Origin of the sequence: Modicisalibacter sp. 'Wilcox' (assembly GCF_010993675.1) — a bacterium.
GTDB lineage: Bacteria > Pseudomonadota > Gammaproteobacteria > Pseudomonadales > Halomonadaceae > Modicisalibacter > Modicisalibacter tunisiensis.
In genome coordinates this window covers 56,225-113,895 of the sequence record NZ_WNXF01000014.1, presented here as the reverse complement: position 1 = coordinate 113,895, position 57,671 = coordinate 56,225, and the positions used below count along the sequence as shown (strand labels likewise).

The window sequence follows — 57,671 nt, the reverse complement described above, 5'->3', positions numbered from 1 at the left end:
CGCGAACACCACCACGGTAATGGTAACCGTTTCGCTCGAGGGACATCGCAAGGAAAACTTCGAACGTTTCGAGAGTTATATTTTCCAGGTCGATGAGATCGTCGAATGCATGACGACGGGGGGGCGGTATGGACTACGTCCTGAAAGTCGTGACGCCCAGCCTTTCCGCCTTTCAGCAAGTCATTGATCGGCTTCTTTCGGCAGAGCTGGGGATCGAACGCTACATGACCTACATCGCCACCCGAGAGATAAAATCGACGCAAGTCAACCTCGCCAATCTAATGGTAATCAACAACGACAAAGCCTGAGCCGGTCTTTCGCCAGACGTTGTACGGCATGCCCCCGGCGGGTTGGAGGCTGACCTGCGCGAAAGGCTCTCCTGAACCTCGAGCTCGAGGCTACGGGGCTGATGCCAACGGCCCGCAGGCCCCCGTCATGCGAGACTTGTTCTCCCAACGCCTTCTTCCATCCTCCAGCAGGGCTTCTTCGATCCCGCCATGCTCTGCAAGGGCCAGGGTCACGAGCGCGATGAGACCGGGGTGGTCCCTTTCGCAGGCACCGGACCAAACGGACTTCACAGCGCCAATAATTGGCCTTTTCATCCTAGTTTTAGAGTGCTTTTAGGACGCGTTTCGAGGCCTGCCAGAGCTATAGTGAGCCATGCTGAATAAACGGGTTTTCACACCTCAATGAATTCCATATCCTGAAAAGGTGTTCATCATGACAAGCGTATCACCCAGCAATGTAATCCAGATGGAAAGAAAGGCGGATTTCGGTTTCGGAACACAGGTCCGAAAATCTCCCTACTTCGATGCAACACTACGCTGGGGCGCAACAGCTTTCTCAGTATACAATCATATGTATATACCGCGTGACTTCGGAGATCCGGAACAGAACTTCTGGAACCTTGTCAACGAGGCCATCCTCTGCGATGTCGCCGCTGAACGGCAGGTAGAAATCACCGGTCCGGATGCGGCGAAGTTTGTGCAGAACCTGACCCCGCGCGACCTTTCCCAAATGGCTGTCGGGCAGTGCAAGTACATCCTGATCACCAATGCCGACGGCGGCATCCTCAATGACCCCATTCTTCTGCGCCTGGCGGAAAATCATTTCTGGATCTCACTGGCTGACAGCGACATTCTGTTATGGGCACAGGGTGTCGCTGTCAACTCCAGCCTCGATGTCACCATTCGTGAACCCGATGTCTCACCCTTGCAATTGCAGGGCCCACAGTCCGGGGAGATCATGAAGTCACTCTTCGGAGACGACATCACGGACCTGCGCTACTTCTGGCTTCGCGAGATCGAACTCGACGGTATCCCACTGATCGTCTCGCGCACCGGCTGGTCGAGTGAACTGGGCTATGAGCTGTATCTTCAAGACGGCTCTCGTGGCGACGAACTTTGGGAGAAAATCATGGCGGCAGGTCAGCCCTTCGGGCTTCGTCCCGGCCATACCTCTTCCATTCGCCGCATCGAAGGCGGCATGCTCTCCTATCACGCCGATGCGGACATCGACACCAATCCCTACGAACTGGGGATGGACCGTCTAGTGAACCCGGATATGGAGTCTGATTTCATCGGCAAGGCCGCCTTGAAGCGCATCCGTGACAATGGCGTGAGCCGCAAGCAGGTCGGGCTGCGTATCGAAGGGGCACCTCTCAAAGGACCAAACACTACCTTCTGGCCCCTGAATCATGATGGTGAAACTGTCGGCAAGGTTACTTCCGCCGTCTACTCCCCGAGGCTTGATCAGAACATCGCCCTGGCCATGGTGGCTGTTGATCATGCTCGGATCGGAACTGAGCTGGAGGTGCAGACTCTGTCGGGACCGGCAAAGGCTTTGGTTGTCGAAAAGCCGTTCTTCGACCCCAAGAAGAAAATTGCGGCATCCGCTTGCACGTCAGCCAACTGAACGAGGAAGGTGGGCTACTGCAAAGTCGGGAATGGTGGTCCGGGATCGCTGGGCGATACCGTCTATAAGAATTTCGGATCACCGTCCCAAACAATCCCTGAATGCTTGAGGGCTATTGAAACATCGATAACCATCAATGAATGCCTTTATCACAAGGTATCTCCTGGAGGATGCTGTCCAGTCCCCGGGGGTCACGATGGCATACGATTTTCAATAGACGCATCAATAATTCAGGAAGCAAGAATTGGCTCCACGGTGGTGCTACCGTGGTAGGAGAAGCTTGTGTATTCCGTTCGCCTTTGGGCCGTACGGCACGCGAGACTGCTTGAACTTACCTATCGAGCCTTCGAGCCGGTAATCGTCAAACTGCATCCGTTGTGGAAATCGGTTGGCTACCAGCGTGCAGAAAAGCCAGTTGGCAAGCTGGAGGAGCTCAGCAAGGGGCTACTTTTCGACTGCAAGATGTGTGGTCAATGCATTCTCAGCTCTACCGGCATGTCCTGTTCCATGAACTGCCCAAAGACCATGCGAAACGGACCCTGTGGCGGTGTCCTTCAGAACGGGAATTGCGAGGTCTATCCCGAGAAACGCTGTGTCTGGGTTGAAGCCTGGGAGGGGAGCCAGAAGATGAAAGGGGGCGACAAGATACAGGTGGTACAACTGCCGGTTGATCATCGTCTTGAAGGAAGCTCCTCCTGGCTGCGCGTGGCTCGCGAGGCATCGGAACAGCAGGCAGTACAAAAAGGAGGCTCGCAGTGAGCGTTAACGTTGGGCCTGAAGCTGGCCGCATGATATCCGACACAACGGGCTATAGCTCTACCGGACGGCTCGAACGTGTGCTGAAGTCAGGGCATTTTGCCGTCACCACTGAACTGGCGCCCCCCGATTCGGCCAATCCGGAGGAGGTCTATGCCCGGGCGCGAATCTTCGACGGTTACGTTGACAGCATGAACGCCACCGATGGCTCTGGGGCCAACTGCCATATGTCCAGCGTCGCGATGTGTGCGCTGCTGGCACGAGAAGGTTACGAGACAGTGATGCAAATCTCCTGTCGGGACAGGAACCGGATTGCCATTCAAGGGGATGTACTGGGAGGGGCGGCGCTGGGCATCAATAATATTCTCTGCCTGACGGGGGATGGGGTACAAGCGGGAGATCATCCGGAAGCCAAGCCGGTATTCGATCTGGATTCCTTGTCGCTGCTCGAGACGGTCGCCAGGTTACGCGACAAGCATGTATTTGCCAGCGGAAGGACGCTCAGTGAGCCGCCGAGAGTGTTCCTCGGTGCGGCAGAAAACCCGTTCGTCCCCCCCTTTGATTTCCGTCCTTACCGGCTGGCGAAAAAGATTGCTGCAGGTGCTCAGTTCATTCAGACGCAATACTGCTTCGACCTGCCCCGCTTCCGGAATTTCATGGACCGATCCCGAGACCTGGGATTGCTGGACAAGTGTTTCATCCTGCCCGGTGTGGGGCCGCTGGCCTCGGCACGTGCGGCAGACTGGATGCGAAGAAAAGTTCCGGGCATTCATATTCCGGATTCCATCATCAAGCGCCTGGAAGGTGCCCAGGATCAAAAGGCAGAGGGTCGAAACATCTGCATTGAACTGATTCAGCAATTGCGGGAGATCGAAGGGGTCAGCGGTATACACGTGATGGCTCATCGCCAGGAGTCTTCCGTTGCCGGGATTATTGAACGATCCGGGGTACTGGGCGGCCGAGTGCCATGGGTGCCCTCCCGCGAATCCGCTTTCGAGGGAGATTATGCTTGATCATACGGCATTCAAGTTCAGAGCATCAGTCGGCAACCCGATAATCGGCTGCGTCCAGGGCCCTTCTTTGCAGACGAGGAACGGGAGCTCGGGATGCCCTCCAACCAGCGGCAAACAACCATTACTCTAGTAGGGTCTCTGTCATGACAACTTCCCCGGACCAGAACAATCAATTCGTCCTGACTGTCAGCTGCGAAACCGGACCAGGCATCGTTTCCGGCATTACCTCTTACCTTTCCGAACGAGGGGGTAACATCATTGAACTGGCCCAGTTCGATGACAAGGTCAGCAGTCAGTTCTTCATGAGGAGCGTATTCAGTCTCCTGCCGGATTCGCTGCATACCTTTGAAGACCTGCGTTCCGGGTTCGTTGATCTGGCAGAGAAGTTCTCCCTGAAGTGGGCCATGCATGATGCCCACATCCCGACCAAGGTCTTGATCATGGTATCTCGATTCGACCATTGTCTGGTCGATCTTCTCTACCGTCATCGCAAGGGAGAGTTGAACATAGAGATCACTGCGGTGGTATCCAATCACCTGGACCTTCGGCCAATCGCCGAACGAGAAGGCATACGCTTTGTCTATCTCCCTGTGACAAAGGACACCAAGCCGGAGAAGGAGGCTGATCTCCTCAATATTGTCAATGAGACCGGTACGGACCTGGTCGTACTGGCACGCTACATGCAGGTGTTGTCCGACAACCTCTGCGAGAAGCTCCACGCCCGAGCCATCAACATCCATCACTCCTTCCTGCCTGGCTTCAAGGGTGCCAAGCCCTATCACCAGGCGTTCGATCGTGGTGTCAAGCTGATCGGAGCTACCGCGCACTACGTGACTGCGGATCTGGATGAGGGCCCGATCATCGAGCAATCCGTGCAACCGGTAAACCACGCCTACTATCCGGAAGAGCTGGTGGCCCTTGGGCGAGATACCGAAACGATAGCGCTGGCTCGCGCCGTGAAACTGCATGCCGAGCACCGGGTCTTTCTGTCGGGCAACAAGACCATCATTTTCAAATAGAGGCTGACGTGCCATGGCTCAATTAATAGACGGAAAGCAGCTTTCGAACCAGGTACTTCAGAAGGTGGCCTCCGAAGTCGAGTACCTCAAGGGCGAGTATGGTGTGGTGCCGACACTCGCGGTGGTGCTGGTCGGAGAGGATCCTGCCAGCCAGGTGTATGTGAGAAACAAGGTGAAGCGGGCGAAAGAGGCAGGGATGGGGTCCATAGAGCACCGTCTCGACACGGAAACCACGCAGGGGGACCTGAACCAGCTGATTGCTCAACTGAACAATGACCCTCAAGTGCACGGCATCCTGGTACAGCTGCCACTCCCGCCACACCTCGATGAGGACGAGGTCATCGCCTCGATCGATCCGGCCAAGGATGTCGATGGCTTTCACCCTCTCAATGTCGGGGCGCTTGCTGCCGGGCAGGCATCGCTGGTGCCGTGCACTCCCCAGGGCTGCATGATCATGCTGCGTCAAGTCCATCAGGACTTGAGCGGCAAGCATGCCGTGGTGGTGGGTCGTTCCAACATCGTTGGCAAACCGATGATGGCACTTCTGTTGCAGGCCGACTGTACCGTCACCATGGCACATTCTCGCACACGGGATATCGAGTCGCTGTGCCGCAACGCCGATATCGTGGTTGCCGCCGCCGGCCGGAAGGAACTCGTCAACGCCGACTGGATCAAGCCGGGTGCCACGGTCATCGATGTCGGTATCAATGCCATCGAAGCGGATGGCAAGAGAAAGCTCGTGGGTGACGTGGCGTTTGCCCCGGTCTCCGAGACAGCGGGAGCTATTAGCCCGGTGCCCGGTGGAGTGGGCCCGATGACCATCGCCTGCCTGCTCCTGAACACGACGCGTGCCGCCAGACGCCAGCTGGCCTGACCCTCGCTGACCGGCGAAATGACGCCTCGTATCCACAGCCCCCGGGCCGGGCAATCGGCTCGGGAGCCTGTTCTCTCGGCGGAAGACACGCGGCGGTCGCACTCGACGACATGCCGACGAGTTTCCCGGCCGGGTCTCCCCTGCGCCGCTAGGCGGCGACCCAGGCCCCTCCCCGACAGGCAAGGATCTCGCCGCTTTCGTCATCGAGGGTGAACAGGTGCAGCCAGTCGTTCTCCACCAGAGAGCGCAGTATCTCGTGTCGCCCCACGATCGAGTCGACGGCCTCGGGCGGCGCCGCCAGGTAGGCACTCAGGCGCAGGGGCTCGTGCCGCCAGCGCTCACCGTCGTGCAGCGACTGCATCGGCAGGCCGATCCGCAGGTCACCGCCGTTGCCCTCGAACACGCCGATATGCCCACCGACCACGTTGTGCAGCACCTTGTTGCCGCTGCCCAGCTTGCGGTTGTCCAGGGTGGAGGCGTTGTACTGCATGTTGATCCAGTGGGCGACGATCAGGGGCGCGGTCATGATCTGTTCCAGCCGCGCGAAGTCGGGGTCGGTGCGCCAGTCGTAGTCGTGCAGGAAGCTGCGCCCATCCAGGTCGATCGGTGCGGTGACACGGCGCGGCGCGGCGATGAAGCTGGCATTGTTGGCCAGCCCCCACTCCGGGCGGGTCTGCGACCAGTCGGCGCCGCGGCGATCGAGGCTCTCCTCGAGTTCCGCCGCGTCACCCGACAGGCCGAGCCGCGGGGCACGCTCGCGTCGCGCCTCGGCCCCGGCCTGGGCGAGCCACGAACGCTCCTCCTCGTTCAGCGAGAAGGCATCCGCCGTGCCCTCCGGCAGCTCGATGCGATCGGTGATGGTGTGATGCAGCGCCGGTATGAAACGGGTCTCTTCCGGGATGACAAGGCCGGCCTCGGCCAGTGCGTCGCGCAGCGCGGGATCATTGAGCAGCCTAGCCAGGGCACGGACCGAGACCTCCCCCGACTGCCCGCCGCAGGCGCCGCACTCGAGCCCCGCGGCATGCGGATTGTTGGCGCTGTGGCTGCCGTGCCCCACCAGCAGCACCCGGGGCGCGAAGCCTTCGGTGAGCCCCATGGTACCCAGCACGGTCCGAGCGAGCGCCGCCTTGTCGGCGAGGCTCAACGCCTCGCCGCTATCCCGCCAGTGCCAGCGGAGTTCGTCCATGGCGAGCGGGCCGCGCTTGCCCCTGGCGTCCAGCGAGCGCCGCAGGAGCTTGCCGGCGTACAGCAGCCCCCCGGTCTCCACGGCGGTGAAGGTGGCGCTCGCCGCCCGGCTCCACTCCTGCAGGCGCGCCTGCCAGTTCAGCCGCCGGGCCGAGCGCCGGTCACCCTCGGCCGAACCGCTGCTCAGGGTCACCCGGGGGGCCAGCAGGCCCGGCAGGTGGGGCTGGGCCAACTCGGCACCACCCGGTCGATACTCCATCGGCAGGCCGAAGAAGCCGGCGAATCCCAGGGTCTGGATGGCCGGACTCTGGTGCTCCAGCGCCCGTCGCAGCGGCTCGGAGCGCACGTCGATGCAGAACACCGCCTGCAGTTGCGGCGATGTCGCGCTCGCACTCCCCGCCTTTACCGACTCCTCCAGGGCCCGATGCAGCGGCTGCTGATAGGCCAGTTCGCTGGCGAGCTGCCATACCCACAGGGGTTGCTGGGCGCGACGATGCCGCTCGATGCGCGCCGGCAGCGCCACCAGCTCGGCATGCCACAGACGCGTCAGCCGGTCGGCCTGGTCGGGCTGTTCCGTGCGGATGTAACGCCACAGCACCAGCTCCCAGGCCAGGCGGATGGCCAATAGGCTGCGCATGTCGGAAGGGTGACGTGGCGTCTCGGGCGACGCCAGGTCCCGTTGCCAATCCTGATAGGCCACCCAGGCGGCCCAGCCGTTGATGTCCAGCAGCAGCGCCTGGGCATAGCCGCCCAGGTGGCTGGCATCGAGGTCCAGCTCGGCGACCGCGGCCTGGAAGAGGCCGGCCTCGGCAGTCGGCAGGGTCTCGAAATAGTGCCGCAGCCGCGGCTCCCCCATCAGGATGGCGATGCCGCGGTCCTTGAGGGTCATGTCCCGCCAGTGGCCATAGAGCCGCTTGCCGGCGGGCGCATTCAGCCGTGCGGCATTGAGCGGTCCGTCCTCCTGGAAGAAGGCGGCACAGAACTGGCTGATCTGGTGGGTGATCTCGTCGCGCCAGGCCATCTTGTGCTGCCGGTCACGGCGCGCGTCCACCAGGTCGCTGATGTTGTGCCAGTGCGGCAGCCGGCCGAGTTCCTCGACGACCCCCAGCAGGTTCCGGTAGGGCCCGCGATAGCCGAGCCGCTCCGCCGCCTGGTCCAGGTGATGATCGGTGATCTCGCCGCGCTGCCGATGCCCCAGGTAATGGCTCGGCGGCATCAGGCAGTGCACATTGCCCAGCGCCGAAAGCCGGGCCGAGACGCTGGCGATGTGTTCCCCGCGCATCGCCCAGAAGGGGCTGGTCGCGATCAGCCGGTCCAGGGGCCAGTTCGGCGCCACGCTGGCACAGGCCTGGTCCAGGGCCTGCTCATGCGCCGGCGTCAGCGGCGGGTACTGGCTCTCCTCGACGTCGGAGATCCATGCCATCCTGGTGTTGTCGAGATTCGTCATGGTCAAGCCTCCCCGGTAGTGGCGTGCAGTCGTTTGGCCTTGATCCGAGCGGGCAGCGGGTGTGGCCAGAGTCTCAGAGTGCTGCGGGTGACCCACTCGTCCAGGTAGAACCCGGCGTAGCAGTAGAGGTTGAGCGTCTGTACCCAGCGAAGGTGCAGGCCATGGCGCTGCAGGCCGTAGCCCGCGAACAGCATCACGAACAGCGTGCTCATCCAGAGATCCGCCCACAGCGGCGCCGTGTGCTCGGCGGGGGGCAGCAGGACTGCGAACAGCGACTTGAGACCGAAATAAGCGAGCATCACCAGCGCGGCCAGGCCGAGGAAGCCCGCCCCGTCCCCCGACGCCAGCGGACCGCGCCGCTCGGCCAGCAAGGCCGTCAGCGCCAGGGTCAACAGCACCCAGGGGCTGACCACCGCGAAGGCGCTCGAGTCGAAGCCGGCGCGCACGACAACCGCCAGGCCCGCCACCAGGGCAACGCTGGTGGCACCGGCCGCCAGCCACTGTGCCGGCGTCGGGCGACGGCCCGGCGCCTGCCGGCGCAGCAGATCCTCCTGCACGGCCTCGCCGGAACTCAGGAAGGCGTAGGCCTTGTAGCAGGAGTGCGCCAGCAGATGCAGCAGCGCCAGCTCCACCAGTCCCAGAGCGATCTCGACCAGCATCAGCCCCATCTGGGCGCTGGTCGACCACGCCAGTCGGACCTTGATGCTGATGCGCGTCATCATGACCAGCGCCGCCAGTACGCTGCCGAGACCCGCGACGATCAGGATCAGCGCCCGGGCCGGCGTGGACTGCAGCAACAGCGGCGAGAACAGCAGCAGCAGATAGCCGCCGAGGTTGATCACGCCCCCGTGCAACGCCGCCGAGACCGGCGTGGGCGCCTCGACCACCTGGATCAGCCAGCCATGCAAGGGCAGCTGGGCGCACTTGATCAGCGCCGCCAGCGCGAGCAGGCAGGCCGCCGCCTGTTCCCCGACGGACAGGTTCCCGCCCGGCGCCGCATAGGCGCCGACGATCACGCTGATCCGGGCGCTGTCGTGGTGGAGGTACAACAGCAGGAAGGCCCCCAGGGCACACAGCTCGGCGGCGCGGGCGAAGAGAAACTTCTTGTGGGCCGCCAGGGCCGCACGGGGCCGGTCGGGGTAGAACATCAGCAGCTGATGCATGGCCAGGCTGATGCCCAGCCAGGCGGCCAGGAACATCGGAAGAAAGTCGCTCAGCACCGCCACGCTGACCGCCGCGAATACCGTCTGGACGAGCGTGACGAAGCGCTGCTGGCGAGGCTCGCCCTGCAGATAGGTGGCGCTGTAGCGCACCACCACGAAGGCAATGAAGTTGGCGAGCAGCAGCATGATCAGTTGCAGGGGCGTCGCCTGCCACACGCCGATCACCGCCGGCAGCCTCTGTGCCAGGCCCAGCGCCAGCAGCAGCGCCGAGAGACACAGCCCGGCCAGGGTGGCGGTCCGGGCCGTGCGCCAGGCGCGTGCACTCGTCTGGCGGCCGCTTGCCAGGGCGCCCAGCACCAGGATGGCAGGCACCAGGGAAAGCAGGATGGTGGGCAACAGCTCGTTCCAATGCATGGAATGCCTCCGATGATCCGTGGAGGGAGCAGTATCCAGCCTGCTTTTCTTGAATTAAAATGGATATATATTGATTTATTGTTCTATAAAAGAGAACGAAATGAGCCGTCTGAACTACCACCACCTCTACTACTTCTGGCACGTGGCCCGCGAGGGCAAGCTCACGCGGGTTGCCGAGGCGCTGCACCTGTCGCAGAGCGCCCTCTCGGCGCAGATCCGCAAGCTGGAGGACCGGATGGGCAAGCGGCTGTTCGAGCGGCGCAATCGTACCCTGGTGCTGACCGAGGCGGGGCGGCAGGTGTTCAACTATGCCGAGGTGATCTTCACCAAGGGCGAGGAGCTGGAATCGCTGATCAGCCGGGGCATCGAACCCGAGTATCAGCGCCTGCGGATCGGCACGCTCTCCACCATGTCGCGCAACTTCATCGAGAGCTTCATCGATCCGCTGCTCAACCGCGACGAGCACAAGGTGCATTTCAGCCTGCATGCCCGGGGCATGAGCAACCTGCTCGACGGCCTGGCCCGACACGAGTTCGACGTCGTGCTTACCAACACCCAGCTGTCCCCTTCCGACTCACCCCGGGCGGCGTGGCAGAGCCAGCTGCTGGCCCGCCAGCCGCTGTCGATCCTCGGTCCGCCGGAGTCCGACCCGGGCGCCGCCTTCCCCGAGGGCTACGCCGACCTGCGCTGGGTGCTGCCCGGCGAGCATCATGAAATACGCCGCGCCTTCGACGGCTTCTGCAGCCTGCATCAGTACCGACCGGAGATCCTCGCCGAGGCCGACGACATGGCCATGCTGCGCCTGCTGGCCCGGGACAGCGGCGCGCTGAGCGTGCTGCCGGAGGTGGTGGTCAAGGATGAGGTGAAGCAGGGGCGGCTGACTCGCTACGCCAGGCTGCCCAACGTCTACGAGAACTTCTATGCCATCACCCTGCCCCGGGAGTTCATGCCGACCGTGGTCTCGGATCTGCTGTCCCGCCCGCTGAAGGACCTGACCTGACCCGGGCAAGCCGGTATCGCTACCGGCGGGCGCGTCCCCATCGGCCACAGGATCACTCGCGCGACGGGGCGGCACCAGCCCGAAGGCGAGGTGCCGTTCCGGGAAAAGCCGCCCTCGGCCTACTCTCCCGCCGAAAGCTGCCGATATAGAGAGGAAACAGGGAGTCGGCGTGGACCGGCAGTCCCGCCGTTCCCCGTCTGCTCCATCGCGAGGACGCCGGCCCACCGGCGCCTCGAGGGCCATCCGCGAGCCGATGGCATCCCCCGGGCGTGGCATTGGCCACACTCGTTATGCGACTCGACCGAGGACACATTTCATGACCCAAGAGACTCCTGCCATCGTCGCCGACATCATGACGCGCGACATCGTGACGCTACGTCTCGAGCAGACGCTCCACGACGGCAACGAGGCCATGCGGGAACACAAGGTGCGTCACCTGCCGGTGCTGGACGAGCAGGGTCACCTGGCCGGGCTGCTCAACCAGAAGGTGGTGCTGCGCGAAGCCTTGCGGATCACCGACACCTTCGGCTCGCTGCACCTGAGCCGCCACCTGGGACGCATCCCGCTCGCCAGGGCCATTTCCCGGGACGCGCTCACGCTCTCGCCTGAAACGCCGCTCGCCGAGGCGGGCCGGCAACTGCTGGCCCATCGCCAGGGCGCCATGCCGGTGGTGGATGACGACGGGCACCTCGTCGGCATCGTCTCTTCGGTGGATTTCGTGCGCCTGGCCGTGACGCTGCTCGACGCCGCCGAACAGGGAACCGCCAGTCCCGCGTGACCCCCTGCCGACCACGGCCGTCGACAACGCCTGAAGCCGCCCGCCGGAGGCTTCGGGCACGGTGCGCCTGCTCTTGACGGCGAGCAAGCCCGCCGGCGTTTTCCGCTCGTCAGGAGGACGCCCGTCCTCTCCCTTGATGACCATCAATCACGGCCGATAGGATGGCGTCTATATACCAGAGTGCGGCTTGACCACCGGCAGCATCCTCTGCCGGTATCCCCTTGCACGGTTATGGAGAACGTCCATGAGAACCTTGTTCGTCGCCCTTCTGGCAGCCACCCTCGCCTCACCGGTACTCGCACAGGATCAGGACCGGGATCGTGACCAGGATCGTATCCACAAGACCGACGCCACCCAGACCCAGGATCAGGATCAGCTTCACGAACGCGATCAGACCCGGCTGCGGGATCGCGACCCAGACGGTCAGTCAATATACGGTTGGCAGATCATGTCCCGCGAGGAACGCGAGCAGTACCAGCAGCGGATGCATGACGCCCAGGGCGCCACGGAGCGCCAGCGTCTTCGCGAAGAACATCACCGGCTGATGCAGGAACGCGCCAGGAAACAGGGAGTCACGCTGCCCGAATCGCGGAGCAAGGGCTGGGACAAGAAACGCAACCACGGGGGCGGCATGGGCTCCGGCATGAATTGAGTCCACGCCGCGTGCTCGGCCGCCAATGCGGCCGAGCACGATGGAACCTGCTGCGGGTCGGCGTCTACTGCACCGGCGTCGCCGCCTGCCGTTCCGCCCGGGCCGCACGATGAGCGTGCAGCTTGCGGTAGCTCTCGATCAGCCGCTGGTGCCGGTCGATGCCTTCCAGCCCCAGGCTGGTGGGCGTCAGCCCGTGAAAGCGCACCTCGCCGGTCACCGAGCCGATCACCGCGGTCAGGACCTCCTCGCCGAACATGCGTGCCAGATTGCGGCGGAAGTCATCCAGCTCGAGCTCCTCGTCGAGCACGATCTCCAGCACCGCCTGCATGGCACGGTAGAATCGCTCGCGCTCGAGGGTGTTGTCGTTGAACTGCAGGAACATCTCGACCCGCTCCAGCGCCGCCTCGTGCTGACCCAGCGCCAGCTCGATCAGCAGCTTGAGCTCGAGGATGGTCAGCTCGGACCAGACGGTATTGTCGTCGAACTCGATGCCGATCAGGGTGACGATCTTCATCTGCTCGTCGAGCTCGCTTTCTTCCAGCCGCTCCAGCAGATCGCCCAGTTGCGCCTCGTTCAGCGCGTGCAGGTTGAGAATGTCCTCGCGGAAGGCCAGCGCCATGTTGGTGTTGTCCCACACCAGATCCTCCACGGGATACACCTCGGAATAGCCCGGCACCAGGATGCGGCACACCGGCGCGCCCAGATCCTCGTGAATGGCCACGTAGGCTTCCAGCCCTTCGTCCTCGAGAATCCCGAACAGCCGCGCCGACTCCTCCGCGGTGGTACCGGAGAAGTCCCATTCGCAGAATTCGACATCGGCACGCGCACTGAAGAAACGCCAGGAGATCACCCCGGACGAGTCGATGAAGTGCTCGACGAAGTTGTTCGGCTCGGCGACCGCCTGGGAGTTGAAGGTGGGCGGCGGCAGATCGTTCAGGCCCTCGAAGCTGCGCCCCTGCAGCAGCTCGGTGAGGCTGCGCTCCAGCGCCACCTGCAAGCTGGGATGGGCGCCGAACGAGGCGAACACCCCACCGGTGCGCGGGTTCATCAGCGTCACGCACATCACCGGGAAGCGGCCGCCGAGCGAGGCATCCTTGACCAGCACCGGAAAGCCCTGCGCCTCCAGCGCCTCGATGCCTTCGACGATGCTCGGGTACTTCGCCAGCACGTCCCCGGGCACGTCGGGCAGCACGATCTCCTGCTCGATGATCTGCTTCTTCACCGCGCGCTCGAAGATCTCGGAAAGACACTGCACCTGCGCCTCGGCCACGGTGTTGCCGGCACTCATGCCGTTGCTGAGATACAGGTTCTCGATCAGGTTGGAGGGGAAATAGATCGTCTCGCCGTCCGACTGCCGCACGAACGGCAGGGACACGATGCCGCGCGCCGTCTTGCCGGAGTTGGTGTCGATCAGGTGCGAACCGCGCAGCTCGCCGTCCGGGTCATAGATCGCCCGGCAGTGGTCGTCGAGTATCCCGGCCGGCAACTCGTCGTTCGGCCCCGGCTGGAACCACTGCTCGTGCGGATAGTGCACGAAGTCACTGTTGGCGATGGTTTCGCCGAAGAACTGATCATTGTAGAAGAAGTTGCAGCTCAGACGCTCGATGAACTCGCCCAGCGCCGAGCACAACGCAGCTTCCTTGGTAGCGCCCTTGCCGTTGGTGAAACACATCGGCGACGCGGCATCGCGGATGTGCAGCGACCACACGTGCGGCACGATGTTACGCCACGAGGCGATCTCGATCTTCATGCCGAGCGCCTCGAGGGTGCCGGTCATGTTGGCAATGGTCCGCTCCAGCGGCATGTCCTTGCCTTCGATCCAGGTCTCGCTGCTCTCGACGGTGCCACCCATCAGCAGCGCCTGGGCGTCCTCGTCGATGTTCTCGACCACCTCGATCTGGAACTCGGGATTGTTCTGGATCACCCGCTTGACCGAGCAGCGCTCGATGGAACGCAGGATGCCGGTACGATCCTTGTCGGACAGGTCGCTGGGCAGCTCGACCTGGATGCGGAAGATCTGGTTGTAGCGGTTCTCCGGGTCGACGATGTTGTTCTGCGACAGCCGGATGTTCTCGGTGGGGATGTCCCGGGCGTTGCAGTACACCCGCACGAAGTAGGCGGCGCACAGTGCCGAGGAGGCCAGGAAGTAGTCGAACGGCCCCGGCGCGGAGCCGTCGCCCTTGTAGCGGATCGGCTGATCGGTGATGACGCTGAAATCGTCGAACTTCGCTTCCTGACGCAGGTTTTCGAGGTAATTGACCTTGATTTCCATGGAAAAAGCCGGATTGGTGACTGGAAGCGCCCGCAGGCGAATGGGCGCCATTATCCAGCTTTTCGCCGGTGTCGTCTTGGGCGGGGGCTGAAAAATCGCCGCCCGGGCAGGCCACGGCCGGGCAGCGTGGTCAACCCCATGCATGGGACCCGCCAAGTGCTTGATTCCCGTCCCGCTGCCTGGGCGTGACGCCGACATGGCGCCTACACTGGAACCTTCGCGCCCTGCTGCTGCCAACGGGGCCGAGACACGAGAAAAGGAGTTTCGCATGGCACTCACGCCGTCCAACATGATCGACCTGGGCTCGTCGATGCCGGCCTTCCGGCTGCCGGATGCCGAGGGCGAGGAAGTCGCCAGCGACGAGCTGGCCGGCCAGCCGCTGCTGGTGGCCTTCATCTGCAACCACTGCCCGTTCGTCCAGCATATCGCCGACGCCTTCTCCGCGTTCGGCCGCGAGTATCAGGAACGCGGGCTGGCCGTGGTGGCGATCAACAGCAACGACTTCCACAGCCAGCCGGACGACAGCCCGGCGAAGATGTGCGAGGAGATCCGCCACCGGGAATACACCTTCCCCTACCTGGTGGACGAGAGCCAGGAAGTGGCGCGCGCCTTCGGTGCCGCCTGCACGCCGGACTTCTTTCTTTTCGACCGCGAGCACAAGCTGGCCTACCGCGGCCAGTTCGATGACAGCCGCCCGAGCAAGGACACCCCGGTGACCGGCGAGGCCCTACGTGCCGCCGCCGATGCGGTGCTGGCCGGCAAGGCACCGAGCGAAGACCAGAAGCCGGCCATCGGCTGCAACATCAAGTGGAAGTGATCGACCGCGGTGCATGACGACCAGAGGCGTCATGCACCCGGCACCAGCTAAATCCGCCGAACCGCTGCCGGGTGTTGAACTACGCTCGTTGACAGACCCCGGCATTCGAGGCGGCATTCATGTCCCGACGCATCCTCATCCTCCAGGGCCACCCCGACGCCAGCGAGCCTCACCTGTGCCATGCGCTGGCACAGCACTATCTGGAAGGCGCGGAAGCGACCGGGCACAGCGTGCGCGTGATCGATGTGGGCACGCTGGACTTTCCGCTGCTGCGCAGCCGCCGTGCCTGGGAAAACGAACCGCTGCCGGAGGCGCTGCGCGAGTCACAGACCGCCATCGCCTGGGCCGAGCATCTCGTGCTGTTCTTTCCGCTTTGGCTGGGTGACATGCCGGCGCTGTTCAAGGGATTTCTCGAGCAGGTGGCCCGCCCGGGGTTCGCCTTTGCGCCCGGCGCCACCTCCCCGTTCGCGGCCAAGGGGCTCTCCGGACGCTCGGCCCGGGTCGTGGTCACCATGGGCATGCCGGCACTGGTCTACGAACACTTCTATCGCGCCCACAGCGTCAAGTCGCTGGAACGCAATGTTCTCGGCTTCGTGGGCATCGCCCCGATCGAGGCCACGCTCATCGGCCAGGTCGAGTCGCTCAGCGAACGTGCCCTGCGTGCCTGGTTCGAACGCCTGCACGAGATGGGCCGCTGGGCACGCTGAACCGTCAGCGGCCCCCGGTCACGTCGATGAAGGTGCCGGTGGTATAGGACGCGTTGTCGGAAAGCAGCCAGAGAATCGCCCGAGCGACTTCCTCGGCCTCGCCACCCCGGCGCATCGGCACACTGTCCTTGAGCCGGTCGACTCGCCCGGGCTCCCCGCCACTGGCGTGGATATCGGTATAAATGATGCCGGGACGCACGGCATTGACGCGGATCCCCTCGTCGGCCACTTCCCTGGCCAGCCCCAGCGTGAAGGTATCGACGGCCCCCTTGGTGGCGGCATAGTCGACATACTCGTTCGGGGCACCGACCCGCGCGGCGACGGAGGACAGGTTGACAATGGCACCGCCGTTGCCGCCCTGGGCGGTGGACATGCGACGGATCGCCTCCCGGGCACACAGGAAGCTGCCGGTCACGTTGACGGCCAGGAGGCGAGTCAGCCGCGCCGCATCCATGTCGGCGACCCGGCACTGCTGCTCGAGAATGCCGGCATTGTTGACCAGCGCGGTGACCGCTCCCAGTTCGCGGTCGACGCGCTCGAACAGCCGCACCACCTCGCCCTCGTCGGCAACATCGGCCTGCACGGCGATGGCTCGGCCGCCGGCGGCGACGATCTCCTCGGCCAGCGCCTCGGCGGCCTCGCGGTTGCCCCGATAGTTGACGCACACCCCGTAGCCTGCGGCCGCCCCGAGACGGGCCGTCGCCACGCCGATTCCCCGGCTCCCCCCGGTTACCAGCATTACCTGATTCATCACGCCTCCTGCCCGAATAAAGGCTCCATACCTTGCGCGAGCCCGGGGCATTCGGCAAGCAGCACCCATCAGCCGTGCTCGGCGCACACCGGAAAGCCGGTCTCCTCGCAGATCGCCTCGAAGGCCCCGGCGTCCCGTTCGCTGAAGAAGCACAGGATCACCTCCGGTGCGTCTTCAGACGTCGCCTCGGCCAGCACGTCGATGACGACCCGCGCGGCCTCGTCGAACGGATAGCCATAGACGCCGGTGGAGATCGCCGGGAAGGCGATGCTGCGGCAGTCATGTTCGTCGGCCAGCGCCAGGGCGTTACGATAGCAGTTGGCGAGCAGGTGCGACTTGTCCTTCGTCTTCGCATACACCGGCCCGACGGTGTGGATCACGTAGCGTGCCGGCAGGTTGAAGCCATCGGTCAGCGCCACCTCGCCGTCCGGCAGGCCGTCGGGCCAGTCGGTCTCGCGCAGGCGCCGGCAGGCCTGCTTGAGCTCGGGGCCGGCGGCCCGGTGGATGGCGCCGTCCACGCCGCCACCGCCCATCAGCGAGTGGTTGGCGGCATTGACGATGGCATCCACCTCGAGCCGGGTGATGTCGCCGGTGGTCACGCGGACACGGCATTCGCTGGACATCGACGTCATGGGTCCTCCCTGGGGTTCACGTCACTTGCTCGAGCCACTGCTGGAGCTGCGGACCCGGCAGTGCCCCGGACTGGCGGGCGATCTCGCGCCCCTCGCGAAAGACGATCAGCGTGGGAATGCTGCGGATGCCGAAGCGCCCGGCCAGCCGCGGATGGGCCTCGGTATCGAGCTTGGCGAAGCGCAGGCGCGGCTCGAGCGCCTCGGCGGTCTGCGCGAAGATCGGCGCCATCATCTTGCAGGGCCCGCACCAGGCGGCCCAGAAGTCCACCACCACGGGCAGCTCGCTGCGCTCGACCAGTGCCGAGTAGTTCTCCTCGGTCAGCTCGACGACCTCGCCCGTGAACAGCCGCCGCTTGCAGCGCCCGCACTGGGGCGCGTCGTGCAGGCGGGCGATGGCCACGCGGTTGATCGCCAGGCAGTGTGGGCAGCCCAGTTGCATCATTTCGGTCATTGCCGTCTCCCGGATCGATAGCCATTCCCAGATATGGCGCGAAACGCCTGTCCGATCAAGGGCCGTGTGACTTTCCAGCGCCATCGGCGACCAGTAGCATCGTGTTTCCGTCCGTTACCGTCTGGAGAACATGCAATGCCCCGACTGCGCCTGGGATTCGTGGGGATCGGCCTCATGGGAGAGCCGATGGTACGCCGCCTGCTGGGGGCCGGTTTCACGGTGAGTGTCTGGAACCGGACCCCGGCCAAGGCCGAGGCGCTCTCCGGGGCCGGCGCCGAGGTGGCCGCCACCCTGGGCGAGCTGGTCGACAACGTGGACGTGGTGATGCTGTGCCTGGCCAATACGACCGTGGTCGAGACCGTGGTATTCGGCGGGGACGGCGTGGCCTCCCGCGCACGGGCCGACCAGACCCTGATCGACTTCTCCAGCAGCGACCCCCAGGCGACCCGCGAGTTCGCCCGCCGCCTGCACGAGACCTGCGGCACGGCCTGGATCGACGCCCCGGTCTCGGGTGGTGTGGCCGGTGCCGAGGCCGGCAGCCTGGCCATCATGTGCGGCGGCGATGCCCCGCGCATCGAGGCCCTGGCACCGGTGTTCGCCCCGCTGGCGGCCCGCGTGACACGCATGGGACCGGTGGGCAGCGGGCAGGTCACCAAGGTCTGCAACCAGATGATCGTCGGCTGCAACGCACTGGTCGTCGCCGAAATGATGGCCCTGGCCCGCGCCAGCGGCGTCGATGCCGAGCGCCTCCCCGAGGCGCTGGCCGGCGGCTTCGCGGACTCGACGCCGTTTCGCATCCTGGCGCCGCGCATGGCGGCCGAGACCTTCGAAACGCCGGCCTGGCACGTGCGCACCCTGCTCAAGGATCTGGACATGGCCGTCGAACAGGGCCGGCGTTGCGCCAGTGCCACGCCGATGACCGGCCTGGCCGATCAACTGCTGCGCCAGCATGCCGACCAGGGCTTCGCCGATGCCGACCCGGCGACGTTGATTCTGCGTTATGCCGGAAACTTACCCGCGACCGAAAGTCCTGCATAATAACGCGACGTTACGCCACACGTGACGCTTCTCCCACGACCGGCCCGCGGTTTCCCCTCGTGCCGGTCGTGGGCGTAGAATCATGGCAAACATTCTCGAGCCGGACGTGATGCCTGACCGTCGACAACGACTGCCCATTCCGCTTCTCAGCGCTTTCGCCAGCCTGTTCCTGCTGACCGGCACGGGGCTGTGGTTGCTCGCGCGAGCCGAGGACCTGCCGCGGATCGATACGCTGATCGTCGAGTATCGCCCCGTACTGCTCGTGCTGCTGCTCGCCGCCTTTCTGGTACTCAGCCTGCTGGTGATCAGGCGTCAGTTCATTCGCCCGCTCAATGAACTGGTGAGCTATGTGCGGGCCCAGCAGGCAGGCAACCCGGCACCACCGCCCGAACACCTGCAGCAACGCCGCGACGATATCGGCTACCTCGCCCGCGAGATCGCCAAGCTGCTGCATTCGCTGCACGACAAGAATCAGCAGCTCCACGCCCAGACCCTCAACGACCCGCTGACCGGGCTGGGCAACCGCCGCCTGCTGGAACAACGTCTCGAGATCGCCCTGCCGCTGAGCCGGCGCCGCATGACCCCGCTGTCGGCACTGATGATCGATGTCGACCATTTCAAGCAGTACAACGATTATTACGGCCACCCCGCGGGTGATGCATGCCTCAAGGAAATTGCCGACGTCCTGCGTGACATCTTCCGCCGCGAGACCGATATCGTGGTACGCCTCGGCGGAGAAGAGTTTCTGGTGGTCCTGCTCGACAACCAGCTCGATGACGCCACGCGTCTGGCCGAAGCCATGCGCAGCATGCTGCAGGCCGTCGGCATCCCTCACGCCCGCTCACCGGCCGCCAACGTGGTTACCGTCAGCATCGGCGTGGCTACCGCCCCGCCCGGTACACCGATCGATCTGGAGAGTCTGCTGGCCTGCGCCGACGAGGCGCTCTACGCCTGCAAGGCGGCCGGCCGCAACTGCATCATCGGCCGCTGCGTCGACGCCGAGATCGAAGAGCCGGTCGACACCTCGCCGTAACCCATGTCCCGCCGATTGCCGGCGTCATCATCCCTCGGCTCACTCCCCGGCCGGATAGTGAACCAGATTGTGAAAGCGCGCCCTCGCCTCGTGAGGGTTGCGATAGGCATGGGTCTGCGCCGCGTCGAGCTGGAGGACATCGCCGGCGCTGGCTGTCTGCCAACGTCCGGCCTCGGCCACCTCCAGCGCCCCCTCGATCACGATCACATGCTCCACTACCCCCACACCGTGCGGGCTCGATTCGCTACAGGCGCCGGGTTCGAGGTCGATCGCGAACATTTCCAGGCGCCAGCGCGGGTCGAAGGGAATCAGCACCCGCATGTGCATGCCGGCGCTGTCGCTGAGTACCGCCTGAGGCTCGGCCGACGGCGCCGCTGCGGGTTCCGCCAGGAACGCCGAGAACGAGCCTTCCAGGCCGCCGGCGATTTTCCATAGCGTGGCTACCGTCGGGCTCGACTCGCCACGCTCGATCTGCCCCAGCATCGCCTTGCTGACGCCGGTCGCTTCGGCAGTACGGGCCAGGCTCCAGCCACGCGCCTGGCGCAGGGCCTTCAATGTCACCGCGATATGCTGTGTCGGGTCGGGCACGGCATGCCTCCTTGTCGTTCGCTCGAGGTTCCTGGGCGAGGTCGGCCGAGCATTGTACGCGATAGCGCACGGTGCTATCGTCGCCGCACCGTGCGCTATAACGCACAACCGTGATACCGGAGACGCCCATGTTCACCCCCTCCACCCTGCGCGATCTTTCTCCGTCGGCACTCGTCGCCGGTTTCGTGGCGGTCCTGGTCGGCTATACCAGCTCGGCGGTGATCATCTTCCAGGCGGCAGAAGCTGCCGGCGCCGGCCCGGCGCAGATCGGCGCCTGGCTGAGCATGCTGGGACTGGGTATGGGCGTTACCTCTCTGGGCCTGTCGCTCTACTATCGCCAGCCAATACTCACCGCCTGGTCGACCCCCGGCGCGGCTCTGCTCGCCACCAGTCTGCCCGGCTACAGCCTGCCCGAGGCAATCGGCGTGTTCCTGTTCTCGGCCGCGCTGGTGCTGCTCTGCGGAGTCACCGGGCTGTTCGCACGTCTCATGCAGCGCATTCCGCCGTCGATCGCCGCGGCCATGCTGGCCGGCGTATTGCTGCGTTTCGGGATCGATGCCTTCGCCGCCCTGCGCGTCGACTTTCCGCTGGTCGGGGCGATGTGCGCCGCCTACCTGATCGGCAAGCGCTGGCTGCCCCGTTACACTATCCTGCTGGTACTGGCGGTCGGCCTGGGGGTGGCCTGGGCCGCCGGCGATATCGAGACACAGCGCACGGCGCTGCGCTTCGCCAAGCCGACCTTCATCATGCCGGCGTTATCGCCGGCGGCACTGATCGGCGTGGGCATCCCGCTGTTCGTGGTCAGCATGGCCTCGCAGAACGCCCCGGGCGTGGCAACCCTGCGTGCCGCGGGTTATACCGCGCCGGTATCGCCGCTGATGATCTGGACCGGTCTCGCCACCCTGGTGCTGGCGCCATTCGGCGGATTCTCAGTGTGCCTTGCGGCGATCACCGCAGCGATCTGCATGGGTCCGGAAGCGCATCCCGACCCGGCACGCCGCTACACGGCCGCCGCCGCCGCGGGCGGCTTCTATCTGCTGGCCGGGGTGTTCGGCGGCTCGATCGGCACCCTGTTCGACGCCCTGCCCCAGCCGCTGATCGCCACCGTCGCCGGCCTCGCCCTGCTCTCGACGATCGGCAACAGCCTGCATCAGGCCCTCGATGACGCCAGCGAGCGCGAGGCGGCGGTGGTGACCTTCCTGATCACCGCGTCCCACATTACGCTGCTGGGCGTGGGCGCGGCGTTCTGGGGCCTGATCGGCGGGTTGACGGTTCTGGCGTTGCGGCGGCGCCCGGCACGCCGCGACACCGCCCCTGCCGACGCCAGTCCGGCGCCTCGGAGCAGCTAGCCACGAGCGTTCAAGCCGAACGCGGCGCCGCATTCGGCTCCGGAATCACGTCCACCGCCACATCCAGCGTGTGCTCGCCGCCACCGCTCATCACGCCACTGAGCGGCGGTACGTCGGCATAGTCCCGCCCCCAGCCGACGACGATGTGCTGCTCGCCGGGCACGCTGCCGTTGGTGGGGTCGATTTCCAGCCAGCCCCAGCCCGGCAGGAATACCGCCAGCCAGGCGTGCGACGCGTCGGCGCCCACCAGTCTGGCCTGCCCGGGCGGCGGCAGCGTTTCCAGGTAGCCGCTGACATAGCGTGCCGCCAGCCCCAGCGACCGCAGGCAACCGATCGCCAGATGCGCGAAGTCCTGACACACGCCCCGCCGCTCGTCGAGCACGTCCATCAGTGGCGTGGCCAGCGTGGTGAATGCCGCATCGTAGGTGAAGTCCGCATGGATGCGCCGGTTGAGATCGAGCACGGCGTCGAGCAGCGAGCGCCCGGGTGGGAAACTGGGCTCGGCGTACGCCGCCAGCCGCGAGTGCCGGCGGATGAACGGCGAGTCGAGCCGGAACTGGCGTGCCGCCAGGCAGCCTCCGTCGACGCCATGGGCCTGGGCTTCCCGGTCGGCCTGCCAGTCACCGGCGGCCGTCATCGAAGGTGCGGGTCGCGGCAGGGTCTCGAGCCGGGTACGCACGGTGACCTCGAGGCCCGAGTGAATGTCCTGGATCGCGAAGTACAGCACCCGGTTGCCGAAGAAGTCGCGGCGCTCGCTGCAGGCCGCCGGGCGCGGCTCGATCGCCACCTGCGAGGCCTCGCAATGCTGCCAGGGCAGTTCGCGCGGCAGCATGCGCGCCTCGTTGTGACACAGTGTCACCGGCGCGCTGTAAGTGTAGCGGGTGGTGTGCCGCAGACGATAGATCACGGCTGCACCTGCATCTTGATCAGCTGGCGCGGCGCCTCGACGTGGCTGAAGTGGCTGTGGGCGACGGCGTCGGAGAGTTTTTCCAGCGGCTCGAGCAGCGCGACGAACAGCGCCGTCAAGGCTTCGCGGGCCTCGACCGAATCGTGGACGCGGGACAGCATGTCGATATCGGCGAGTTGCAGCGTACTCGAGGCCTGGAGGATCAGTCGCTGCTCCTGGCGCCGGTACGGCGTGCCCGATGCCCCGCTCTGCGGCAGGCGTTCGATCTGGCGGCACAGCCGCTTGAGCATGTAGCCCACCGAACGCGGGTTGCCCTCGTCGAACAGCAGCAAATCGAGGATCGCCGTGGGATGCAGCTCGCTGCGGTAGCGCCGGCGATAGGCGGTGACGTTGTCGGTGGTGGCCAGCACCACCTCCCACAGCGCCACGCCCGGCTCGCGGGCCTCGATCAGCGCCAGCTGCAGCAGCTCCAGGCTGTGCAGCACACGCTCGATGAAACGTCCGATATCCATGAAACGCCAGCCGAAGTGGTGCGGCATGGTCTCGTTGCATAGCCCGAAGAAGGCCGACAGCTGGGTGACGACCTCCTCGCAGGCGCGCCGTCCGGCGCTCGCCGAGGGCACCGGCGACAGCGCATTGATGTGGCGGCGCAGATGGTTGAGCACGCGCCAGGCGTCGTCTCCCAGATGGTCGCGCACCGCCCGGCAGTTGCGCAGCATCGGCTGGAAGCAGGCCGGCAGCCCCGCCGGCTGGTCGTCCTCGAGGAGCGTCAGCAGGGTCGCACGCAGGTCGCCGAAGCGTCGCTCGGCGGCGGCCGCCGCGGGCCACTTCAGCGTCAATGCCTCGAACAGGTCGGCGAGGCTGATGTCGGCATACTCCTGCTGGTCCTGCTCGAGCAGACGCAGCAGGGCCTCGCGCAACAGCCGCGCGCGCACGTCGAGACGCTCGCCGTAGCGTCCCAGCCAGAACAGGCTGTCGGCGACCCGGCTCGGCAGATCGACGCCATCGCGGGTGACCACGATCGGTCCGGCGGCCTGACGCAGCAGACTGACGTGCGGCTGCGGCTTCTCGGCCAGCACCCAGACATCCTTGACCACCTCGCTGGCCAGCGACGGTGTCCCGGGGCTGCCGACCCAGGCGAGCCCGCCCGGCATCGCCCGGTAGTCCCAGTCACCGTCGTGTTCGCCCGGCTCGCGGGTCACGAAGGCACGCAGGTTGAACGGCGCGGGATGCAGGCGGTGTTCGGCCTCGTCGTAGACCGGTGCGGTGGCGGGCATGATCGGCCGCTGGGCCACGTAGCGGGTCGGCCGCGCGATCACCGCCTTGCGCAGTGCCTGCGCCTGGTCCCGGCTCAGGCTCGACACCTCGACGAGCCGGGCGCCCGGCTCGATGCCGCGAATCACCAGGGTATCGAACTCGGCAAGCACCGCCTCCAGCGAGGCCGGGTCGCCGCACCACCAGCTTTCGGGTGTGGCCAGCGCAAGCGGCTCGCCGAGCAGGCGCTGGCAGAGTGCGGGCAGGTACGGCGCGAGCCCCGGGTGCTCGAGCACGCTCACCCCCAACGGATTGGACAGCGCCACGCCGCCGCTGCGCGCCGCCTGCACCAGGCCGGGCACCCCGATCAACGAGTCGCCGCGCAGCTCCAGCGGGTCACACCAGGCATCCTCGAGCCGGCGCAGGATCACGTCGATCGGCTTGAGCCCGCCCAGGGTGCGCATCCACACCCGTTCGTCGCGCACCACCAGATCCAGGCTCTCGACCAACGGAAGATTCATGTAGTTGGCCAGGTAGGCGTGCTCGAAGTAGCTGTCGCTGTCCGGCCCCGGCGTCAGCAGCACCACGTGGGGCTGATCGCGATGCAGGGGCGACAGCGAGGCCAGGGTGCGATGCTCGGCCTCGAGGAACCCGGCCAGGCGACGCAGCGGCGCCTCGCGATAGAGGTTGGGCATGGCGCGGGCAAGGATGATGCGGTTTTCCAGTGCATAGCCGGCGCCCGACGGCGCCTGGACCCGGTCGGCGATCACCCGCCAGCGACCCTCGGCATCGAGCACCAGGTCGATGCCGTGGAAGATCAGCCCCGACGGCGTGCCGGCGGCCTCGCCGGCAGGCTCGCCCCCCCGGTCGCAGGCCAGCAGAAAGCCGGGATGCTCGAAGATCAGTTCGGGCGGCAGCACGCCCTCGTCGATCAGCCGACGGGGCCCGTAGAGGTCGGCGAACAGCGCATCGAGCAGCCGACTGCGCTGGGTCAGGCCGGCCTCGAGTTCGCGCCAGGTCGCGGGGTCGATCGCCAGCGGCAGCGGGTCGACCCGCCAGGTACGCAGGCGGCCGCGCGCGTCGTCGTGGACATTGAAGGTGACACCGTTCTCGTAGAGCAGGCGCTGGACCTCATCGGAGCGCTCGGCGAGCCCCGCCTCGCCGAGCGACGCCAGCGCCTCGAGCAGCCCGCGCCAGTGCGGGCGCAGGCGCCCTTCGCCATCGAGCAGGACGTCATGGCCCGTGCCGTGGGGGTAATCGCCGAGGAACGCCTCGAGCGCCTGCGCCGCCTCGGGCGACAGCGGCGCATCGAGCGCGAGGGCATCGCGCAGTCGCGCGGCATCCGGCAGACCGGGAACATCGTGACCCAGCATCGAGAGAGGCCCGTGAGGTGATGAAAGCCGACGTCATGATACCGCGTTTGCCGTCCGGCAAAGCGTCGATCTACGCGCCGGCACGACGACATATGTCGTACCTCGACGCTCCCGCCCCCCCGATCCCCGGGCCGGCCGTTCACGGCATGCGTCGCAGGTCCAGGGTCATGGGCATCTCCAGGCTTGGCGCCTCGGGCGGTGCGCTCATGGCCCCCTGAGTATGGCCTTCGGCCCGGAAACGCGCCAGACGCCGCGCCTCGGCCTCATTGGCGTTGACCGGAAAGGTCTCGTAGTTGCGTCCGGCCGGGTGCGAGACGTGGTAGGTGCAGCCCCCCACCGAGCGCGCGTTCCAGGTATCGACGACGTCGAAGACCAGCGGCGCCTGCACCGGAATCCGCGGATGCAGCGCCGACGGCGGCTGCCAGGCCCGAAAGCGCACCCCGGCGACCGCCTCGCCGACCCGACCGGTGGGCGTCAGCGGCACCCGACGGCCGTTGCAGGTCACCGCGTAGCGATCGCCGCTCATGCCCTCGACGCGGACCTGCACGCGTTCCACCGAAGAGTCGACGTAGCGCGCGGTGCCGCCGCCGGCGTTCTCCTCGCCGAGCACGTGCCAGGGCTCGATCGCCTGGCGCAGCTCGAGCCGAACGTCACGGTAGGCCACCCGGCCGTGCACCGGGAAGCGGAACTCCAGAAACGGCGCGAACCACTCTTGCCGGAAGTCGAAGCCGTGACGCCGCAGGTCGTCGAGCACGTCGCCGAGATCGTTCCACAGGCAGTGCGGGAGCAGCCAGCGGTCGTGCAGCGCCGTACCCCAGCGTACCAGCTTGCCGCGATACGGGCGCTCCCAGCAGCGCGCCACCAGGGCGCGGATCAGCAGCATCTGCATCAGGCTCATGCGGGCATGGGGCGGCATCTCGAAGGCGCGCAGCTCGACCAGCCCCAGCCGGCCGGTCTCGCTGTCCGGCGAATAGAGCTTGTCGATGCAGAACTCGGCGCGATGGGTGTTGCCGGTGATGTCGGTGAGCAGGTGGCGCAGCAGGCGATCGACCAGCCACGGCTGGGGCACCTCGCCCTCGGGCATCTGCGAGAGCGCGATCTCCAGCTCGTAGAGCGCCTCGTGGCGGGCCTCGTCCACCCGCGGCGCCTGGCTGGTGGGGCCGATGAACAGCCCCGAGAACAGGTACGACAGGCTGGGATGATGCTGCCAGTAGGTGAGCAGGCTGCCCAGCAGGTCGGGGCGGCGCAAAAACGGCGAATCGGCGGGCGTCGCACCGCCCAGGGTGACGTGATTGCCGCCGCCGGTGCCGGTGTGACGGCCGTCGAGCATGAACTTCTCGGTGCCCAGCCGCGACTGCCGGGCCTGTTCGTAGAGGGTCTCGGTATGGGCGACCAGCGAGGGCCAGTCCTCGGCCGGCATGATGTTGACCTCGATCACCCCGGGGTCGGGGGTGATCAGGAACTTCGCCAGACGCGGATCGGCCGGCGGCGGATACCCCTCGACGATCACCGGCATGGCGAGTTCGGCGGCAGTGTCCTCGATGCTCGCCACCAGATCGAGGTAGTGCTCGAGCCGGGTCAGCGGCGGCATGAAGACGTGCACCCGACCGTCACGCGGCTCGACGCAGAGGCTGGTGTGGATGACGCGGTCCTCGCGGTCGTCCTCGGGCGAGGCCTGGGCCTGCCACGTTTCGTCGTCGGATTCGTGATGCAGGCCGTGCCCGGCATCGCCGCCCTGACGCTCGCGCAGCTCGCTGTAGCGGCGCATCACCTCGCCGTGAATGTCGCCGAGCACCTGGCGAAACTCGAACAGCGACTGCGGGTGGGGCGAATCCGGACGCTCGACCCACGGCAGCGCGCTCAGCGGCAGGCGCAGGCCCATCGGCGAATCGCCGGGAATCAGGTAGAGATGGTCGCGCCTGAGCGGCCAGTCGCCGGTTTCCCAGGCATGCGCGCGTGTCCGCGAATGACGCAGCGGCAGCGCGAAGCCGGTGGCCTCGCCCAGCCCCCGCTCGAGCAGCTGGCCCAGCCGGCGGCGCTCCTCGTCATCGTCGAGATCGTAATCGCGCGGGTCGACGTTGACCGGCAGCGTGCGCTCGCGCCACAGGTAGTAGTAGGCGTCCTCGTAACCGGGGATCAGGTGGCGGGGATCGAGCCCCAGGCGCCGCGTCAGGGCCTCGGCGAAGCGCCGGGCGTCGCCGAGCGTGTGGCGCCCCGCCTGGCGGGCGTCGGCGAGCAGCGTCTCGTCGCGCCACAGCGGCACGCCGTCGCGGCGCCAGTAGCAGGCCAGCGCCCAGCGCGGCAGCGACTCGCCGGGATACCACTTGCCCTGGTGGGTGTGCAGCAGCCCGCCCGGGGCGAAGCGCCGCCGCAGGCGCTTGAGCAGATCGCCGGCCAGCCGGCGCTTGTGGGGTCCGAGGGCGGCGGTGTTCCACTCCTCGCCATCCATGTCGTCGATCGACACGAAGGTCGGCTCGCCGCCCAGGGTCAGGCGCACGTCGCCGGCCGCGAGGCGTTCGTCGACGGCCTCGCCGAGCGCCATGATCTCGGCCCACTGGGTTTCGCTGTAGGGCTTGGTGACCCGCGGCTCCTCGTGGATACGCTCGACGTGCATGGTGACGTCGAACTCGACCTCGCACTCGTCGGAGAAGCCGCTGATCGGCGCCGCGCTGGAAGGCTCGGGAGTGGCCGCTAGGGGAATGTGCCCTTCCCCGGCCAGCAGGCCCGAGGTCGGGTCCAGCCCTACCCAGCCGGCCCCGGGGATGAACACCTCGGTCCAGGCATGCAGGTCGGTGAAGTCGACCTCGGTGCCTGACGGGCCGTCGAGCGCCTTGACGTCGGCGGCGAGCTGGATCAGGTAGCCGGACACGAAGCGTGCCGCCAGCCCCAGGTGACGCAGGATCTGCACCAGCAGCCAGGCGCTGTCGCGGCACGAGCCGCTGGCGTTGGCAAGCGTCTCCTCGCAGCTCTGGACCCCGGGTTCCATGCGCACCAGATAGGCGATGTCACGCTGCAGACGCTGATTGAGATCGACCAGGAAATCGACCGAACCGCGGGCTTCGGGCGCTACGGCGCTCAGCCAGTCGCGCAGCCGGGGCCCCGCCTCGCGCACCTCGAGATACGGCGCCAGCTCCTTGGCCAGCGCCTCGGGATAAGCGAAGGGAAACGTCTCGGCGTAGGGCTCGACGAAAAAGTCGAAGGGATTGATCACGGTCATCGGCGCGATGAGCTCGATGTCGACCGTCAGCTGCGTGAGCGTTTCGGGAAACACCGCGCGGGCGATGAAGTTGCCGAAGGGATCCTGCTGCCAGTTGAGGAAGTGGGGGCCGCCACCGATGGTCAGCGAATAGGCCTCGACCGGGGTCCGGCAATGCGGGGCGGGTCTCAGGCGGATCAGGTGCGGCGAGAGATTGACCGGGCGATCGAAGTGGTAACTCGTGTGGTGCTGCAAGGCGACGCGAATCGTCATGGCGACCCCCGTTGGCGCGGCGGATACCGGGACTACCGGCGGATGCCTTCACTATCGGCCGAGGTCCCACCCAGCACAACCTGCAACATTTGGCATCAACTCGCATCAACGCTTGACGAGAGGCGGTCACCCACAAACTGGTATAGCTTTAAAAAAGCCCCCGCGGCGTGTAACGGACCGAAATCGCGACCCGCTTGCCGGTCGCCTGCCGAGGTAACGCCCATGAGTCTCATCGATTGGCAGAACTACCGCAGCAAGGGTTTCTACGACGAGCTCCTGGCGGCCCCCGGCCAGCCCCGCCCCGCGGCCCGGGAACTCTGCGACATCCTCGCCGGCTTCACGCCACAGGATCTGTCGGAGCGCAAGGCCGCCGCCGAGATCGCCATCCAGACCATGGGCATCACCTTCACGGTCTATTCCGAGGGCAGCATGATCGACCGCGCCTGGCCGTTCGACATCGTCCCGCGGATCATCCCCGCCGACGAGTGGCGGCGCACCGAGGCCGGGCTCAAGCAGCGCGTCGAGGCGCTCAACCTGTTCATCGACGATCTCTACCACGACCAGCGCATCGTCAGGGACAAGGTGCTGCCCGCCGAGGTGCTGGCCCAGTCGGTCAACTTCCGCCCGCAGTGTCGCGGCATCGACCCGCCCCACCACGTCTGGGCGCACATCTGCGGCTCGGACCTGGTCCGCGACGCCGACGGCACCCTCTATGTCCTCGAGGACAACCTGCGCGTACCCTCGGGGGTCTCCTACATGCTCGAGAACCGCAACGTCACCAAGCGGGTGCTGCCCGAGGTCTTCGCCACCGGCCGCATCCTACCGGTGGACGACTACTGCGCCCAGCTCTACGACATGCTGGCCAGCCTCTCGCCGCGCCCTCACGACGAGCCGCAGGTGGTGGTGCTGACCCCCGGGATCTACAACTCTGCCTACTACGAGCATGCCTATCTGGCCCAGCAGATGGGTGTCGAGCTGGTCCAGGGCTCGGACCTGGTGGTCGATGACGACGACATCGTCTACATGCGCACCATCGAGGGGCTGACCCGGGTCGACGTCATCTACCGCCGCATCGACGACCTGTTCCTCGACCCCGAGGTCTTCAATCCCGAGTCCACCCTGGGGGTCGCCGGGCTGATGCGCGCCTGGCGCGCCGGCAAGGTGGCGCTGGCCAATGCACCCGGCGCCGGGGTCGCCGACGACAAGGTGGTCTACGCCTTCGTGCCGAAGATCATCCGCTACTACCTCGATCAGGAGGCCATCCTGCCCAACGTGCCCAGCTACCTGTGCATGTTCGAGAAGGATCGCCGCTACGTGCTCGACCACCTCGATGAACTGGTGGTCAAGCCGGCCAACGAGTCGGGCGGCTACGGCATGCTGATCGGCCCCCGCGCCACGCCGACCCAGCGTGCCGAGTTCGCCGAGCGTATCCAGGCCGACCCGCGCAACTACATGGCCCAGCCGACGCTCAATCTGTCGACCGCACCGACCCTCTGCGACGGCCACGCCGAACCGCGCCACGTCGACCTGCGGCCGTTCATCCTGTCCGGCACCGACATTCAGGTCACCACCGGGGGGCTGACACGGGTGGCGCTGGTCAAGGATTCGCTGGTCGTGAACTCCTCGCAGGGCGGGGGTAGCAAGGACACCTGGATCGTCGAGACCGACGGGGAGTGAATGCCATGCTGTCGCGAGTCGCCGAGAACCTCTACTGGATGGCGCGCTACCTCGAGCGTGCCGAGGACACCGCACGCCTGGTCAGCGTGAACAGCCACCTGCTGCTCGACCTGCCCCATCAGACGGCCCTGGGCTGGTCGACGCTGATCGACATCACCGGCAGCGACGAGACCTTCGCCGTGCTGCACGACCGGCGCAACGAGAAGAATGTCGTGCATTTTCTCTGCGTGGAGCGCGAGAACCCGGGCTCGATCCTCTCCTCGCTGGCCGGCGCCCGCGAGAACCTGCGCACCACCCGCGACGTGGTCTCCCGCGAGATCTGGGAGCAGATCAACGAGATGTATCTGGAGGTTCGCGACCAGGCCGAGCACGGCCTCGCGCCACGGCGTCGCGACGGCTTCCTCAAGCGCCTGATCCGCGGCTGCCAGACGCTCACCGGATTGATCGAGGGCACGCTGAGCCATTCGGCGGCACGCACCTTCATCGAGATCGGCCGCCATCTCGAGCGGGCCGACATGACCACCCGCATCCTCGACGTGCGCTCGGGCAACCTGCTGCCCAAGGATCCGGAAGAACTGCGCCCCTTCGAGAACCTGCAGTGGATGAGCGTGCTCAAGTCGCTGACCGCCTACCAGATGTACCGCCAGCAGGTCCGCCTGCGGGTCCGCGGGCCGGACGTGCTGCGCTTCCTGCTCCAGGACCAGCACTTCCCGCGGGCGGTGGCGAGAAGCCTCGAGGCGCTGGCCTGGGAGCTGCAGTCGCTGCCCCGTCACGACCGCGCCCTGGCGGCGGCGGCGCTGGTTCGTGCCGACGTCCTCGAGGCCGACATGCAGGCTCTGGCGCGCTCCCCGGACGAGCTGCACGCCTTCATCGACGAGCTGCAGATCGGCTTCAATACCCTCCACGAGGCCATCGCCACGGCCTATTTCGCGCGTCTCGAGGACACCCCGCGCGGCCTGGTGCCGGCGGAAGAGGATGACGAGGAAGCCGACTAGGCGTGATCTCTCGGCAGGTTGTTCATCCGGGACCCTACAATTACCCTCCGATTAGCCGGGTCGGGAACTCCCGTGAACGACCCGATGGGTTGACCCACCTAGCCCGAGGCCTGATGGACCAGCCGATGCACATGGGCCAGCTTGTCGCGAATCGTCGGGGTGACCACCTCGGGCACCAGATCGGTCAGCCCCATCTCGCGATTGAGCTCGTTGGCGGCGAGCCCCACCTGCTGAAAGGCCGAGAGCATGCGTGGCAGGCTGGCGTCATGGTCGATCCCCGAGAAGCCCAGGTGATGGGCCGTGTCAAGCACCGCGACGATATCCAGGTAGAAGGCGAAGGTTTCGGCGAAGTCCTCCCACGGGTGCATGGCGGCGTAGGCGGACACGAAGTCCGCCGGCCAGCCGGCGGGGGGCCCGGCTTCGTAGTAACGCTCCAGCGCCTCGCCGTAACTCGGCGCCGCCGGGTCGCCGAAGATCTCGCGAAAGGCGTCCTCGTCACGGCCCTTGACCAGCAGGTCCCAGTAATAGTGGCCGATCTCGTGGCGAAAATGCCCGATCAGGGTGCGATGAGACTCGTTCATGTCGACGCGCAGCCGTTCGCGCTCGACGTCGTCGGCCTCCTTGACGTTGATGGTGATATGCCCGCCGGCATGCCCGGTATACACCCGCTCGCTGCCTGCGGTGCTGCGCCAGAGCCCGGCATCCGGCAGCGCATCGGCCATGAACGAGAAGCTCAGCGGCGGATCGAAGCCCTCATCGGCGGTGCCGTGCGGCAGCGCCAGCAGGTCGAGGGTGTAGAACAGCCGCCGCTTGGCCGCCTCGAGTGCCGCCCAGCGCTCGCGGTGTCCCTCGATCGACAGGTCGGGCACCACGTCGTTGTAGCGACAGCAGTCGCACAGCGCCTCGGCCCGGCCGTCGACGATGGCGACCAGCCGGTTGCAGACGTCGTGGTCGGCATAGTTGCCGCACTTGAGCAGTGCCGCGCCGCAGTCCTCGTGCAGGCAGCTGTAGCCGCCCTCCGCCAGGGACTCGAGCGCACTGATGCGAGCGCACCCCGGGCACCAGCCGACCTCGTGGCCGCAGGCCAGGCAGTGGGTATTGTCGAAGAACAGCCTGGCCCCGCAGACACACTCATAGGTTTTCATGCCGAACTCCCGTTGGCGCTATCCCGTGCTCTTTCTGGATAGTCGCTAACGGGGCGGCTGGCAATCGGCGCTTCGCGCGCCGCAAGGGCTCAGCCGTCGTCGCGCAGGGTGCGCATGTGGCCGTCGCGCTCCATCGCCTGGTGCCAGCCGAGCGCCTGTTCCAGGCAGTGCGGCGTATGGCCGCCCCGCCGGCAGGCCGCCTCGAAGTAGCGATGCAGGGCCGGCCGATAGGCCGGATCGGCGCAGTTCTCGATGATCAGCGGCGCCCGCTCGCGAGGCGCCAGGCCACGCAGGTCCGCCAGGCCATGCTCGGTCACCAGGATGTCGACGTCGTGCTCGGTATGATCGACATGGCTGACGAAGGGCACCAGGCTCGACACATCGCCGCCCTTGGCCAGCGACTTGGTGATGAACACTGCCAGCTGGGCGTTGCGGGCGAAGTCCCCGGAGCCACCGATGCCGTTCATCATCCGCGTGCCGCAGACATGCGTGGAGTTGACGTTGCCGTAGATGTCCGCCTCCAGTGCCGTGTTGACGGCGATCACGCCCAGCCGCCGCACGATGCCGGGATGATTCGAGAGCTCCTGGGGGCGCAGGATCAGCCGGTCACGATACTTGTCGAGGTTGCGCCAGACCGCCTCGCCACGCGCCTCGGACAGGGTGATCGAGCAGCCGGAGGCATAGTCGAGCTTGCCGGCATCGAACAGGTCGAAGGTGGAATCCTGCAGCACCTCGGAGTACATGGTCAGATGCTCGAAGGGGCCGTTGGCCAGGCCGGTCATCACCGCGTTGGCCATGGTCCCGATCCCCGCCTGCAGCGGCAGCAGCGAGCGGGACAAGCGCCCGGCTTCCACCTCGGCGGCGAAGAACGCCATCAGGTGATCGGCAATGCGCTGGGTGTCGACGTCGGGCGGCAGCACCGTGGACGGGCTGTCACGGCCGTCGGTCACCACGATGGCGGCGATCCGGCTCGGGTCGATGGGGATGTAGGGCGTGCCGATCCGCGAGTCGGGCGCCACCACCGGAATCGGCGTGCGGTTGGGACGCATCTGCGGAATGTAGATATCGTGCAGCCCCTCGAGTTCGGCGGGTGCCGAGAGGTTGAGCTCGATGATCACCTGCTTGGCGAGGATCGCGTAGCTGGCCGAGTTGCCCACCGAGGTGGTCGGCACGATGCCGCCCTCCTCGGTGATCGCCGCGGCCTCGACCACCGCCACGTCCAGATCCTGGAGCTGATGGTTGCGCAGCAGCTCGACGGTCTCCGAGAGGTGCTGGTCGATGAACATCACCTCGCCGTTGTTGATCGCCCGACGCAGGGTGGCATCGACCTGGAACGGCATGCGCCGGGAGAGCACATGGGCCTCGGTCAGCTGCTTGTCGAGATCGTTGCCCAGCGAGGCGCCGGTCATCAGGGTGATCGACAGCGGGTCGTGCCGCGCTCGCTCGGCCAGCGCCAGCGGGACCGCCTTGGCCTCGCCGGCCCGGGTGAAACCGCTCATGCCGACCGTCATGCCATTCTCGATCAGGGCGGCGGCTTCCTCGGCGCTGCGCTTGAGTGACTCCCAACCCGGCAGGCGGCAACGTGCCCCGATACTGGCTACGGTCATGCTGGTCTCTCCGTCAATGGCAAGGAACGCGTGACACGAACGTGTCGACAATAAAATGATTGCATGCTAACGAGGCGTCCGCCAATCCCTTGGTAGTAAGACCTTGGTATAAGCTCTTCATCCTGGCCTGGCCAGTGTCCGGCATCGGCGACCCTGCGCCGCTTGCGAAAGCCGTGGTATTCTGCCGATGAAATCGACGACCAGGAGCCGGCATGCCTCGGATGATCGACGTCGCCACGGCCCAGTACCCGATCGAGGCCTTCCACGACATGGGCGAGTTCCATGCCAAGGCCGAGCGCTGGGTCCAGAACGCCGTGAACCACGGCGCCGAATTGCTGGTGCTGCCCGAGTACGGCGGCATGGAGCTCGCCTCGCTGCTGCCCGCTCCCGTTCGCGATGACCTGCGCGCCCAGCGCGAGGCGCTGCAGGCGCTGCGCGAGGAGGCACTCGCCACCTGGTGGTCACTGGTGGAACGCCACGCCGTCACCCTGCTCGCCCCGTCGATGCCCTGGCGCATCGCACCGGATCGCTACGTCAATCGTGCCTGGCTGCTTGCCCCCGGGCGATCCGGCTTTCAGGACAAGCAGCTCATGACCCGCTTCGAGCGCGGCCAGTGGGGCATCGCGCCCGGCGATCCCGATCATGGCGGCGGGCTCAAGGTCTTCGATACGCCGGTCGGGCGCCTGGGGGTGCTGATCTGCTACGACAGCGAGTTCCCGCTGCTGGCCCGCCGCCTGGTCGAGGCCGGCGCGGAGCTGCTGCTGGTGCCCAGCTGTACCGACACCGAAGCCGGCTATCACCGGGTCCGCTGGTGCGCCCAGGCCCGCGCCATCGAACAGCAGGTCGCGGTGATCCACTCGCCGACCAGCGGCGAGGCCCTGTGGTCGCCGGCGGTGGACATCAACATCGGCCGGGCCGCGGTCTACACCCCCTGCGACCACGGCTTTCCACCCGACGGCGTGCTGACCCGCGCCCACGACGACACCCCCGGCTGGCAGTTCGCCCGCCTGGATCTCGATGCCATCGCCGCGCTGCGCGAGACCGGACAGGTCGACAATCATGCCGACTGGCAGCGCCAGCTGACACGCCTGGAAATACCGATCGAGACCGTGCGCCTGCGCTGAGATCACGGATTTTTGCCGCGCTCACGGCTTGCCCGTACAATGCCTCGAATCGCCGAACCAGGCCCGTTAACGAGTCACTGAAGGAAACGCCGGACCCATGCGCGCCAGCCAACTGTTGATCGCCACCCTCAAGGAAGTTCCCGCCGACGCCGAGGTCGTCAGTCATCAGCTGATGCTGCGCGCCGGGATGATTCGCCGCCTGACCTCGGGTCTCTACACCTGGCTGCCGGTCGGCCTGCGTACCCTGCGCAAGGTCGAGCGCATCGTCCGCGAGGAGATGGATCGCGCCGGTGCCCAGGAGGTGCTGATGCCGGCCGTCCAACCCGCCGAGCTGTGGCAGGAATCCGGCCGCTGGGAGCAGTACGGGCCGGAACTGCTGCGGCTCAAGGACCGCCACGACCGCGACTACTGCGTCGGCCCGACCCACGAGGAGGTGATCACCGACCTGGTGCGCCGCGAGATCGCCAGCTACAAGCAGCTGCCGGCCAACTTCTACCAGATCCAGACCAAGTTCCGCGACGAGATCCGGCCGCGCTTCGGCGTGATGCGCTCGCGCGAGTTCATCATGAAGGACGCCTACTCCTTCCATGTCGACGAAGCCTCGCTGATGGCCACCTACCAGGTGATGTACGACGCCTATGTGCGCATCTTCACCCGCCTGGGGCTCGACTTCCGCCCGGTGATCGCCGACAACGGTTCCATCGGCGGCACCGGCTCCCACGAGTTTCACGTGCTGGCAGACTCCGGCGAGGACGACATCGTCTTCTCCACCGAGTCCGACTACGCCGCCAACATGGAAAAGGCCGAGGCGCTGGCGCCCCAGGGCGAGCGCCCCGCCCCCACCGAGGAGCTGCGCCTGGTCGACACGCCGGACGCCAAGACCATCGCTGCGCTGGTCGAGCAGCATGACCTGCCGATCGAGAAAACCATCAAGACGCTGATGGTGCATGCCGCCGAGGGTGGCCTGATCGCCCTGCTGGTCCGCGGCGACCATGAACTCAACGAGGTCAAGGCCGAGAACCTGCCCGAGGTCGCCAGCCCGCTGACCATGGCCAGCGAGGAAGAGATCCGTGCCGTGGTGGGCGCCGGGCCCGGTTCGCTCGGCCCGGTGAACCTGAACATGCCGATCATCATCGACCGCAGCGTGGCAATGATGAGCGACTTCGGCGCCGGCGCCAACATCGACGGCAAGCACTACTTCGGCATCAACTGGGAACGCGACGTGGCCCTGCCTGCCGTCGCCGACCTGCGCAATGTCATCGAGGGCGACGCGTCACCGGACGGCAAGGGCACTCTTTCGATCAAGCGCGGCATCGAGGTCGGCCACGTCTTCCAGCTGGGCACCAAGTACTCCACCGCCATGAACGCCACCGTGCTCGACGAGAGCGGCAAGCCGGCTACCCTGTGGATGGGCTGCTACGGCATCGGCATCACGCGCATCGTCGCCGCGGCGATCGAGCAGAACCACGACGATGCCGGGATCATCTGGCCCAATGCCATCGCCCCGTTCGAGGTGGTACTGGTGCCGATGAACGCCCACAAGTCACAGCGCGTGCGCGAGACCGCCGAGCGGCTCTACGAGATGCTGGTCGGCCAGGGGTTCGATGTGCTGCTCGACGACCGCGACACGCGCCCCGGCGTCAAGTTCAACGATCAGGAGCTGATCGGCATTCCCCACCGCATCGTCATCGGGGACCGCGGCCTCGACAACAACGAGCTGGAATACAAGGGCCGTCGCGACGCGGACAACACCATGATTCCCGCCGACAGCGTGGTCGACTTCCTGCGTGAGCGGCTGGCCGACTGAGCGCCTTGCCGGTCTGCTGCTGGCGCTGAGCCTAGTGCCTTCCGCGACCGCTTCGGCGGCGGAAGGGGCACCGGCAGCGCCCGCTCCTTTGCAGCGCACCCTGGACGCGACCCGGACCGCCACACCATCGGCCGCGGCGGATGCCTGGGTCGCCGCCCTGGCACCACGCCTGGCTTCGCGCCTGCCGGACGCGCACCGCCGTCGCGCCCTGTTGCGGCGGGTCCGGGCGGAGGCTCGCCTGGCCGGCCTCGATCCGCGGATCATCCTCGCCGTGATCCAGGTGGAAAGCGGTTTTCGCGCCGACGCCGAATCGCCCGCGGGCGCCCGGGGCCTCATGCAGGTGATGCCATTCTGGAAGCGCGTGCTGGGGCGAGCCGACGATGACCTGTTCGACCCTGCCACCAACCTGCGCTACGGCTGCACCATTCTCGCCTACTATTTGCGTCAGGAGGGCGGTGATCTCACCCGGGCACTGGCCCGCTATCACGGCTCCCGGGGTCGCACGGATTATCCGGAGCGGGTCATGCGCGCCTGGCAGCGCCACTGGTGGCTGACCGAGCGCCGCTGAGCCGGTCCCGAGCGAACCCTCGCCGTTTTTCGCTGCCCAAGTTCGAGAACCGTCCGCTGACTCGTCGGCCTTCACCCCACAGGAAACCGGCTCGTGATCGCCCTGCTGAAACACGCAACCGCCCGGCTGCTACTGGGCACCTCGCAACTCACCCGCCGCAGCGCCGAACGCCTATTGCCGGCATCGGCGCCTCGGCTGCCGGCCCTGGACATCGATGTCCTGACCGGAGTCGGCACGCATCGCGCGGCCCTGGCCGAAATCGACCGGCTGATCGACGCACGTCGGCCGTTCTCGCTGATCCGCCTGAGCGTCAACAATATCAAGGCCATCAACGAACGCCTGGGGCACGCCATCGGCGATGAACTGCTGGTCTCTCTGGCCCGGCGCCTTCAGCAACTGAGCCTGCACGACGGCCGGGTCTACCGGCTGGGCGGCGACGAATTCCTGATGATCACCGAAGCCACCCTCGGCAACGACCGCTGGCGCGAGACGATCGACCAGCCCCTCGAGCTGGAGGGCACGTCGCTGATCCCCTCGCTGTCGGTGTCGGACCTGCGCTACCCCGAACACGGCCAGGAGAGCCGCCACCTGCTGCGCCGCTCGGGCATCGCCCTGTCGCTGGCCCGGCAGTCGCACGACGGCTATCACGCCTATGAATGCGGGCTGGACCGCCTCCACGAGCGCGAACGTCAGCTGCTCCGCGACATGGTCATGGCGGTACGCGAACAGCAGCTGCGAGTCGTCTACCAGCCCAAGATCCGTATTCGTGATGGGAGCGTGACCGGTTTCGAGGCCCTCATGCAGTGGCAGCACCCGCAGCTCGGCCTGCTGCAGCCGGACGAGTTTCTGCCGCTGGCCGCGGCCTCCGGCCACATGACGCTGCTGGGCGAGTGGCTGCTCCAGCATGTCATCGCCCAGATGGCGGAGTGGCAGGCCCGGCAGAATCCCCAGACCATCGCCGTCAATCTCTCGGCGCTCAACCTGGAGCGCACCGGCTTCGGCACGCTGGTCTCGGCCTGGCTGGCCGACCGCGGTGTCGACCCGCACCAGCTGATGGTGGAGATCACCGAGCAGTCGATGATGCATGACCCGGAACTCACGGCCCGCGGGCTCGCCGAATGGCGGCGCCAGGGCATCCAGATCGCCATCGACGACTTCGGCACCGGTTATTCGTCGCTGACCCAGCTGCGCCAGCTGCCGCTCGATGTGCTCAAGATCGACAAGTCATTCGTGATGGGTATGCTCGAGCAGCCCGAGGACGCGATGATCGTCGATGCCAGCATCGCCCTGGCCCACCGCTTCGGGTTGAGCGTCATCGCCGAGGGCGTGGAAACATCGCAACACCTGAACCGGCTGGCCGCCGCCGGCTGCGACCAGGCCCAGGGCTACCTGATCTCGTCCGGCCTCGAGGCCGATGCGGTGCTCGCCTGGCTGGATCGCTATCGGGAGAGCCCCCTGCTCGCCACGCCGGCCTGACACGGGCACTGGCGGATGGGCGACAAAAGGCACCAACGAAAAAAAGCCGGCCCGAAGGCCGGCGATAGCGGGGCAATTGCCCCTCCCTGACGACATCTATCGATCAACGCGGGCGGCCCGATGAACCGGGGCGACCGCGTGACCCGACACCTCGCACTGTAGCGCAGCACCGCGTCCGGCTTTCTGACCTGAGTCAAGAGCCGGGCACAACATGGCGGCGGGCTTGTCGCCGGGGTCATCCGAACTTCTTGTCCTCGACCTGCGATGCCTCGACATCCGGCGCCAGCGGGTGCCCCTTGGCCAGCTCGGCCCGGGTCGCCTCGCGTACCTCGAGAATCTCGACACTGTAGCTCAGGGTCTGCCCAGCCAACGGATGGTTGGCATCCACGGTCACCCGGCTGTCATCGACATCGACGATCGTCACCACCCGCGGGCCGTCCGGCCCCTGGGCCTGAAAGCGCATGCCCGGCGCCAGCGCCTCGACGCCGCCGAAGGCGCTGCGCGCCACTGTCTGCACCCGCGCCTCGTCACGCAGGCCATAGGCATCGGCGGGCGCCAGCGTCACCGTCAGGCGGTCGCCGGCCGCGTGGCCGTCGAGCGCCCGCTCGAGACCGGCCACGATGTTGTCGTGGCCATGCAGGTACTCCAGCGGCGACTCGCGCCGCCGCGAGTCATCGAGCATCTCGCCGTCGGCATTGCGCAGGGTGTAGTGCAGGGTCACCACCTGCTGGGCGGTAATGGACATGAAAGCCTCCGGTCAGGCAGGGAAAAGAGGAAGGTCGGACTCGGGCTGTCAGGAGCGGCGCAGTTGCGAGATGGGCAAGTCCACGGCCTGCTGGCCGTGCAGAAGGTTGAGCAGCACGATGGCGCGTTCCTCGCCCTTGCGGCGCTCGAAGACCGCCTGCAACTGCCGGAACGGCCCCTCGCAGATTTCCACGACGTCGCCGGCCCGAAAATAGACGTTGATTTCACGCTCGTCCGCCGTGGCGGCGGCGTTGTGGCGCAACGCATCGACCAGGGCGTCGTCGACCGGCAGGGGCTGGTCGCCGAACGTCACCAGACGCAGCACGCCCCGGGTGGAGCGGATCGGCCGCCAGTTGCTGGCCAACCGGTCGAGCCGGATGAACAGGTAATAGGGAAACAGCGGCTCATCGACCCAGCACAACCGGCCCCGGCGCTTCTTCTGGACCTGCAGCACCGGATGAAAGATCTCGTAGCCCTGGTTGGCCAGATTTTCGGTGGCACGAAACGATTCCCCGCCCTTGCACTGAATCAGGTACCAGTGAGGAATGGCCCGGGTATCGATATCCGCGGAAACGCTGTTGGATTCGCTCATCTTGCTCCTGACACCGTGGCTGGGATGCGTCGCGCAGCGGCATTGATTCGACGACGGGGAACCGCGTAAGTTAGCCGCTTGCCGCCACCCCTTCATCCTAACATCGATGACGGCAGCGATCGCCACCGGCATCGCCCGTCCGGCAGGAGACCGATCATGCCCGACTCCCCCCGCCGCTCCTGGCGTCAGGCCCTGAGCGTCTACCGCCGCGCCCCTGTCGTCGCCATGCTGTTTCTCGGCTTTGCCGCCGGCCTGCCGTTCCTGCTGGTCTTCTCGACGCTGACCGCCTGGCTGCGCGATGCCGGCGTCGAGGTCGCGGCGATCGGCTTCTTTTCGTGGATCGGCATGCTGTATTCGATCAAGCTGTTCTGGGCGCCGGTCATCGACCGGCTTCCGCTGCCGATCCTGACCCGCCGCCTGGGCCAGCGCCGCGGCTGGATGCTGCTCGCCCAGCTGGTGATCGCCGGGGCGCTGGCGGCGCTGTCCGGTCTCGACCCGCGCCAGGACCTGCCGCTGGTCGCCGCCTTCGCCCTGCTGGTGGCCTTCGGCTCGGCCACCCAGGACATCGTCATCGACGCCTTCCGCATCGAGTCCGCCGAGGAACGCATCCAGGCGGCGATGGCCTCGACCTACATCATCGGTTATCGCGGCGGCCTGCTGGCCGCCGGTGCCGGCGCCCTGTACATCGCCGACCTGGTGTCCTGGCAGGCCGCCTACCTGACCATGGCCGGGCTGGTCGGCGTGGGCATGCTGACGGTGCTGTCGCGCCCCGAGCCACCGCGCTCGACACTCGGCGTGCCCTGGCAGCAAGAGCCCCGCGTGCGCCACTTCCTGCACGCCCAGCGGCACCGTCCCCGACGCTGGCGGCGCTTCGGCGCCTGGGTGGTGGGCGCGGTGATCTGCCCCTTCACCGACTTCTTCACCCGTTACGGGCGTCAGGCCATCGGGTTGCTGGCACTGATCGGGCTGTTCCGCCTTAGCGACCTGTCGATGGCCGCCATGGCCAACCCGCTGTACATCGACCTGGGCTTCTCGCTGGCCGAGATCGCCAACGTGACCAAGGTGTTCGGCATCGCCATGAGCATCGCCGGCGGGGTGATCGGCGGGCTGCTGGTGGTGCGTTACGGCATCGCCCGGATGCTGCTGGCCGGTGCCGTGCTCGCCGCGGCCACCAACCTGCTGTTCGCCGCGCTGGCCGGCCTGGGTGCCCAGCTGCCCATGCTGGTGGTGACCATCATGGGCGACAACCTGGCCAACGGGCTGGCCAGCACGGTATTCATCGCCTTTCTCTCGAGCCTGACCTCGCGGGCCTACACCGCCACCCAGTATGCGCTGTTCTCGTCGCTGATGACCCTGCCGGGCAAGTTCATCGGCGGCTTTTCCGGGGTGGTGGTGGCCAGCCAGGGCTACGCGGTCTTCTTCCTGTGGGCCACGCTCATCGGCCTGCCGGCGATCGCCCTGGCCTGGTGGCTGGGCCGCGATCCGAGCCTGATCCCGGCGGCCGCCACCGAGGAAGGCGCGGGTTGATCAGCGCTCGGCCAGCCGTCGGCGCTGTTCCGCCAGCCACTTGAGCGCGCCGCGGGTGGCCACCCACTGGTCGCGCATCAGCGCGCGATACTGCCAGGCCTCGGCCTTGGTGCCGGGCTCGGGCACTTCCACGGCCAGCGGTACCGGCCGGGGATTGTCGGCACACAGCATGGCGACGACATGGGCGTTGAGCGCATCGACCGCGTCCAGGGCCTCCTCGGCGGCATCGAAGCGCTCCAGCCGGTACAGCGCCAGCACCCGTCCCATCAGCACGCCGAGCAGCGGTGCCTCGTCGTCGCCCTGGGGCTGATCGCTCAGGGCAAGCGCCTCGCGGTCGCGGCCCTCGCGCAGCAGCTGGTCCAGCACCAGCTCGCGCAGCCCCAGGCTGTCGTTCTCGTCGAGCACCAGCAGGCGCTCGGCCAGCCGCCGGGAGCGCTGCCGATCGCCGCGCTCCATGCCCACCACCAGCGCCAGCCCGGCCCGCAGCAGCACGGCATTGTCGGCCACGTCCCAGACGAAGGGCGCCGCGTGCTCCTCGATCTGCTCCAGCCAGCACTCCAGGCGCGCCGCCAGAGGCGCGAAGAAGCTCTCCGCCATCCACGGCAGGCTGCCGAAGCGGCTGGCCAGCGCCATGCTCAGGGTCTGCACCACGGCCGGGGAATCCAGCCACTCGGGATGGGCGCACAGGGCATTGAGCCAGTCGCCGGCCTGCGGCCAGGGGTCCGCCTGGAAGCCCAGTGCCGCCTCCTCGTCCACGTCGACCCCGAATACCTCGCGCCAGGCAGCGAAGAAGGTGTCCTCGCGCGCCGTCGAGCGGTATTCGGTCCCCTCGTCGCCGACCTCGAACTGCAGGCGCGGGGCGGTGGGCAGGGCCTCGAGCAGCGCCTGGAGCCCCATCAGCGGCTCGGCCAGCGCCTCCTCGGAGTTGACCATCTGCTCGGCCAGGGTCGCGCCGGGGTTGTCGGCCAGGTCGGCCAGGAACTGCAGCTGCTCGCCATCCAGGTCGCCCTGGCGGGCCAGGCGGCGGAACCAGAAGTCCGCCCGTTCGCGGGCCTCCTGCGGATGCCCCTCGTGGAGCAGCAGCATGGCCTCGATGTAGGCCAGGGTCGGCGAATCGGGGAGGGTCTGCTGGGCCCGCACGAAGGCCTCGCGGGCGCTGGCCAGGTCGTCGCTGTCCAGGTGCATCAGGCACAGCCGCTCCAGCGCCACGCCGCGCAGGAACAGCGGCCCCCGCTCGAGGATGGCATCCAGCAGCGCGGCCCGCTTGCGGTTGAAGCCGCGCTCCTGGTAGAGCTCGATCAGCAGCTCGAAGGCCGGCTCGGCCTGCTCGGGCAGGTGATCCCAGTCGGCGGCCTGGAAGAGGGTCTCGAGAACCTGCTGGGCGCGGCCGCGCTGGCCGCCCTCGGCGGCGATCAGGCCGGCTTCCAGCAGGGCCTGGGCGGGCGCCCGGCCGCTTTCCAGCGCCGCCTTGAGGGTATCGCCCTTCCAGTCGCGCAGCGACAGCATCCACATCAGATGCGGCGGCACCGCGCCCGGCAGGCTCACGGCCCCGCAGCAGTGCTTCATCTTGCGCCCCGAGTCGCACCAGCAGGGTTCGTTGCGCCCCGGCCGGGCCAGCGGTTCACAGGCGAAGTCCAGCCGTTCCAGCGGTGTCTGGTTCCACAGCTCCGGCGCCAGTGCCTGCGCCTGGGCGATGTTGCCGCCCAGATACCCGACGCCCTCGTCACGGGCCCAGGCCATCAGCGAGGGATAGTGTTCATCCGCCCGGATCGCCGCCAGGGCGCCCCCGGCATACCCCAGCAGCTGCTCTACCCACATCGCCAGCATTGCACCCCTCCTCGGCAAATCCGACCAGTCTAGCACGCCCCGTGCAGCCGACTCACCAACGCTGGCGCGCCTGCCCCGGCGGTGCTAGGGTAGCGCCCTGTTCCGGTCTGCCTACCCCCGCTCGAGGACTCTTCGCGTTGCGCCTGCCGTTCCGTCGTGACCCATCTTCCCACGAAACCCCGCAGGTACGCCTGGAGCGCGAAGGCCGCGACGAGATCCGACGCATCACCGCCGCCGTGGAGAAGGTCCCCTGGACGGTGAGCCTGCTGCAGATCCTGTGGACCGCTGGCCCGGTGACCCTGCTCGGCGCCTGGGGCGGCTACCTGCTGGGCTACGGCAAGGCGCCCACCGCCGACAACTACATCTTCTTCATCTCCTACACGGTGATCACCGGCGCCGCGGGCATCATCGCCAACCTGGTGCACAACCTCACCGGCGGGCGGCGGGCGGAGCGTACCGCCCAGAAGGTCGAACGTGTCATCAAGAGCCTGCCGGAGCTGCTGCTGGCGACCCGCAACCTGATCGTCGAAAGCCTCGAGGGCGACGCCCGCCGCCGCGAGGCCGCCGCCATGCTGCTGCGCAAGCAGGACCTGTCCCCCGAGGGGGTCGAGCTGGCCGCCATCGAACTGCTCGACGACCGCGACAGCGCGCGCATCATCACCCAGATCGACATCTATCGGCGCGCCGGGCTGCATGCCCGCATCCGCGACCTGGTGGCACGCTACCGCGACGGCCTGGAGCCGCAGTTCGCCGCGATCGCCGAACTCGCGCCGGCCGCCACCACGCTGCTGCGCGAGCGCTTCGAGGGCCGTGCCCCCGACCTGCGGCTGGGCGTACCGCGCGATACCAACTTCATCGAGCGCGTGCTGGCCGCCATCGAGCAGGACAACGAGCTGCTGATGACGCTGCAGGATGTCGAGGAGATGCTGATCCTGGCCTTCGAGCTGATCAGCGGGCGCCGGATCCCCATGCTGACCTTCGAGTACCGCGGCCGCTGGCGGCTGGCCCAGGCGCTGGACGGCCTCGAGGAGGCCCGGGCCCGCTACCGCATCGCCCAGGCCACCGCCCTGTCGCGTCTCAAGGCACTCACCGCCTACCTGGCCGAGCAGTCCGGCACCCTGGTCGAGCATGCCGCCGCCGGGCTGCGCGCCGAGGTGCTGCTCGAGCGTTCGCTGCAGGCCATGGACGCGCTGGCCGAACAGATCCATCACCTGGCGCCGGTGGTGGCCCGGGGCCTGACCGACCGGCGCAGCCAGCTGCGCCAGAAGGCCGACCTGCTGACCAACGCCATCCGCCTCTACAAGTCGGCCTACAACGCCTACGAAGCGGTCGGTCGCAGCCATGCCCAGCTGATCAAGCGCTCCGAGCGCTGGGAACGCATCAGCAGCCGCCTCGGCGATCAGGATACCCGGCTGCGTCTGGGCCCGGGGCGGCGAGGCCTGCGCATCCGCGAACACGTCATCGCCCTGGACGACGCCGCCAAGGCCGAGGTCTGCAAGCATCTCGCCCGCCACCTGAAGGAAGCCGGCATCGAGATGCCGCGTCACGCCCGTGCCCAGCAGGTGGAACGTGACACCCTGCTCACCGTCGGCGTGGACGCCGCCAAGCGCCTGGCAATCGAGATCGCCCTGGCCCTGGAACCCCATATCCAGCTGTCGCACGCGGAGGTCCAGCGCGCCATCAACGGCTCCAACGCCGCCGACTTCGGCCAGCTCGAACCCAACCTGTCGGCCGCCACCAAGGCGGCGCTGGGCTCGGCCATGGTCAAGGAGATCGAGGTCAGCCTTTCGCGTACCGCCGAATCCCTGGCGCTGGCGCTGGTGCGCCACTACCGGGTCGATCTCGACCCCGCCGCCCGGCGCTTTCTGATCGAGCACTACGGCGCCCGCGAACAGACCCTCGACATGCTGGTCAACTACCAGGCCAGCCATGCGCACAGCGACAATCGCGGCGTGAGCTTCCTGAGCCAGCGCCCGCTGGCGATCGGCCCCCCGCGCCGCGACTGGTACCGGGCCCTGGTCCAGGCCAAGCGCGCCCTCGGCTGAAACCGTCAGCCCGGGGATGCACCATCCCTGTCGGCTCGGGCATACTGGACGCCCATCCAGCCATATGGCGCCATACTCACCACCATGCGCTTGATCATCGCCGAAAAGCCCAGCCTGGCCCGCGCCATCGCCGACGCCCTGCCAGGCAGAACGCAGCGCCGGGACGGTGCCCTCGAGGTCGGCGACACCTGGGTCAGCTGGTGCCTCGGCCACCTGCTGGAGCCGGCCCCGCCGGATGCCTATGACCCGCGCTACAAGCAGTGGCGGCTCGACCACCTGCCGATCGTTCCCGAACGCTGGCGTCTGGTGCCGCGTCACAAGGCCCGCGGCCAGCTCAAGGTACTGCGTGACCTGCTCAAGCGCGCCGACAGCCTGGTGCATGCCGGCGATCCGGACCGTGAAGGTCAGCTGCTGGTGCAGGAGGTCATCGAGCACCTCGGCTGGCGGGGGCCGGTGGCGCGGCTGCTGATCAGCGACCTCAACCGGCCGGCGGTGACCCGCGCACTGGCCGCGCTGCAGGACAACCGCCGCTATCAGCCGCTCTACGAGGCGGCCCGGGCGCGTTCGCGGGCCGACTGGCTCTACGGCATCAACCTCTCCCGCGCCTGGACCCTGACCGGCCGCCAGGCGGGGCATGACGGCGTGCTGTCGGTGGGCCGCGTGCAGACGCCGGTACTCGGCCTGGTGGCCCGCCGCGACATCGACATCGCCCGCTTCGAGCCGCGCCCGTATCACGTGCTGTGGGCCGACCTGACGGTGGCCGCCGGCGAGCTGCGTGCCTGGTGGCAGCCGGGGGAACACCACCCGCTCGACGACCAGGGACGCCTGCTCGCCCGGGCCCCGGCCGAGGCGCTGCTGGCCCGGCTGCCCGGCGCCGAGGGGCGGCTGACCCGGCTGGACGCCCGGCGCAAGCGCCAGAGCGCGCCCCTGCCCTATTCGCTGTCGGCCCTGCAGGTCGACGCCGCCCGCCGCCACCGCTTCTCCGCCCAGCAGGTGCTGGATGTCTGCCAGGCGCTCTACGAGCGCCATCAGCTGATCACCTACCCGCGTTCGGACTGCCGCTACCTGCCCGAGGAGCACCGCGCCGGCATGGGCACCCTGCTGGAGCGCGCCGGGGCGGGCGACGCGACCCTGCGCGACTGGCTGGCCGGCACCGACTTCACGCGGCGTCCCCGGGCCTTCGACGATGCCCGGGTCGGCGCGCACCATGCCCTGGCGCCGACCGGCAAGCCCTTCGCGCCCGAGCGCCTGTCGCCCCCGGAAGCGGCGATCTACCGACTGATCGCCCGCAACGTCATCGCCCAGTTCTACCCGATGCTGGAAACCCGCGAGGTCAAGGCCGAGTTCACGATCCTCGACGAGACCTTTCGCGCCCAGGGCCGCGAGATCCTGGTCGCCGGCTGGAAGCCGCTGTTCACCAGCCGCGACGAGGCCCCGCCCCTGCCGGCGCTGACCGAGGGCGAGCCGGTCACGGTGACGAACGCCGACATCGACGACAAGCTGACCCGCCCCCCGGAACCCTTCACCGACGCCAGCCTGATCAAGGCGATGATGAACATCGCCCGCTATGTCGAGGAACCGGCGGTCAAGCGGACCCTGCGCGACACCGACGGCCTGGGCACCGAGGCGACCCGCGCCACGATCATCGAGACGCTGCTCAAGCGCAGCTACCTGGTGCGCCAGAGCGGCAACCTGCGCGCCACCGCCACCGGACACGCCCTGATCCAGGCTCTGCCCGATGCGGCGACACGGCCCGAGCGCACCGCCCTCTGGGAGCAGCGCCTGCGGACCATCGCCGAGGCAGAAGAGGCACCCGGGCCGTTCCTCGAGGGGCTGCTCGCGGACCTGCGCGAGCTGCTGGCCGCCGCCGATGCCGGCCGCATGCGCCAGGCCCTCGGCGAGACCCGCGGCCTGGGGCCGGCACCGAACAAGCCGGCCTCCGGTAAGCCGGCCTCAAAAAAAGCAAAAGCCTCGTCGCGTCGTCGGCGCTCCAGTCAATCCGGCAGTAGTGACATGACCGGCAAGTCCACACGGCGCGGGACGCGCCGCCCCACCCGGCAGGGAGACGACCAATGACCCCCGACCCCCGCTGGCTGATACTCGGCGCCGGTGCCCTCGGTCGGCTGCTGGCGGCACGCCTGGTCGAACGACAGCCCTCGATCCTGATCGGCCGCCGCACCGGCACAAACCCGCTGATCATGACGACCCCGGAGGGGGAAGTTCGCCGGCACGCGGTGGTGCGCCTCGCCCTCGCCGAGGCGCCGCGCCGACCGGCCCTGGTCCACGTCACCACCAAGAGCCACGCGGTGGACGCCGCGCTCGACCAGCTGGCCGCCCGGGTGGCCGCCGATACCCCTGTGGTGCTGTGGCAGAACGGGTTTCAGGCCCAGCCCAGGGCGACCCGGCGCTGGGCCGGCCCGGTACTCTGCGCGGTGACCAGCGAAGGCGCCTACACACACGGCGAGGACGGGGTGGTGCATGCCGGCCATGGTCTGACCCACCTGGGCCACCTCGAGGGTCGCTACCCGGAACTGGCGACACGCACCAGCGCGACCCTGACCGCCGCCGGCCTCGAGACACGGGCCTGCGACGATATCCGCCGCCGGCTGTGGCACAAGCTCGCCGTCAACGCCGCGATCAACCCGCTGGTGGCGATTCACCGCATTCGCAACGGCGAGCTGCGCGCCCAGGCGTATCGTCCTCGTGTCGAGGCGATCGTTGCCGAAGTGGCGACCCTCATGGCCGCCGAACAGATCGAGCCGCCGGAAATCGGCTGGCAGGCCCATGTCTGGGGGGTCATCGAGGGCACGGCCAACAATCGCGCCTCGATGCTGCAGGACGTGCTGGCCGGACGTCGTACCGAGCGCGATGCCATCCTCGGCCCGCTGCTCGAGGCCGCGCGGCGCCACGGCCTGAGCGTACCGGCACTGGAACGACTCCGGGACGACACGCCGCAATAGGACTCAATGCAATAGTTCTCGAAGTGGCAGTCAGGTGTGATCTCTCGGCAGGTTATTCATCCGGAGTCTGCCGTGGGAGCGACTTCAGTCGCGATGAATCTGCCACCAAGATTTCACGTTGGCAAGGCATTAATATAACGGTATAAAAAGCGGGTAAACCCTCGCACCGGTGACCGACGCTCGTGGCAAGCACGGGCGAAGGAGTGGCGGCCGTACGCAAGCGGGGCCGGGAAGTTATCCCCGGCCCCGCTTCCTGCCGCCTGACCTCACCGACGCCGGGTCAGCCGGTGTTGCGAAGCCCCGCCGCGATGCCCGCCATGGTCACCATCAGCGCCCGCGACAGCGCCGGGCTGATCGCCCCGTCGGCATCCCGGTTGCGCTGCAGCAGCTCGGCCTGCAGCCCGTGCAGCGGGTCGATGTAGGGGTTGCGCACGTCGATCGCCTGACGAATCAGCGGCGTCCCCTCGAGCAGCTCCTGCTGGTCGAGGATCGACAGCAGCACGCCGTGCAGGCGCTCGAGGCGCTCGCGCAGGGCGCGACCCAGCTGCTGGAGCGCCGGCTCATCGACCAGGCGCTGCTCGTAGTAGGCGGCGATGCCCAGGTCGGCCTTGGCCAGCAGCATCTCCAGCATGTCCAGATAGGTGCCGAAGAACGGCCAGCGATGGCGCATCTCGCGCAGGCGCTCGAGCCCGTCGGGTTCCTCCAGCCGCCGCGCGAAGGCTTCGCCGCTGCCCAGCCAGGCCGGCAGCATCAGCCGGGTCTGGGTCCAGGCGAAGATCCAGGGGATCGCCCGCAGCGACTCCACCCCGCCTTCCGAACGCCGCTTGGCCGGCCGCGAGCCCAGCGGCAGGCGGCCCAGCGCGCCTTCCGGGGTCACGGCGCGGAAATAGGGGACGAAATCCGGATCCTCGCGCACCACGCTGACATAGGCGCCATGGGCGATCTCGGCCAACCGGTCCATCTCCTCGCGCCACTCGGGCTCGGGGGACGGCGGCGGCAGCAGCGTGGCCTCGAGCACCGCACAGGCGTAGATCTCCATCGAGCGCAGGGCGATGTCCGGCTGGCCGAACTTGAAGCGAATCATCTCGCCCTGCTCGGTGACCCGCAGGCTGCCGTTCACCGATCCCGGAGGCTGCGAGAGGATGGCCGCGTGGGCGGGGCCGCCGCCGCGACCCACGGTACCGCCGCGGCCGTGGAACAGGGTCAGGTCGACACCGTGGCGCCGGCACACCTCGACCAGCGTCTCCTGGGCCCGGTACTGGGCCCAGGCGGCGGCCAGCTGGCCGGCGTCCTTGGCCGAATCCGAGTAGCCGATCATCACCTCCTGACTGTCGCCGGCCATCTCGCGATAGCCGGGCAATGACAGCAGCCGGTCGATCACCTCGCCGGCGCGGTCCAGGTCGTCGAGGGTCTCGAACAGCGGCGCGATGGGCAGGCGCACGTCACCGCCCACCTCCTTCATCAGCAGCGCCACCGCCAGCACGTCGGAGGGCTGGCCGGCCATCGAGATGATGTAGGTCCCCAGCGCCTCGCGGTGTTCCCGGGCGATCACCCGGAAGGTGTCGATCACCTCGCGGGTCTCGGTGGAGCAGTCCCAGCGCCGCGGGATCAGCGGCCGCGGCGACGCCAGCTCCTCGAGCAGGAATGCCTGACGCTGCGACTCGTCCCAGGCCTGATAGTCACCCACGCCCAGGTAGCGGGTCAGCTCGTCGAGCATCTGAGTGTGGCGGCTGGACTCCTGGCGGATGTCCAGCTTGGTCAGCGACACGCCGAACACCGCCACCCGGCGCAGGGTGTCGAGCAGGGCGCCGTTGGCGATGGTGTCCAGCCCCACGTCGCACAGCGAGCGATAACAGGTCAGCAGCGGCGCATAGAGCTGGTCGCGGGTCTCGATGATCGGCCCGCCCTCGAAGCTGCGCCCGTCGAGGCACGCCTTGGCCCAGTCGCGGGTGGCCTCGACCCGCGCCAGCAGCCGCCGGATCAGCGCCCGATAGGGCTCGGGGTCATCGCCGACCTCGGCCTTGAGGGCGCTGTTGGCCTTCCACATCGACAGCTCGGACTTGAGCTGTTCCAGGTCACGCAGGTACAGGTCCGCGGCCATCCAGCGTCCCAGCAGCAGCACCTCGCGGGTGACCCTGGCGGTGACATTGGGGTTGCCGTCGCGATCGCCGCCCATCCAGGAGGCGAAGCGCAGTGGCGAGGCGTCCAGCGGCAGGCGCTCCCCGGCGGCATCCAGCAGCAGGTTGTCGAGGTCGCGGTGGAAGTCGGGTACCGCCTGCCACAGCGAGTTCTCGATCACCGCGAAGCCCCACTTGGCCTCGTCGACCGGCGTCGGCCGCTCGTGACGGATCTCGTCGGTGTGCCAGGCCTGGCTGATCAGCTCCTGAAGACGCCCATGCACCCGGACGGCCTTCTCGGGATAGTCGACCGCGCCCTCCATCGCCGTCAGGCAGTCGTCGATGGCGTCGTACTTCTGGATCAGGGTGCGCCGGATGACCTCGGTGGGATGCGCGGTCAGCACCAGTTCGACGCGCATGCCGGCCAGGGTCTCGATCAACTGGCGCGGCGAGTAGCCGGAGCGCCCGATGCGCTCGAACAGCTCGCCGAGCACCGGCTGGGAGCCCGGCTTGTAGTCCTCGACGCGGCGAAACCGGGCCCGGTAATGCTGCTCGGCGATGTTGGCCAGGTTGAGGAACTGGTTGAAGGCCCGGGTCACCGGCAGCAGGTCCTGATCGGGCAGCGCACGCAGGTACTCGATCAGCTCGCGCTGAGAGCCGCCCTCCCCCTGGCGGCCCCGCTTGGCCAGCCCGCGGATCGCCTCGATCTTGTCGACGAAACCGTCGCCGAGGTCGTCGGCGATGGTATGCCCCAGGCTGTCGCCCAGGATGCGCACGTTGTCGCGCAATGATTCGTGCAGGTCATCACTCATTGTTGTGGCTCTCCTCGGGATGATGATGTTCCCGCCGCTTGGCCTCTTCCCAGTGCCGATCCATCTCCGCCAGGGAGGCCTCGTCGGGCTGCCGGCCGTCGGCGGCCAGCGCTCGCTCGACATGCCGGAAGCGGCGCTCGAACTTGGCATTGGTGGTGCGCAGGGCCTGCTCGGGGTCGGCGCCCAAGCGCCGCGCCAGGTTGACCACGGCAAACAGCAGGTCGCCGACTTCCGCGCGCGCTTCCTCGGTCTCGCCCGCGTCCAGGGCGCCTTCGACCTCGCCGAGTTCCTCGCGGATCTTGGCCAGCACGCCCTGCTCGTCGGGCCAGTCGAAGCCCACCCGGGCGGCGCGCTTGCTCAGCTTGGCGGCGCGCGACAGCGCCGGCAGCGTGCGCGGCACATCGTCGAGCACCGAGACGGCATCACGTTCACGGCGCTCGTCGGCCTTCAGCGCCTCCCAGCGGGACTTGACCTGACGCGTCTCGACCTCGGCCGCGCTCACGCCCTCGCGACGCGAGGCCAGGGTACCCTCGGGGAAGACATGTGGATGGCGGGCGAGCATCTTGGCGGTCAGGGCGTCGACCACGTCGTAAAAGTCGAAGCGTCCCTCCTCCTCGGCGAACCGGCTGTAGTAGACCACCTGGAACAGCAGATCGCCCAGCTCGCCGGGCAGCTCGTCGTAGGCCCGGCGTTCGATGGCATCGGCCACCTCGTAGGCTTCCTCGAGGGTGTGGGGGACGATCGAGTCCCAGTCCTGCTTGACGTCCCAGGGGCAGCCCTGGACGGGATCGCGCAGCACCGCCATCAGGGTCAGCAGGTCGTCGAGATCATGGCGATGAGCGCTCATGGCCGTCCTCCCTTGCCGGCGCCGTTGCGCAGGCGCTTGACGTCGATGACGTTGGGCAGCTGCTGGATGCGCGAGAAGATCCGCCCCAGCGACTCCAGGCCGTCGACCTCGAGGGTAATGTGCAGCCGCGCGACGTTGTCGTCCTTGTTGGTCCGGGTGTTGACGCCGAGCACATTGACCCGGTCGTGGCTGAGCACATGGGTCACGTCGCGCAGCAGCCCGGAACGGTCCCAGGCCTCGATCTCGATGTCCACCGGGTACTGGGTGCGTGCCTGGTCGCCCCACTCCACGTCGACGATGCGCCCCGGCTCCTCGCTGCGCAACTGCAGGATGTTCGGGCAGTCCTGGCGGTGGATGGTGACACCGCGCCCCTGGGTGATGTAGCCGATGATCTGTTCGCCGGGCACCGGGTGGCAGCAGTTGGCCATGATGGTCTTGAGATTGCCCACGCCGAGCACGGTGATGCCCTCGCCGGGGCTCTTCGGCGAGCGCCGGGGCTTGGCCAGCAGGCGGTCGAGCTGCTCCTCGTCATCGGTGTCGCCGAACAGCTGCTGGGCCTGGTGCAGCACCTGACCGATGCGCAGATCGCCCGCGCCGATGGCCGCGTACATGTCGTCGGGCGAGCCGTAGTTGACCGCGCCGGCCAGGGTGGCGAGATCCAGTCCCTCGAGGTCGAGGCGCCGGAACTCCTTCTCGAACAGCGCCCGGCCCTCCTCGAGATTCTGCTCCCGGGCCTGATGCTTGAACCAGGACTGGATCTTGGACCGCGCCCGGGAGGTCTTGACGTAACCCAGGCTGGGGTTGAGCCAGTCGCGGCTGGGGCCGCCGCGGGTGGCGGTGAGAATCTCGACCTGCTGGCCGGTCTTCAGGCGGTAGGTCAGCGGCACGATGCGACCGTCGACCTTGGCCCCCCGGCAGCGATGGCCGATCTCGGTATGCACGCGGTAGGCGAAGTCGATCGGCGTGGCGACCCGCGGCAGGTCGATGACATGCCCGTCGGGGGTGAACACGTAGATGCGATCCGGCGCCACGTCGCTGGACAGCCCCTCGCGCAGGTCGCCGAGGTCGCCCACCTCGTCCTGCCACTCCAGCACCTGGCGCAGCCAGGCGATCTTCTCCTCGTAGCTGCGGCTCTTGCCGCCCACGTCGTGGCCCTTGTAGCGCCAGTGGGCGCAGACCCCCAGCTCGGCCTCCTCGTGCATGGCGAAGGTGCGAATCTGGATCTCCAGCACCTTGTTCTCGGGGCCGATGAGCGCGGTGTGCAGCGACTGGTAGCCGTTCTTCTTGGGATTGGCGATGTAGTCGTCGAACTCGTTGGGCACGTGATGCCAGCGCGAATGCACGATGCCCAGCGCGGTGTAGCAGTCGGCCACCTCGGGCACCAGGATGCGCACGGCACGCACGTCGTAGACCTGCGAGAAGTCGATGTGCTTGCGCTTCATCTTGCGCCAGATGGAATAGATGTGCTTGGCGCGGCCGCTGACCTCGTAGCGATGGATATGATTCTGCTCGAGCAGCTGCTTGAGGGTGGCCACCACGTCCTGGATGTAGTGATCGCGATCCACGCGCTTCTCGGCCAGCAGCCGGGCGATGGTCTTGTAGTCGTCCTCGTGCAGGTAACGGAACGACAGGTCCTCGAGCTCCCATTTGAGGTGACCGATGCCCAGCCGGTGGGCCAGCGGCGCATAGATGTCGAACACCTCCCGGGCCACGCTGAGCTGCTTCTCGCGCGGGGCCTCCCGCACCTGACGCAGGGCACAGGTGCGCTCGGCGATCTTGATCAGCGCCACCCGCACATCGTCGATCATGGTCACCAGCATCTTGCGCAGGTTCTCCTGCTGATTGTGCTGGGACATGCCGTGGCTGGGCGTCTGCTGCTGGCTGATCGCGGCCATGTTGAGCACGCCATCGATCAGCCGGGCCACCCCGGCACCGAAGCGCTTCTCGATCGCCACGAGGGCGATCTGCCCCTCGCGCACGGCGCGATAGAGCACGGCGGCTTCCAGCGCTTCCTGATCGAGACGCAGCTCGCCGAGGATGTCCGCCATCTCCAGCCCGGTGCGGAAGCTGGAGCCATCTTCCAGCCACGCCTTGTGGGGCTTTTCCGTCTCGCGGGCGAGGCGCCGGGACAGCTCGCAGGCCGACTTGAGCTCGTCCACGTCGCGCAGGGTGACATCCTCCTGCAGGCGCGCCAGCCAGCGGTCGATATCGACCTGCCCGTCGCCGTCGAGGGGTTGATCTTCGCGAACCTTGACCATGATTGTCTGGGTGCCTCTTCCTATTGTTCGATGTGGCGATATCGCCCCATCCGCTCATCCTGCGCGTTCGAACAGCAGCATCGACTCGAGATGGGCGGTCTGCGGGAACATGTCGGCCACGGCGGCGCGACGCAGCCGATAGCCGCCATGCACGAGACGTGCCGCATCACGGGCCAGGGTCGCCGGATCACAGGCCACGTAGAGCACGCGCGGCACCGCCGACGACGCCAGGGCGTCACAGGCCGCCTCGGCACCCTCGCGGGGCGGGTCCAGCACCACGATGTCGGGTGCGTCGCGCCAGTCGGGGGCGATGCCGAGGTCGTGGATCCGCGCCGTGACATTGCCCAGGCCGTTGGCGAGCGCATTGTCACGCAGCCGCTGCACCATCGCGGCGCTGCCCTCCAGTGCCGTCACCTCGCCGACCCGGGTCGCCAGCGGCAGCGAGAAATTGCCGATGCCGGCGAACAGGTCGTGGACGCGCTCGTCGCCCGATGGTGCCAGCCACGCCAGCGCCCGCTGCACCAGCTGCCGGTTGACGTCGGCATTGACCTGCAGAAAGTCGCCCGGCGCGAATGCCAGGGTGACGTCGCGGGCCCCTCCCTTCAGGGTATAGCGCAGCGTTCCGGGCTTGCCGAGCCAGCGCCAGAGCGGCTGCTCGCGACCCACCAGCCAGGCCACCGCCACGCCGTTGGCCTCGCCCCAGGCCTCCCAGCGCCGGGCATCCTCGGCCTGCTCGCGAAGCTGGCGCACCACGACGACCCGCTCCGTCTCGCCGGCGACCAGTTCCAGATGGCCGACGTGCCGCGGGGCCGTCAGGGTCGGCAGCAGGGCGCGCAGCGGCGCGATCAGCGACGCCAGCTCGGGGGTCAGCACCGGGCAGTCGACGACGTCGACCAGGTGATGGCTGCCTCGCGCCCGGAATCCGAGATGCACCTCGCCGGCCTTGTCGCAGCGCACGCCGAGGCGCGCCCGGCGCCGATAGCCCAGCGGGGCTCCCGCCAGCAGCTCGATGGTCTCGGGCGCCGCGACCCCCTGGCGGCGCAGCTGGTCGGCCAGCACCTCGCGCTTGTGCTCGTGCTGGGCCACGACGGCCAGGTGCTGCAGGTCGCAGCCACCGCAACGGCCGTAGACCGCGCAGGGGGGCGCCACTCTCGCTGCCGCCGTGATCAGCCGCTCGCGAACATGTGCCTCGTCGTAGCGCTTGCGCGAGGCATGCACCGCCACCGCCACCCGCTCGCCGGGCAGGGCATCGCTGACGAACAGGGTCTTGCCGGCCGCGTCGCGCGCCACGCCGCGGCCGTCATGCGAGAGGCGCTCGATCTCCACCGCCCCTCCGGATACGGTGGTGCCGTCCGGTGTCGCCGGCCCCTGACGGTTCCGGTGCGCCTTGCGCGGCGTGCGCCGCTCGCCCAGTCGACTCATGTCAGGCCTCGGGGGCGAACAGGCCCGTGGACAGGTAGCGGTCGCCCCGGTCGCAGACGATGAACACGATCACCGCATTCTCGACCTGCTCGGCGATGCGCAGCGCGCCGGCCAGCGCGCCGCCCGAGGAGACGCCGGCGAGGATGCCTTCCTCGCGCGCCAGACGGCGCATGTGTTCCTCGGCCTCGTGCTGGCCGATGTCGAGCACCGTATCGACCCGCGAGGCCTCGAAGATGCTCGGCAGGTATTCCTGCGGCCAGCGGCGGATGCCGGCGATGCTGGCGCCATCCTCGGGCTGCAGACCGACGATCTGGACCTGCGGATTGCGCTCCTTGAGATAGCGCGACACGCCCATGATCGTGCCGGTAGTGCCCATCGAGCTGACGAAGTGGGTGATGCCGCCGGCGGTCTGCTCCCAGAGTTCCGGCCCCGTGGTGCGATAGTGCGCCAGGGGGTTGTCCGGGTTGGCGAACTGGTTGAGCGGCTTGCCTTCGCCCCGGGCAACCATCTCGTCGGCCAGGTCGCGGGCGCCTTCCATGCCCTGCTCCTTGGTCACCGTGATCAACTTGGCGCCGTAGGCCGCCATGGCCTGCTTGCGCTCGCTGGAGGCGCTGTCGGGCATGATCAGCACCATGCGATAGCCCTTGATGGCGGCGGCCATCGCCAGGGCGATGCCGGTGTTGCCCGAGGTGGCCTCGATCAGGGTGTCGCCGGGGGCGATCTCGCCCCGGGCCTCGGCTTCGCGAATCATCGACAGGGCCGGACGGTCCTTGACCGAGCCCGCCGGGTTGTTGCCCTCCAGCTTGGCCAGCAGCGTGTTGTTGCGACCGGCTCCGATACGCTGCAGGCGGACCAGCGGCGTGTTGCCGACGACATCCTCGAGGGTGGGGAAGTGCATGACGGTTTCCTTCTGCGCCGGGGCGAGCTGTCATTCGGCGAGCGCCCGAACGGTGAATAAGAACTTGCCGCATTATATCGCCGCCGCCCGGTGGTGGACAGGCGGGGGGCCGGTCTGTGGCATACTGGCGACCCATGAAACGGCTTCGGAATCTCGTCCCATGACCCTGTGGTTGCGCCTGCTGCTGGCCTTGCTGGTCATTCCCTGGCTGCTGATGCTGGCGCTGGGCGGCTGGCAGTTTGCCGCGGACGACCGCCAGCGCCGCGAGGCGCTGGTGACCCGCATCGAGGACGGCGTCAGGCTGCTTGCGCCCGCCCTCGCCGAGGCCCGTGACACGGCGACGCCGACGCCCCCGGCGGCGCTGCTC

General features: G+C 67.5%; 44 protein-coding genes and 1 pseudogene (2 of these 45 running past the window's edge). 25 read left to right on the top strand and 20 right to left on the bottom strand.

What is annotated here, in order from left to right; all coding sequences use genetic code 11:
• The 6 genes and pseudogenes from G7A98_RS13320 to folD form a co-directional block, all read left to right on the top strand.
• Positions 1-187: pseudogene (locus G7A98_RS13320) on the top strand (Lrp/AsnC family transcriptional regulator) (its annotated part extends 191 nt beyond the left edge of the window); the annotation flags it as partial.
• A gap of 533 nt (positions 188-720) precedes the next feature.
• Positions 721-1,914 carry a glycine cleavage T C-terminal barrel domain-containing protein gene (locus tag G7A98_RS13315; protein ID WP_224414800.1) on the top strand — a complete coding sequence of 398 codons (1,194 nt, stop codon included), beginning with the start codon at positions 721-723 and terminating at the stop codon, positions 1,912-1,914.
• A 282-nt stretch (positions 1,915-2,196) separates the two neighbouring features.
• Positions 2,197-2,673 carry a methylenetetrahydrofolate reductase C-terminal domain-containing protein gene (locus G7A98_RS13310; RefSeq protein WP_163650165.1) on the top strand — a complete coding sequence of 159 codons (477 nt, stop codon included), beginning with the start codon at positions 2,197-2,199 and terminating at the stop codon, positions 2,671-2,673.
• Complete coding sequence (locus G7A98_RS13305; RefSeq protein WP_240464751.1) at positions 2,670-3,683, top strand: methylenetetrahydrofolate reductase; 1,014 nt, start codon at positions 2,670-2,672, stop codon at positions 3,681-3,683. Before G7A98_RS13310 ends, G7A98_RS13305 begins: the two co-directional genes overlap by 4 nt.
• Positions 3,684-3,826: 143 nt before the next feature.
• Positions 3,827-4,702 (top strand): formyltetrahydrofolate deformylase, encoded by an 876-nt coding sequence (purU, locus tag G7A98_RS13300; protein ID WP_163650164.1) that lies wholly within the window; start codon positions 3,827-3,829, stop codon positions 4,700-4,702.
• Between the two features lie 13 nt (positions 4,703-4,715).
• Complete coding sequence (gene folD / locus G7A98_RS13295; protein ID WP_163650163.1) at positions 4,716-5,576, top strand: bifunctional methylenetetrahydrofolate dehydrogenase/methenyltetrahydrofolate cyclohydrolase FolD; 861 nt, start codon at positions 4,716-4,718, stop codon at positions 5,574-5,576.
• 148 nt (positions 5,577-5,724) lie between these two features.
• Here the strand turns inward: folD and G7A98_RS13290 are convergent, their stop codons facing one another.
• Both G7A98_RS13290 and G7A98_RS13285 read right to left on the bottom strand, forming a co-directional pair.
• The gene (locus G7A98_RS13290; protein WP_163650162.1) at positions 5,725-8,208 is read right to left on the bottom strand and encodes a DUF2309 domain-containing protein; all 2,484 of its coding nucleotides are present in this window, start codon (positions 8,206-8,208) and stop codon (positions 5,725-5,727) included.
• 2 nt (positions 8,209-8,210) lie between these two features.
• Positions 8,211-9,785 carry an NADH-quinone oxidoreductase subunit L gene (locus G7A98_RS13285; protein ID WP_163650161.1) on the bottom strand — a complete coding sequence of 525 codons (1,575 nt, stop codon included), beginning with the start codon at positions 9,783-9,785 and terminating at the stop codon, positions 8,211-8,213.
• A gap of 100 nt (positions 9,786-9,885) precedes the next feature.
• On the opposite strand from G7A98_RS13285, the gene G7A98_RS13280 reads away from it, so the two are divergent.
• The 3 genes from G7A98_RS13280 (at position 9,886) to G7A98_RS13270 (ending at position 12,215) form a co-directional block, all read left to right on the top strand.
• On the top strand, positions 9,886-10,785 hold the full coding sequence (locus G7A98_RS13280) for a LysR substrate-binding domain-containing protein (protein ID WP_163650160.1): 900 nt from the start codon (positions 9,886-9,888) through the stop codon (positions 10,783-10,785).
• A 316-nt stretch (positions 10,786-11,101) separates the two neighbouring features.
• On the top strand, positions 11,102-11,563 hold the full coding sequence (locus G7A98_RS13275) for a CBS domain-containing protein (RefSeq protein WP_163650159.1): 462 nt from the start codon (positions 11,102-11,104) through the stop codon (positions 11,561-11,563).
• Positions 11,564-11,807: 244 nt separating this feature from the next.
• Positions 11,808-12,215, top strand: a complete 408-nt coding sequence (locus tag G7A98_RS13270) for a hypothetical protein (protein ID WP_163650158.1) — start codon at positions 11,808-11,810, stop codon at positions 12,213-12,215.
• A 64-nt stretch (positions 12,216-12,279) separates the two neighbouring features.
• Here the strand turns inward: G7A98_RS13270 and G7A98_RS13265 are convergent, their stop codons facing one another.
• Positions 12,280-14,487 carry an OsmC domain/YcaO domain-containing protein gene (locus G7A98_RS13265; RefSeq protein WP_163650157.1) on the bottom strand — a complete coding sequence of 736 codons (2,208 nt, stop codon included), beginning with the start codon at positions 14,485-14,487 and terminating at the stop codon, positions 12,280-12,282.
• A 268-nt stretch (positions 14,488-14,755) separates the two neighbouring features.
• Here G7A98_RS13265 and G7A98_RS13260 point away from each other — a divergent pair, with 268 nt between their 5' ends.
• Both G7A98_RS13260 and G7A98_RS13255 read left to right on the top strand, forming a co-directional pair.
• Positions 14,756-15,304 (top strand): thioredoxin family protein, encoded by a 549-nt coding sequence (locus G7A98_RS13260; protein WP_163650156.1) that lies wholly within the window; start codon positions 14,756-14,758, stop codon positions 15,302-15,304.
• Positions 15,305-15,423: 119 nt separating this feature from the next.
• Positions 15,424-16,011, top strand: coding sequence for an NAD(P)H-dependent oxidoreductase (locus G7A98_RS13255; RefSeq protein ID WP_163650155.1), 588 nt, complete (start codon positions 15,424-15,426; stop codon positions 16,009-16,011).
• 4 nt (positions 16,012-16,015) lie between these two features.
• On the opposite strand, the gene G7A98_RS13250 is transcribed toward G7A98_RS13255, so the two are convergent.
• The 3 genes from G7A98_RS13250 to trxC form a co-directional block, all read right to left on the bottom strand.
• A complete protein-coding gene (locus G7A98_RS13250) occupies positions 16,016-16,762 on the bottom strand; it encodes an SDR family oxidoreductase (protein ID WP_163650154.1) in 747 nt (248 codons plus the stop codon).
• Positions 16,763-16,830: 68 nt separating this feature from the next.
• Positions 16,831-17,394: an O-acetyl-ADP-ribose deacetylase gene (locus G7A98_RS13245; RefSeq protein WP_205596271.1), complete on the bottom strand. Its 564-nt coding sequence runs from the start codon at positions 17,392-17,394 to the stop codon at positions 16,831-16,833.
• 16 nt (positions 17,395-17,410) lie between these two features.
• Positions 17,411-17,845, bottom strand: coding sequence for a thioredoxin TrxC (gene trxC / locus G7A98_RS13240; RefSeq protein WP_163650153.1), 435 nt, complete (start codon positions 17,843-17,845; stop codon positions 17,411-17,413).
• A gap of 135 nt (positions 17,846-17,980) precedes the next feature.
• Between trxC and G7A98_RS13235 the strand changes: the two genes are divergently transcribed.
• Positions 17,981-18,883, top strand: coding sequence for an NAD(P)-dependent oxidoreductase (locus G7A98_RS13235; RefSeq protein ID WP_205596270.1), 903 nt, complete (start codon positions 17,981-17,983; stop codon positions 18,881-18,883).
• Positions 18,884-18,965: 82 nt separating this feature from the next.
• Complete coding sequence (locus G7A98_RS13230) at positions 18,966-19,916, top strand: GGDEF domain-containing protein (protein ID WP_163650152.1); 951 nt, start codon at positions 18,966-18,968, stop codon at positions 19,914-19,916.
• A gap of 39 nt (positions 19,917-19,955) precedes the next feature.
• Here the strand turns inward: G7A98_RS13230 and G7A98_RS13225 are convergent, their stop codons facing one another.
• Entirely contained in the window at positions 19,956-20,504 is a 549-nt protein-coding gene (locus G7A98_RS13225; RefSeq protein WP_163650151.1) for an XRE family transcriptional regulator, read from the bottom strand.
• A 128-nt stretch (positions 20,505-20,632) separates the two neighbouring features.
• On the opposite strand from G7A98_RS13225, the gene G7A98_RS13220 reads away from it, so the two are divergent.
• Entirely contained in the window at positions 20,633-21,853 is a 1,221-nt protein-coding gene (locus G7A98_RS13220) for a benzoate/H(+) symporter BenE family transporter (protein ID WP_163650150.1), read from the top strand.
• Positions 21,854-21,863: 10 nt separating this feature from the next.
• Here the strand turns inward: G7A98_RS13220 and G7A98_RS13215 are convergent, their stop codons facing one another.
• From G7A98_RS13215 to G7A98_RS13205, 3 genes are all read right to left on the bottom strand, one after another.
• Positions 21,864-22,760, bottom strand: a complete 897-nt coding sequence (locus G7A98_RS13215; protein WP_163650149.1) for a transglutaminase family protein — start codon at positions 22,758-22,760, stop codon at positions 21,864-21,866.
• Complete coding sequence (locus G7A98_RS13210; protein ID WP_163650148.1) at positions 22,757-25,387, bottom strand: circularly permuted type 2 ATP-grasp protein; 2,631 nt, start codon at positions 25,385-25,387, stop codon at positions 22,757-22,759. Before G7A98_RS13210 ends, G7A98_RS13215 begins: the two co-directional genes overlap by 4 nt.
• A 139-nt stretch (positions 25,388-25,526) precedes the next feature.
• Positions 25,527-28,856 (bottom strand): transglutaminase family protein, encoded by a 3,330-nt coding sequence (locus G7A98_RS13205; protein ID WP_163650147.1) that lies wholly within the window; start codon positions 28,854-28,856, stop codon positions 25,527-25,529.
• 222 nt (positions 28,857-29,078) lie between these two features.
• On the opposite strand from G7A98_RS13205, the gene G7A98_RS13200 reads away from it, so the two are divergent.
• Both G7A98_RS13200 and G7A98_RS13195 read left to right on the top strand, forming a co-directional pair.
• Positions 29,079-30,533 carry a circularly permuted type 2 ATP-grasp protein gene (locus tag G7A98_RS13200; RefSeq protein ID WP_163650146.1) on the top strand — a complete coding sequence of 485 codons (1,455 nt, stop codon included), beginning with the start codon at positions 29,079-29,081 and terminating at the stop codon, positions 30,531-30,533.
• 5 nt (positions 30,534-30,538) lie between these two features.
• Positions 30,539-31,528: an alpha-E domain-containing protein gene (locus G7A98_RS13195; protein WP_163650145.1), complete on the top strand. Its 990-nt coding sequence runs from the start codon at positions 30,539-30,541 to the stop codon at positions 31,526-31,528.
• A 98-nt stretch (positions 31,529-31,626) separates the two neighbouring features.
• Here the strand turns inward: G7A98_RS13195 and G7A98_RS13190 are convergent, their stop codons facing one another.
• Positions 31,627-32,673, bottom strand: a complete 1,047-nt coding sequence (locus G7A98_RS13190; protein ID WP_163650144.1) for a putative zinc-binding metallopeptidase — start codon at positions 32,671-32,673, stop codon at positions 31,627-31,629.
• Positions 32,674-32,762: 89 nt separating this feature from the next.
• Positions 32,763-34,280, bottom strand: a complete 1,518-nt coding sequence (locus tag G7A98_RS13185; RefSeq protein WP_163650143.1) for an acetyl-CoA hydrolase/transferase family protein — start codon at positions 34,278-34,280, stop codon at positions 32,763-32,765.
• Between the two features lie 212 nt (positions 34,281-34,492).
• Between G7A98_RS13185 and G7A98_RS13180 the strand changes: the two genes are divergently transcribed.
• From G7A98_RS13180 to G7A98_RS13165, 4 genes are all read left to right on the top strand, one after another.
• Positions 34,493-35,404 (top strand): carbon-nitrogen hydrolase family protein, encoded by a 912-nt coding sequence (locus G7A98_RS13180; RefSeq protein ID WP_163650142.1) that lies wholly within the window; start codon positions 34,493-34,495, stop codon positions 35,402-35,404.
• Between the two features lie 97 nt (positions 35,405-35,501).
• Entirely contained in the window at positions 35,502-37,211 is a 1,710-nt protein-coding gene (locus G7A98_RS13175; protein WP_163650141.1) for a proline--tRNA ligase, read from the top strand.
• Entirely contained in the window at positions 37,192-37,779 is a 588-nt protein-coding gene (locus G7A98_RS16825; protein WP_163650140.1) for a lytic transglycosylase domain-containing protein, read from the top strand. Before G7A98_RS13175 ends, G7A98_RS16825 begins: the two co-directional genes overlap by 20 nt.
• Positions 37,780-37,872: 93 nt before the next feature.
• Positions 37,873-39,255: a bifunctional diguanylate cyclase/phosphodiesterase gene (locus G7A98_RS13165; RefSeq protein WP_163650139.1), complete on the top strand. Its 1,383-nt coding sequence runs from the start codon at positions 37,873-37,875 to the stop codon at positions 39,253-39,255.
• A gap of 235 nt (positions 39,256-39,490) precedes the next feature.
• On the opposite strand, the gene G7A98_RS13160 is transcribed toward G7A98_RS13165, so the two are convergent.
• Together G7A98_RS13160 and rfaH are read right to left on the bottom strand one after the other, a co-directional pair.
• On the bottom strand, positions 39,491-40,000 hold the full coding sequence (locus G7A98_RS13160) for a peptidylprolyl isomerase (RefSeq protein WP_163650138.1): 510 nt from the start codon (positions 39,998-40,000) through the stop codon (positions 39,491-39,493).
• 48 nt (positions 40,001-40,048) lie between these two features.
• A complete protein-coding gene (gene rfaH / locus G7A98_RS13155) occupies positions 40,049-40,591 on the bottom strand; it encodes a transcription/translation regulatory transformer protein RfaH (RefSeq protein ID WP_163650137.1) in 543 nt (180 codons plus the stop codon).
• A gap of 156 nt (positions 40,592-40,747) precedes the next feature.
• Here rfaH and G7A98_RS13150 point away from each other — a divergent pair, with 156 nt between their 5' ends.
• The gene (locus G7A98_RS13150) at positions 40,748-42,118 is read left to right on the top strand and encodes an MFS transporter (RefSeq protein WP_205596269.1); all 1,371 of its coding nucleotides are present in this window, start codon (positions 40,748-40,750) and stop codon (positions 42,116-42,118) included.
• Here G7A98_RS13150 and G7A98_RS13145 read toward each other — a convergent pair whose 3' ends face one another.
• Positions 42,119-43,945 (bottom strand): SEC-C domain-containing protein, encoded by a 1,827-nt coding sequence (locus G7A98_RS13145; RefSeq protein WP_163650136.1) that lies wholly within the window; start codon positions 43,943-43,945, stop codon positions 42,119-42,121. It lies immediately after the preceding gene.
• Between the two features lie 137 nt (positions 43,946-44,082).
• Here G7A98_RS13145 and G7A98_RS13140 point away from each other — a divergent pair, with 137 nt between their 5' ends.
• From G7A98_RS13140 to G7A98_RS13130, 3 genes are all read left to right on the top strand, one after another.
• A complete protein-coding gene (locus G7A98_RS13140) occupies positions 44,083-45,990 on the top strand; it encodes a hypothetical protein (protein ID WP_163650135.1) in 1,908 nt (635 codons plus the stop codon).
• Positions 45,991-46,074: 84 nt separating this feature from the next.
• On the top strand, positions 46,075-48,066 hold the full coding sequence (locus G7A98_RS13135; protein ID WP_163650134.1) for a DNA topoisomerase III: 1,992 nt from the start codon (positions 46,075-46,077) through the stop codon (positions 48,064-48,066).
• The gene (locus tag G7A98_RS13130) at positions 48,063-48,950 is read left to right on the top strand and encodes a ketopantoate reductase family protein (protein ID WP_163650133.1); all 888 of its coding nucleotides are present in this window, start codon (positions 48,063-48,065) and stop codon (positions 48,948-48,950) included. The genes G7A98_RS13135 and G7A98_RS13130 overlap by 4 nt, the downstream gene beginning before the upstream one ends.
• 280 nt (positions 48,951-49,230) lie before the next feature.
• Here the strand turns inward: G7A98_RS13130 and ppc are convergent, their stop codons facing one another.
• From ppc to cysM, 5 genes are read right to left on the bottom strand one after another with little or no spacing between them, the layout of a single operon-like run.
• Complete coding sequence (ppc, locus tag G7A98_RS13125; RefSeq protein ID WP_163650132.1) at positions 49,231-51,879, bottom strand: phosphoenolpyruvate carboxylase; 2,649 nt, start codon at positions 51,877-51,879, stop codon at positions 49,231-49,233.
• Positions 51,872-52,726: a nucleoside triphosphate pyrophosphohydrolase gene (gene mazG, locus G7A98_RS13120; RefSeq protein WP_163650131.1), complete on the bottom strand. Its 855-nt coding sequence runs from the start codon at positions 52,724-52,726 to the stop codon at positions 51,872-51,874. Before mazG ends, ppc begins: the two co-directional genes overlap by 8 nt.
• Positions 52,723-54,984 carry a GTP diphosphokinase gene (relA, locus tag G7A98_RS13115; RefSeq protein WP_163650130.1) on the bottom strand — a complete coding sequence of 754 codons (2,262 nt, stop codon included), beginning with the start codon at positions 54,982-54,984 and terminating at the stop codon, positions 52,723-52,725. Before relA ends, mazG begins: the two co-directional genes overlap by 4 nt.
• A 54-nt stretch (positions 54,985-55,038) precedes the next feature.
• On the bottom strand, positions 55,039-56,406 hold the full coding sequence (locus tag G7A98_RS13110) for a TRAM domain-containing protein (RefSeq protein WP_163650129.1): 1,368 nt from the start codon (positions 56,404-56,406) through the stop codon (positions 55,039-55,041).
• Between the two features lies 1 nt (position 56,407).
• Positions 56,408-57,304, bottom strand: coding sequence for a cysteine synthase CysM (gene cysM, locus G7A98_RS13105; RefSeq protein WP_163650128.1), 897 nt, complete (start codon positions 57,302-57,304; stop codon positions 56,408-56,410).
• Positions 57,305-57,464: 160 nt separating this feature from the next.
• Here cysM and G7A98_RS13100 point away from each other — a divergent pair, with 160 nt between their 5' ends.
• Positions 57,465-57,671 carry the 5' end (the start) of an ATP-binding protein gene (locus tag G7A98_RS13100; RefSeq protein ID WP_163650127.1) on the top strand. 2,457 nt of this gene lie beyond the right edge of the window, so 207 of the gene's 2,664 nt are visible here — the first part of the coding sequence; the start codon lies at positions 57,465-57,467; its stop codon lies beyond the right edge, outside the window.

Excerpts from the sequence above, each read along its gene's own strand:
- G7A98_RS13315 (WP_224414800.1), top strand. The coding sequence starts at position 721 with ATGACAAGCGTATCACCCAGCAATGTAATCCAGATGGAAAGAAAGGCG.
- purU (WP_163650164.1), top strand. The coding sequence starts at position 3,827 with ATGACAACTTCCCCGGACCAGAACAATCAATTCGTCCTGACTGTCAGC.
- folD (WP_163650163.1), top strand. The coding sequence starts at position 4,716 with ATGGCTCAATTAATAGACGGAAAGCAGCTTTCGAACCAGGTACTTCAG.
- G7A98_RS13290 (WP_163650162.1), bottom strand. The coding sequence starts at position 8,208 with ATGACGAATCTCGACAACACCAGGATGGCATGGATCTCCGACGTCGAG.
- G7A98_RS13285 (WP_163650161.1), bottom strand. The coding sequence starts at position 9,785 with ATGCATTGGAACGAGCTGTTGCCCACCATCCTGCTTTCCCTGGTGCCT.
- G7A98_RS13280 (WP_163650160.1), top strand. The coding sequence starts at position 9,886 with ATGAGCCGTCTGAACTACCACCACCTCTACTACTTCTGGCACGTGGCC.
- G7A98_RS13275 (WP_163650159.1), top strand. The coding sequence starts at position 11,102 with ATGACCCAAGAGACTCCTGCCATCGTCGCCGACATCATGACGCGCGAC.
- G7A98_RS13270 (WP_163650158.1), top strand. The coding sequence starts at position 11,808 with ATGAGAACCTTGTTCGTCGCCCTTCTGGCAGCCACCCTCGCCTCACCG.
- G7A98_RS13265 (WP_163650157.1), bottom strand. The coding sequence starts at position 14,487 with ATGGAAATCAAGGTCAATTACCTCGAAAACCTGCGTCAGGAAGCGAAG.
- G7A98_RS13260 (WP_163650156.1), top strand. The coding sequence starts at position 14,756 with ATGGCACTCACGCCGTCCAACATGATCGACCTGGGCTCGTCGATGCCG.
- G7A98_RS13255 (WP_163650155.1), top strand. The coding sequence starts at position 15,424 with ATGTCCCGACGCATCCTCATCCTCCAGGGCCACCCCGACGCCAGCGAG.
- G7A98_RS13250 (WP_163650154.1), bottom strand. The coding sequence starts at position 16,762 with ATGAATCAGGTAATGCTGGTAACCGGGGGGAGCCGGGGAATCGGCGTG.
- G7A98_RS13245 (WP_205596271.1), bottom strand. The coding sequence starts at position 17,394 with ATGACGTCGATGTCCAGCGAATGCCGTGTCCGCGTGACCACCGGCGAC.
- trxC (WP_163650153.1), bottom strand. The coding sequence starts at position 17,845 with ATGACCGAAATGATGCAACTGGGCTGCCCACACTGCCTGGCGATCAAC.
- G7A98_RS13235 (WP_205596270.1), top strand. The coding sequence starts at position 17,981 with ATGCCCCGACTGCGCCTGGGATTCGTGGGGATCGGCCTCATGGGAGAG.
- G7A98_RS13230 (WP_163650152.1), top strand. The coding sequence starts at position 18,966 with ATGGCAAACATTCTCGAGCCGGACGTGATGCCTGACCGTCGACAACGA.
- G7A98_RS13220 (WP_163650150.1), top strand. The coding sequence starts at position 20,633 with ATGTTCACCCCCTCCACCCTGCGCGATCTTTCTCCGTCGGCACTCGTC.
- G7A98_RS13210 (WP_163650148.1), bottom strand. The coding sequence starts at position 25,387 with ATGCTGGGTCACGATGTTCCCGGTCTGCCGGATGCCGCGCGACTGCGC.
- G7A98_RS13205 (WP_163650147.1), bottom strand. The coding sequence starts at position 28,856 with ATGACGATTCGCGTCGCCTTGCAGCACCACACGAGTTACCACTTCGAT.
- G7A98_RS13200 (WP_163650146.1), top strand. The coding sequence starts at position 29,079 with ATGAGTCTCATCGATTGGCAGAACTACCGCAGCAAGGGTTTCTACGAC.
- G7A98_RS13195 (WP_163650145.1), top strand. The coding sequence starts at position 30,539 with ATGCTGTCGCGAGTCGCCGAGAACCTCTACTGGATGGCGCGCTACCTC.
- G7A98_RS13190 (WP_163650144.1), bottom strand. The coding sequence starts at position 32,673 with ATGAAAACCTATGAGTGTGTCTGCGGGGCCAGGCTGTTCTTCGACAAT.
- G7A98_RS13185 (WP_163650143.1), bottom strand. The coding sequence starts at position 34,280 with ATGACCGTAGCCAGTATCGGGGCACGTTGCCGCCTGCCGGGTTGGGAG.
- G7A98_RS13180 (WP_163650142.1), top strand. The coding sequence starts at position 34,493 with ATGCCTCGGATGATCGACGTCGCCACGGCCCAGTACCCGATCGAGGCC.
- G7A98_RS13175 (WP_163650141.1), top strand. The coding sequence starts at position 35,502 with ATGCGCGCCAGCCAACTGTTGATCGCCACCCTCAAGGAAGTTCCCGCC.
- G7A98_RS13160 (WP_163650138.1), bottom strand. The coding sequence starts at position 40,000 with ATGTCCATTACCGCCCAGCAGGTGGTGACCCTGCACTACACCCTGCGC.
- rfaH (WP_163650137.1), bottom strand. The coding sequence starts at position 40,591 with ATGAGCGAATCCAACAGCGTTTCCGCGGATATCGATACCCGGGCCATT.
- G7A98_RS13150 (WP_205596269.1), top strand. The coding sequence starts at position 40,748 with ATGCCCGACTCCCCCCGCCGCTCCTGGCGTCAGGCCCTGAGCGTCTAC.
- G7A98_RS13145 (WP_163650136.1), bottom strand. The coding sequence starts at position 43,945 with ATGCTGGCGATGTGGGTAGAGCAGCTGCTGGGGTATGCCGGGGGCGCC.
- G7A98_RS13135 (WP_163650134.1), top strand. The coding sequence starts at position 46,075 with ATGCGCTTGATCATCGCCGAAAAGCCCAGCCTGGCCCGCGCCATCGCC.
- G7A98_RS13130 (WP_163650133.1), top strand. The coding sequence starts at position 48,063 with ATGACCCCCGACCCCCGCTGGCTGATACTCGGCGCCGGTGCCCTCGGT.
- ppc (WP_163650132.1), bottom strand. The coding sequence starts at position 51,879 with ATGAGTGATGACCTGCACGAATCATTGCGCGACAACGTGCGCATCCTG.
- mazG (WP_163650131.1), bottom strand. The coding sequence starts at position 52,726 with ATGAGCGCTCATCGCCATGATCTCGACGACCTGCTGACCCTGATGGCG.
- relA (WP_163650130.1), bottom strand. The coding sequence starts at position 54,984 with ATGGTCAAGGTTCGCGAAGATCAACCCCTCGACGGCGACGGGCAGGTC.
- G7A98_RS13110 (WP_163650129.1), bottom strand. The coding sequence starts at position 56,406 with ATGAGTCGACTGGGCGAGCGGCGCACGCCGCGCAAGGCGCACCGGAAC.
- cysM (WP_163650128.1), bottom strand. The coding sequence starts at position 57,304 with ATGCACTTCCCCACCCTCGAGGATGTCGTCGGCAACACGCCGCTGGTC.